The sequence below is a fragment of the Flavobacterium sp. KS-LB2 genome (assembly GCF_036895565.1).
GTDB lineage: Bacteria > Bacteroidota > Bacteroidia > Flavobacteriales > Flavobacteriaceae > Flavobacterium.
In genome coordinates this window covers 403,700-461,370 of sequence record NZ_CP145904.1, presented here as the reverse complement: position 1 = coordinate 461,370, position 57,671 = coordinate 403,700, and the positions used below count along the sequence as shown (strand labels likewise).

The window sequence follows — 57,671 nt, the reverse complement described above, 5'->3', positions numbered from 1 at the left end:
TGAACAAATTTTTCTATTTATTTTTATGCTTTTTCCCAGTGATGGCAACACATGCTCAGATACATGAAGTTGGTGTATTTATTGGTGGGAGCAACTATATAGGAGATGTTGGTCCTACTACTTATGTTTCGCCAAACGAGCCAGCTATTGGATTGCTGTATAAGTGGAACAAAAGCGCCAGACATGCGTATCGATTTTCTTATACACAATCAAAAATTGTTTCAAATGATTTAGATTCAAAAGAAGCTGGTAGAAACCAAAGAGGCTATCGTTTTGAAAACGGTATAAAAGAAGTATCTTTAGGTCTTGAATTCAACTTTTTTGATTTTAATCTTCATGAAGCTAGTACTAAAATCACTCCGTATGTACATTCTGGTATAAGTTATTTTAGACATGACGAATTATATGTATTGGATGGAGAAACTAGAAAAGATAAAAACACAGGTTCCTTTGCAATACCAATGACAATTGGAGTAAAATCAAACATTAGCCCTACTATAATATTGGCAGCAGAAGTGGGCGCAAGATATACTTTAACGGATAACATAGACGGGAGTAATCCAAAAAATAAAAATTTGGAATCGCTCCGATTTGGAAATATAAATAATAATGATTGGTATGTTTTTTCGGGAGTTACATTAACTTATACCTTTGGAAACAAACCCTGTTATTGTGTAGAATAAAAAAATGAATTTACTAGAAACTATCAACAAGAATAACTTGCCAAAACATCTAGCCATCATCATGGATGGTAATGGTCGTTGGGCAAAACAGCAAGGCCTTTTAAGAGCTTTAGGCCATGAAAGCGGAACAAAATCAGTTAAAGTAATAATCGAAGCCAGTGCAAAACTCGGTATTGAATTCCTTACTTTATATGCTTTTTCTACTGAAAACTGGAACAGACCAAAACTAGAAGTTGAAACTTTAATGAAAGTGCTTATCAACTCCTTGAAAAAAGAACTTGTAACACTCCAAAAAAACAACATCAAACTGAATGCTATCGGTAATTTAGAAAAATTACCAAAGTCAGCACAAAGAGAACTGCTTGATGTTATTGATAAAACAAAGGACAATACTCAAATGACTCTAACCTTGGCGTTAAGCTACGGATCAAGAGAAGAACTTGTCAATGCAGTAAGAAATATATGTAGTAAAGTTAAAAATAATATAATTTCAATAGACACTATTGACGATTCCATTATTAATGAGCATCTTTACACGCAAAATTTACCAGACGTAGATTTATTAATACGAACAAGCGGAGAACATAGGATAAGTAACTTTTTGTTGTGGCAGATTGCCTATTCAGAATTATATTTTACTGACATATTGTGGCCAGACTTTAAAGAAGAAGATTTATATGAGGCTATCATTAGTTATCAAAAAAGAGAACGTAGATTTGGAAAAACAAGTGAACAAATTAAATAATTTTTTAGTGTTACATAAAAACATAAAAATAGTCCTTACCGTATTAATTTTTGGAAGTTTTACTCAAATTAAAGCTCAAGAGAGAGTTCCTTTTGATCAAGGAAAAAAATACATCCTAGCCGATGTAGCTGTTGTTGGAGACATCAGTTTCAACTCACAAACCGTAGTTACTTTCTCAGGTTTACAAAAAGGACAAGAAATAACCGTTCCTGGTGAAGAAATAAGTGCTGCTATCAAAAAACTTGGTAAACTAGGACTCTTTGATGAAATTTCATTTTATATAAATAAAGTGCAAAATGATAGTATTTATCTTGATTTGAATATTGTAGAGTTACCAAAATTGAATCAAGTAAAATTTGTAGGTGTTAAGAAGACAAAAACTGAAGCTTTAATAAAAGACAATAGTTTAAACAAAGGCAAAGTAGTTAATGAAAACTTAATTACTACTACAAGAAATTACATCGAAAACAAATATAAAAAAGACGGTTTTTACAACACCAAAGTAAACATAAACACTGTTAAGGATACATCAACAGTGAATTCAGTGAATATGCTTGTCAGTATTGACAAAGGTGAAAAGGTGAAAATTCAAAAAATTGATTTTGTAGGAAACACGAAAATATCGGACAAAGCTTTGCGAAAAGCAATGAAAGATACCAAACAAAAGAATCCTATCAGAATTCTAAAAGCCTCAAAATTTATAAAAGACAAGTATAAAACCGATTTAGAAAAAGTAATTTCATCTTATAAAGAGAAAGGATATAGAGATGCTAGAATACTTTCGGATTCCGTTACTTTTGACAAAGAAAAAAATGCTTTATCCATAAAAATTAATGTAGAAGAAGGAAACAAGTATTACTTTGGAAACATTAAATTTTTAGGAAATACTGTATATACTGACCAAGGGTTAAGTAGAGTATTAGGGATAAAAAAAGGAGAGACCTACAATGGTGTCCTATTGCAAAAAAGAATTGCTGACGCCTCAAAACCTGATGGAGAAGACATTGATAATTTATATAAAAACAATGGTTATTTATTCTCTAATGTAAATGCTGTAGAAGTAAAAACAGCAAATGACACTATTGATTTTGAAATTAGAATCACTGAAGGTCCTATTGCGTATTTTAACAAAATTACAGTTGTAGGTAATGACAAAACCAATGACCGTGTAATTTATCGTGAATTAAGAACAAAACCTGGAGAAAAATACAGTAAAGAAGAGTTGGTAAGAACCATTCGCGAAATAGGGCAACTAGGATTTTTTGATCCTGAAGCGATTGATCCAAAGTTCAAGAATGTAGATTCAGGAGCTGGAACCGTTGATATTGAATACAATCTTGTAGAAAAAGGTTCTAGTCAAATAGAACTTCAAGGAGGTTATGGTGGCGGTGGATTCATTGGTACTCTTGGACTATCTTTCAACAACTTTTCTGCACGAAATATGTTCAACAAAGATGCTTACAAACCATTACCAATGGGAGATGGCCAAAAAGTATCGTTACGTTTACAAGCTAGTACCTTCTTTCAAACTTATAGTGTTTCATTTTCGGAACCTTGGTTTGGTGGAAAAAAACCGGTACAATTTAGCAGTTCAATATCATACAGTAAACAATTTTTGAATAATTTTGTTACACAAAGAGCTGATAAAACCAAAAGTTTTAATATCCTGACACTTTCTGTTGGATTAGCAAAAAGATTAACCGTTCCAGATGATTTCTTTGTATTGTCACAATCGTTAAGTTACCAACATTATGATTTAAATAACTACAATACTGGTCTATTTACTTTTGGAGATGGAACGTCTAGAAACTTTGCTTACACGGTAGGATTAACTAGAAGTAATAAAGGTGTCAATCCAATCTTCCCAATGTACGGATCAGAGTTTAGTATTTCAGCTAAATTAACACCTCCATATTCGTTACTAAATGGAGTTAATTATGCAACATTAGGAGATCAAGAAGAATATAAATTAAAAAACACAGTTGACAGACAAAATGTACCTGATGCAAACGGCAATATCGTTCAAATAGGTGATTATATTGACGCTAATGGCAACAAAGTAAATGACTTTAGTTTAGCAGCAGCAGACGTCAGCAAAGTAGATCAAGAGCGTTTTAAATTATTGGAATATTATAAAATAAAGTTTAAAGCAGACTGGTATACAAAAATTTATGGTAAATTAGTACTAAGAACGTTAACTGAGTTTGGTTTCCTTGGGGCATACAATCAAGACCGAGGCGTAGTTCCATTTGAACGTTTCTATCTTGGTGGTGATGGATTAGCTAATTTTTCTATGGATGGTAGAGAAACCATTCAATTAAGAGGATACCCTAACAACTCGTTAACTCCGGTAAATGAGGTAGGAGATCAAATTGGAGCAACAGTGTTCAATAAATTCTCCATGGAATTGCGTTATCCAATAACGTTAAAATCATCGGCATCAATTTATGCATTGGCTTTTATGGAAGCAGGATCATCGTTTAAGGATTTTAAAAGCTATAATCCTTTTGCACTAAATCGTTCTGCTGGAATTGGATTACGTGTATTTATGCCTGCATTTGGTTTATTAGGAATTGATTTTGGTCATGGTTTTGACAACTTGCCAGGACAAGCAAAAGCTAATGGATGGGAAACCCATTTTATCATTGGACAACAATTCTAAAAAAAATTGATTTTAAATTTTCTAATACAGTACCGTTATGAGAAAACAATTTTTATATCTATTTTTAGCGTTAGTCCTTGTACAAACAATTGACGCGCAAACCAGAGGAACAAAGCTTGGATTCATTGATATGGAATACATTTTGCAAAATGTCCCTGATTACACTGAAGCAAAAGCTCAATTAGAACAAAAGGCTGAAAAATGGAAACTAGAGATTGACACTAAGAAAATTGAAATCAATAAATTAAAGGAAGCCTTAAAAGCAGAAAGAGCTTTATTGACAAAAGAGCTAATTGACGAAAGAGAAACAGAAATTAATTTTCTTGAAACTGAAAATCTGGACTATCAACAAAAAAGATTTGGTGCCAACGGAGATTTGATGATACAAAAATCGATTTTAGTAAAACCAATACAAGATCAAGTATTTACTGCAGTTCAAGATATTGCAGAAAAATTAAAATATGATTTTATCTTTGACAAAACTTCTGACTTGACCATGTTATTTGCGGCAAAAAGATTTGATATAAGTGATCAAATTTTACGCACACTGAACAGGACCGAAAAAAGAGAACAGTTGACTAAAAAACAACAAAAAGAAGCAGAGGATCGGGAGACTAAAGAAGATGCATTGGATGAAAATCCAGAGTTAGCAGAGAGACAAAAACTCTTAGATGATAAAAAGGCAACAAGAGATAAAATCCTTGAAGATAGAAAATTGCTTCAGGAGCAAAAGAAAAAGGAGTTTGATGATAAAAGGAAACAAGTTATAGCCGACAGAGAAGCTAAAAAAAATGGCACGGTTTCTGCAAATGTTAAAAAAGATGGGACGGATACAGCAGCAAGCAATGATCCCGCTAAAGAGATTGCTAAACTAGCCGTTGAAGATGCCAAACAAAAACAAGCTGATGCAAGAGCTAAAACCTTAGAAGATCGCAAGAAAGTTTTAGAGGATCGCAAGAAAGCATTAGACGAGAAAAGAAAAAAAATACTAGAAGAAAGAGAAGCTATTAGAAAAGCTAAAGAAGAAAAATTAAAAGAAAATACAAACAAAAATTAATTATTAAATATTTTAAAAACGATGAAACAAATTAAAACTCTATTTATTGCTGCAATTTTTATTTTAGGAGCAAACCAAACCATTAATGCACAAGCAAAAACTGCTCATGTTGATGTAAGTGAGATTATGACAAAAATGCCAGCAATGTTAGATGCTCAAAAACAATTGGATAAATTGAGTACTACGTATGATGCTGACTATAAAAAAATGGTTGAAGAATACCAAGGAAAATTAAAAAAATACGAAGCTGAAGCTGCTACAGTTACTGAAGCCGTAAATGGTGAGCGTTCAAAAGAAGTTCAAGACATGCAAAAAAGAATTGTTGACTTTAGAGACAATGCTCAAAAAGAATTACAACAAAAAGAATCTGATATCGTAAAACCATTAATGGAAAAAGTAAGAGCTTCTATTCAAAAAGTAGGTAAAGCTAAAGGATTCCAATATGTTCTTGATGGTTCTAGCCTTTTACTTGCTGATGGTCCAAACTTGACTATGGATGTAAAAAAAGATTTAGGTTTCTAAAAAAAATAAACAATCGCAAAAACTGCTCATCCTTATCTTAGGCTTGAGCAGTTTTTTGTTTAAAATAAACTGTAGGAAATTCAAATTCCAGCATGTAACTTTGTTTTTATGAACAGCAATAATCAACCTATAGGAATTTTTGACTCAGGCATTGGCGGAACTTCCATTTGGAAAGCAATCCATCAATTGCTACCCAATGAGAAAACCATATATCTGGCAGATAGTAAAAATGCCCCTTATGGTCAAAAATCAAAAAAGGAGATTGTTGCATTGAGCATGAAAAATACTGATTTTCTTCTTGAAATGAATTGTAAATTAATTGTAGTAGCATGCAATACAGCAACCACCAATGCAATTCAAGAATTAAGAGCAAAATATGACATTCCGTTTATAGGTATTGAACCTGCTATTAAACCTGCTGCTACACATTCTAAAACACAAACAATAGGAATCCTGGCGACACAAGGCACATTAAACAGTGAACTTTTCAACAAGACTACAGAAAAGTACCAGGACACCAAAATAATTGAGCAAGTAGGTCACGGATTAGTCCAACTGATTGAAAACGGCGACATCAATTCCCCAGAAATGACGAAACTCCTTCACTCCTACCTGACTCCAATGATTGAAGCCAATATTGACTATTTAGTACTAGGTTGCAGTCATTATCCCTATTTGATTCCTCAAATAAAAAAAATTCTTCCAGAACACATTCAAATTATAGATTCTGGTGAAGCTGTTGCGAAACAAACACAAAATATATTACGAGACAAAGTAGGTTTTTCATCGGAAGAAAAAAGCAAACCTGTTTTTTACACGAATACAAACCCCAAAGTTTTGACTGAAATTTTAGAAAATAAATATATCGTTAAAGAAATAGAATTTTAAAAAAACTAATCTTCCTCTTTAAACCAACTCAAATACATCACATAATTATTCGAAATGCGTTCTATTTCACCCGCAAAATCAGATTGATCAATATCTTTCACTTTTTTAGCAGGAACTCCCGCCCAGATTGTACCAGATGCTACAACTGTATTTTGCGTAATGACAGCACCGGCAGCCACAATAGAATTGCTTTCGATAACACAATTATCCATTACAATTGCCCCCATTCCTATTAATACATTATCATGTACGACACAACCATGAACAATAGCGTTATGTCCAATAGAAACATTATTACCTATAATTGTTGGGTGCTTTTTATACGTACAATGAATTATTGCCCCATCTTGTATGTTGACTTTATTACCAATTGTAATAAAATTTACATCACCTCGGATTACGGCGTTAAACCAAACGCTACAATTTTCTCCAAAAGAAACATCGCCTACAATAGTTGCATTTTCAGCTACATAACAATCCTCAGGAATTGAAGGGGACTTACCATTAACAGATTTAATTAGCATGGAAAAAGAATAAAAAATTAATTAATTGCGGGGCAGTTGCAATCGTATTTTACAGGTTTACAAAACAAATCGATACCTAAAGTAATTTGGTGATAGCCACCATTATCAAATTTTACAGCTCCTGATAACTGAGAATACGTATAGGCAAACATAAATTTATCAAAGTTAAAGCCTACTATCGGAGTTATGTATTGCAGTTTTTGTTTAGAAACAGAATTTCCATCCAGGTACTCTGCACCATCAAAACTTCTTCTATAAGATAATCCACCCCAAAGCTTTCCAAAATCTAACGTCTTGTAGGCTTTTAGATTAATATCAATAGATTTTTCTTTGGTCTGATCCACCATTTGAAATAAAATAGAAGGCTCCCATAATATTTTGTCTCTGTCTCCAAAGATATAACCGGCACTCAATAAATATTTCCTTAAATTATCACTTTCATATTCGGTGTAAATATCTCGTCTAGTCTCTATGGCATTTTTTACTGTAGCATGAGCATAAAAATCCAAGAAGTTATAGGATGCTCCGATATCAACATTAAAATAAGAATCTTTCTGGACTACTGTCCCATCAATAATTGGATCAAAATCACCAGACTGCAGGAATTCTGTTTCGTCTAATTGGCTTTGAATTAATCCAGCGCTGATTCCAAAAGACAATTGATTTAAATCAATTTCATTTCTTGAAAACATTAAATGATAAGCATAACTAAATTTGACTCCTTTTTGGGAATGATATCCGTTTTTATCATTAAAAAGGATGATTCCTGCACCTGCTTTTTCCCCTACTCTTCCATTAAAACTTAATGTTTGAAGCTCTGGAGCATCCTCTTGATCAAACCATTGTTTGCGACCTGTCAATCTAATTTTGGCACAATTTGATGCACCTGCCATTGAAGGATGAATTAAGTAATAATTATCAGAAAGATAATCAGAGTAAACAGGGATTCCTTCCTGCGAAAAGGAATAAAAGGATATAAAAAAAAGAGCAGATAAAAATTTAATTTTATTATACATTTAATTACTTTTTAATAAGAATGAATAATTCTAAATCAATAAAAGTTATAGGGAAACAAGGCAAAAGCTTATTTAAAAATTAAACTAAAGTTAATTTATTCATTAAAAACTCAAATATAGTTATTCGTAGAAAATAACTTTAGTAAATTTGTAAAAATTTAAAAGTCATGAACAAAGTTAGCATAAAAGAAACACAAAACCCAACTATATTAAAGTTTGAATTTCAAGATTTTATAACCCAAAATGAAAGTTTTGAATTCAAAAACATTGACGAGGCCAAAACGTCTCCACTAGCGCAACAATTATTTTACCTTCCATTTGTAAAAACAATCTATATCTCTGGAAATTTTATTGCAATCGAAAAATATAGTATTGTTGAATGGGACGATGTCAAAGATGCCGTAGCAGAACAAATGGAAACATTTGTAAATAATGGCGGAACAATCATCACTATTGATGAAAATAAAACTAAAAAACAGCCTGTTACCGTTTATGGAGAAACCACTCCAAATCCAGCTGCATTGAAATTTGTAGTGAGTAAAATGTTGACTAAAAATGCTATCGAATTCAAAAACATTGATCAAACAGGTGCATCACCATTAGCAAAAGAACTTTTCAAGTTTCCTTATGTGAAAGAAATTTTCATTGATGAAAACTACATCTCGGTAACTAAATATGAAATAAATGAATGGCAAGAAATAACATTAGAATTAAGAAGTTTCATCAAGCAATATATTGAGAATGGCGGAACAGTTCTAGATGAAAATTTCATTCAGGCAGTTACAGCAGAAGAAGATACCAAAGCAAAAGAGTTTGATAATCTGGATGTGACTTCACAACAAATCATCAACATCTTAGAGGAATATGTAAAACCTGCAGTACAAGCTGACGGTGGAAATATTGCATTTGATTCCTATAACGAAACTGACAAGACCGTAAAAGTAATCCTTCAAGGAGCATGTAGCGGTTGCCCATCATCGACTTTCACTTTAAAAAGCGGTATCGAAAACATGTTAAAAAGCATGCTGAATGACGAAGGGATTAAAGTGGAAGCCGTAAACGCATAATTAAATATAATTAACTGATTATCTTTTATTTACAAAAAAAATAATGACTGTTTTAAATTGAAATTTTAAATAAAATAGGTATATTTAATCTTTAATTTAACAACTAGAAATTATGTCAGTATTAAAAGTAATTGAAGTGCTTTCCAGTTCAGATATAAGTTGGGAAGATGCCACTCGAAAAGGAGTAGCAAAGGCAGCTAAAACCATAAATCACATACGCTCTGTATATGTCAAAGACCACAGTGCAGCTGTAAGTGGAGGTGAAGTCACAGAATACAGAGTAAACCTAAAATTAACTTTCGAACTCGAATAGATTAATTTGACCCATTAATTTAAGCGTTTCTATTGAAACGCTTTTTTTATTTTAGAACTAAAACTTTTTGTAACAAGACGTTCTGGCATTAGTGATCAATGTATTCCCAAAGGATGATTTTGAACAGAACCAAAAACCTCCAGTATTACTTTTATCTTGATGCTTCAAAAATAAGAAAACAATCTTTTATGTTTATCAAAACTAGAAGCACTTGATACTAAATGCTGATTTTCAGTAAATTATTAATCATTTAATAAAGCAATCCAAGAAAAAATTGTTTAATATTGTAAGACTAATCAAATAAAAATACCATGGGACTATCTTCATTTTTTAAAAATTTATTTGGCTCAGCCAAAGAAACTGCCAGCGAATTAGCTGACAAAGCTGAAACTACTTTTGAACACGCAAAAGAGAATGCTGCTCCTTATCTTGAAAAAGCAGAAACATTTGCAGAAAAAACATTTGAAAAAGCAAAAGAAACCGCTACTCCTTATCTTGAAAAAGCAGAAACTTTTGTAGAAGAAACATTTGAAAAAGTAAAAGAAACTGCAGCTCCAATTATAGATAAAGTAGAAGATTTTGCTGGTCATACAAAAGAAACTGTTATAGAACATTCTGAGAAAGCAGTAGAATCCGTAAAAGAAAAAACTGCCGAAGCCACAGAAAAAGTGGAAGAAATAGCAAATGAAACTAAAACAATAGCTACTGATGCTGTTGAAACTGTTTCTGAAAAAACAAGTGAATTAGCAAATGACGGTGATGCAGACACCATTGAAAAAGCTAAAGAAACTATAAATAAAATAGAAGAAGACGCAGATTAATTTATAAAAAAATAATTTATTTGTATTTTTGTACTTCAAACTTAACCTTCTCTTTTGGGAAGGTTTTTTATTACATAAAAACAATGAATTTAAATCCAAATCAGTTAACAGATTATGCCAATACATTTATAACGGTATTGATTGATTATTCACCAAAATTTATTTCTGCCTTTCTCATTTTATTTGTTGGCCTTTACACCATTCGGCTTATCAATAGATTCATCCGGAAATTAATGATAAAAAGAGATTTAGACCCTACTTTGACAAAGTTTCTTGCTGATATTTTACTTTGGGTTTTGAGAGTACTCTTATTTGTTACTTTCATTTCAAAACTAGGAATAGAAACGTCATCTTTTGTGGCCATTTTGGGTGCGATGGGACTTGCAGTGGGGTTATCCCTTCAAGGTTCCTTATCAAATTTCGCAGGCGGTATGTTGATTATCCTCTTCAAGCCATTTAAAGTAAATGACACTATTGAAGCGCAAGGAGTAATAGGCACTGTTAGCGAAATACAAATATTTGTAACGAAGTTAATCACATCTAATAATCAAACTATTTTTGTGCCTAATGGCGCCTTATCAAATGGAAACATTATCAATTATTCGTTGCAAAAAATCAGAAGGGCTGATTTGACCATCGCTATATCCTATGATACAGATATTAAAAAAGTAAAGGAACTAATTACTGCAATTCTAAAAAACAATCCAAAAGTACTTCAAACTCCTGCTGCCGAAGTTTCTGTAAAAAACTTAACCGATAGCGCTATACAATTAGCAGTTAGACCATGGGCAACAAATGAAGATTTCTGGGGTGTTTATGCTGATACACTGCAGAGCTGCAAAGAAGCATTTGACAGCGCTGGAATTGTAGTCCAGCCTTATGTAAGAGAAGCAGTCAAAGAAAATTCTTAATTTAAAATAGCACCTTATTTCTTTGAAGTTGTAATCATAAAGTCTTTCAAATAATACGGTTCAAAATAAGCGACATCTACGGTGTCGTTTATTTTGAATTTTTCAAAACTTATCGCACTCATTTCTTTGGCAGAAGGGTATACAATTTCATCCAGGAATATATAATTTTCTTTATTCAAAACCGACTTGCATTTTTCGGAACAATCGCCAATAAAATAAAGTGTTCCCTCTAAATCCTCAAATGAATTTTCTGTTATTATTTCGGCTAGAACTGCTCTTTTCCGTTCGTAATTTGGCGCAAAAATAGCACTATACACTTCCATTCTTCGCGCATCAATCATGGGAATAATTAACCCATCTGAAAGGACAACTTGTGATGCCAAAGCTTGCAAAGTATCTACTGCTATTAATGGAACATCCAGTGCATAACACAAGCCTTTGGCAGCAGAAACACCTATTCGCAACCCGGTATAAGAACCTGGACCTTGACTCACCGCAATAGCAGATAAATCATTCCATTTTATTCCCGCTTCCTTTATAATTTCTTCTATAAAAACATGAAGTCGTTCTGCATGAGAATATCCTTCTTCTGCAATTTCTTTACAACAAATTGTTTTCCCTTCTTTTGCAAGAGCAATAGAACAGTTCTTGGTTGCAGTTTCTATGTTTAGTATATAGCTCAATTTTCAGGTTTTATTTTAAATTAAAAATCACAACCACAAAATTATATTTTATGATTGTGATTTCAAAACTGTTAGTACAGACAATTACTTTTTATTCTCTCCTTTTTTGTCTTTATCAGTAATTAAAGATACTTTATCACCAGAATTCAAGTCCTTCGAAACAGTACTGTAAGGACCAGCTATAACAACATCTCCTTTTTTAAGACCCGTTAAAACCTCTATATTTGTATCGTCTTGAATTCCAGTTTTGATAATTCTAATTTTAGCTTTATCTCCCACTTTCACAAATACGCATTCAAATTTCTTGTCACTTTTAGGCGCAGCTCCTTTTTGATCTTCATTAAGATCTTCTACTTTAATTTCTTTGACACTTGCCGTATCTGATTTGACAACAACAGAACTAATTGGCACTGATAACACATTTGTTTTTGTTTCTGTAATGATATCTACTGTTGCAGTCATTCCAGGTCTAAAAGGAGAATAAGTATCTGGTTTTCCTTCTAATAAATCTTGATACGATTCTTTAAGAATTCTCACTTTAACTTTAAAATTAGTTACCTGATCTGCTGTCAAGGCAGAACTAGCGGAGTTAGAAATGCTAGTTACTATTCCTTTAAATTGTTTTTTAAGATAAGCATCAACTTCAACATTAGCATCGTCACCTACTTTTATTTTCACAATATCATTTTCATTGACATCAACTTCAACCTCCATATTATTCAAGTTAGCCACTCTCAAAATTTCCGTACCAGTCATTTGTTGCGTTCCTAAAACACGTTCTCCTAGCTCTACGTTCAACATTGAAATTGTTCCATCTGCAGGTGCATAAATTGTAGTACGACCCAGATTGTCTTTGGCCTCATTTACAGTTGCCGATGCACTTTGAACATTAAAATAAGCGGTTTGCTTAGCTGCCTTTGCAACTTCATACGAAGCAATCGCTTTATCCCAATCTGACTTTGAAATAATTCCTTTTTCGAATAATGTTTTATTTCGGTCATAATTTGACTTAGATTCTTTGAATGAAGCATCTGCTTGACTCAAATTCGCTTTAGTACCTGATAAATTTGAAACAGAACGGTTGTAACCTGATGTATATAAATCCGGATTTATTTTAACCAATAAATCTCCTTTTTTTACTACTTGACCTTCTTTTACATTTAATGAAATAATCTCTCCTGATACCTCAGATGATATTTTAACTTCAATTTCTGGTTGAATTTTTCCGGTGGCCGATACTGTTTCAACAATGGTTACTGGATTAACTTGAGCAATCTCAACTTCAGTTCCCTTGTCCTTGTTCCCGATAACTCCAGATTTAGAAAGTGCTATTAACGCAACAATAAGTACTATTGCTCCACCTACTAGGATATAAATTGTTTTTTTTGACATAATAAATTAGTTTTTGATAAGTGGAATTCCAAAATAGAATTCTAGTATTTTAATTTTAAATATATAATCGTATTTTGTTCTAAGAACATCTGATTGTGCATTAGTTAATAAGGTTTGCGATTGATTAAAATCAAAAGAATTCATCAAACCTACAGTATACTTTTCTTTGGCATAGTCATACGCTCCTTGACGAGATTCAAGGGCTATAACCGAAGATTCATAAGCATTGAGTGCGCCTTTTGCATCTGCAAACGCTGTAAAAACATTTCTTTGTAAATCTAAATCTTGTTGTTCTACTGCAATTTTTGATCGTTCCAAACTTACTTTTGAACGCTCTACATTATTTCTAGCAGAAAATCCATTGAATACAGGAACTGATAGTTGAGCACCAAAGGACTGTCCTTTATTATCACTAAACTGATTAAAAAATGGCGCTGGACTTTTTGTACCTATCAAATTACCCATGCTATCAAATGCAGGAACATCTGCATAAGAAACACGACTGTTAAAACTATAAAATCCTTGTAAAGTAGGTTGAAAAGCTCCTTTGGCGATTTCCAAATTTTTCTGTGAAATTTCTAAATTGGTTCGTGCAATTTTCAATTCTGTTCTACCTTCTTTTGCTTTGTCATAAATAACTGAAGGTGATTGCGCCATAATATTATTCTCATCCTTAATATCAGTGTCATCTACAACATCAAAGTCTTCAAAATCTTTTAATTGTAGTAACTGAGCTAAGCTTAATTTTGAAATTAACAATGCATTTTCGGCAGTTATCACATTTTGATTGTTTGATGCCACAGTCGCTTTTATGTCTAATAAATCTCCACGCGGAATAGATCCCGCTTTCACTAATTCTTCAGAGCGCGCATATTGCTTTTCATTAATTCCCAATTGTTCTCTCTGTACTTTTAAATTCTCTTTATTAAAAAGCACTTGCAAAAAAGCATTTGCAACATTCAAGGCTACATCTTCCTGCATCTTTAATAATTGGTATTTAGCCGCAACAATTGAAAGATTCGCTTTACGCAAATTGTTTTGGTTTTGTAAACCTTTGTAAATATCCACTCCCACATTTGCTCCAGCAGAAGTAAATTGAGTAGTTTGATTACGCAAAAGCCCTGTTGTAATATCCTGATTCAAACCTATATTCCAAGAATGACTGGCGCTTGCGTTCAATGACGGTAGGAAATTACCAATCGCTCCTTTTTTATCAATGGCCGCGGTTTTTGTATCTAACTCGGATTGTTTGATGGAGATGTTATTTTGTATGGCGTACTTCACACATTCTTCTAAGGTCCATTTTTTAGATTGCGCTTGAATTGTAACGCCCCAAATTAGGATACTAATTAAACTAAGAAAACTTCTTTTTTTCATATATTTTTGAATAAAAGCGCAGTATAGCTGCAAAACAAATTTAACTTTTTCTTATAAAAATCTATGAAATAAAATTAAAATATTTAATTCACAAATCAGTTATAAAACAATTAGACATTAGTAATCAGCATTTGTTACAAAAATTCATAAAAAAAGAATTGTTTTACTAATTTTACCTCACCAAACTAAAATAAAAATGCATAAATATTCCCCAGCTTTACTTATACTTCTACTTACAGCCTTGATTACAAGTTGTTCTACAACAGATAAAATAGCCACTTTAAAACCCGAACCAGATGACGCTACCCCATTGGTTTATGAAAACACACCTTCCTTTATTAATCTACCAATTAGTGTAAAACTAAAAGATATTGAAAACCAAACAAACACACTCCTAAATGGACTCATTTACGAAGACAGTAACATTGAAGATGATGATATAGAAATGAAAATTTGGAAACTAGCTCCTATCACAATCAAAAATGATCACGGAGCGAATGGCCAAAAAATCATAACAGTCTTGCCTTTGAAAGCTGTTGTGAAATACCGAATTGGGACAAAGAAAATGGGCATCGAATTGTACAACACCAAAGAATTTAATCTTGACGGCATAGTAACTTTACTAAGTGATGTAGGCTTAACCAATTGGAAAATGAACACCAAAACGGAATTAAAATCATTGGACTGGAATGAAAGTCCTACGATGACTGTTTTTGGCAAAAACTTACCTGTTACTTATCTTATCAATCCGGGAATAAAACTTTTCAAGTCTACAATAGAAAAGAAAATTGATGATGCCATTGCAAAATCAATGGATTTCAAACCGAATGTTTTGTCTGCTTTAGAGAAAATCTGTGCGCCTTTTCAAATGAGTGATGCTTACGAAAGTTGGCTCCGAATTGTTCCTATCGAAATTTATTCAACTAATGCTAAACTGAAAAACGACACTTTTGTTCTAGATATGGGGATGAAATGTACAATGGAGACATTAATAGGAAAGCAACCCGAATCTAAATTTAATGCCAGTAAAATTATTTTAAAACCTGTATCTAAAATACCTGACGAAATAACCGCAAACATTGTTGCTATTTCTACTTATCAGGAAGCTTCAAAACTCATGACTAAGAATTTCACTGGACAAGAGTTTGGCTCTGGTTCTAAGAAAATAAAAGTTCAAAACGTAGCTATTTGGCACAAAAACGGAAAAATGATTATCGCTTTAGATGTTTTAGGTTCGGTAAACGGAACCATCTATTTAGCTGGTTACCCTCAGTATAATGACAAAACCAAAGAAGTATTTTTTGATCAATTGGATTATGCCTTAGACACAAAAAATAAATTAATGCGCACCGCAAATTGGCTAGCACAAGGATTAATTTTAAGAAAAATAGAACAAAGTTGTCGCTACTCTATCAAACCAAATCTTGAAGAAGGTCAAAAAAGCATGATGGCTTATTTAAAAAATTATTCCCCAATGCCAGGTGTTTTCGTAAATGGAAAAATGGAAGCTATTCAATTTCAAAAAATCCAATTGACAAATCAAGCAATCATAGCCTTTATAAAAGTAAAAGGAACTGTAAACGTGTCCGTTGATGGATTGAAATAAATTTATTTTTGTAAAAAAATTAACTTGATTTTTTCTTTTTCATTCTATAAATTGCATACCCAATTCCTGCAACAAGTAGATAGGGAATAATCATTAAATAAACGATTCCGTCATTTACCGCAGCCGCTTGTGTTGAATTTTCATTGCTCGTTAAAGCAGCACGACACATTGCACATTGTGCATTAATAGATAGCGGAAAAAGATTAAAAACAAGTATTAGCAATAAAGAAAAAAGATATCCTTTCCTATTGCTTTTTAGTTCTCCAGCAGCTTTAACCACTTTAAATTCGTTTCTTAAATTATTAGTAAACATAATACGGGGAAATCATTAGATAAACAATTACTCCTGTTACTGCCACATACAACCAGATTGGAAAAGTTATTTTGGAGATTTTTTTATGCTTGTCAAAATTTTGTGCCAAAGCTCTAACATAGGTTATTAAAACCATAGGAATGATGACAATTGATAAAATAATATGAGTAATTAAAATTACTAAATAAAAAACCCTTAAGGATCCTACGCTCAACTTTTCGGCATCCTCTAAAATAAGATTATGATTTGAATCCCCAAAAACAGCAGAAACTGAAGTCATATGATAGGCTACATACATCACTAAAAAAGCAACTGACAAAGCAATCGCCGAGGTCATCAACAACTCATGAAGTTTCCTTTTTCCGTTTTTAATAGCCACTACGGCTGCAATCAAAATAACAGCTGTGAGTCCATTGGTAGTCGCATAGATTGGCGGTAAAAAGGAAAGTGGGGCTACATTATATCCAAAATCTTTTAGTTTAACTCCAAACAGTATGGCAACCACAACGGGTATTAAAATTGAAACTGCTATAATGAACTTACTGAATCTCTGCTCTAACGAATTATTTTCCATTCTTATTCTTCTAATAAAATATTAATATCTTGTTGAATGTTTCGCACTCCCTTTTTATCCAAACCATCATAATATAAAATTGGATTTCCAAAATCATCATTTCTACAACGGATATTCCCGTTTTTATCAATCAATGCAAACAATCCTGAATGCTCGAAACCACCGGCAACTTTTTTATTTTCACCTGCATAAAGATTAAAACCTTTATTGGCTAAATTAAAAATATAGGCTTTGTCCCCCGTTAAAAAATTCCAATTTGAAGATTTTACTCCTAAAAGGCTAGCGTGTTCTTTCAAAACTTTCGCAGTATCGTGTTCTGGGTCAATAGTGATGGAGACTATCCCGAAATTAGGATTTCCAAAAAAATTCTTTTCTAAAACCAACATACTTTCATTCATTTTGGGACAAATGGTAGGACAGGTAGAAAAGAAAAACTCTAAAACATAAACTTTACCTTTGTATGTTTCATCAGTAATTTTTTTATTGTCTTGATTAACTAATTCGAATTTAGGTGCAGGACCTATTTTAATCAATTGTCCTTCTTTTGCAACAGCCTGATTAACGCTATCAAGTCGATCTCCTTGAATGACTTTATCATTTTTAATTCTTTCTACTATTTTTGGAATAGCGTATATCCCAAAAATCAAAATGACAAATGAGATTCCTATATATGATTTATTCTTGAACATAAGATATTAAATTTTTCTAGTTGCATTATTGTTCTTTTTAAGGGCTGCACGATATTCATAAAGTATTACTTTAAAATCATCTAACATTTCATTACTCAATTCCGCTGGGTGAAATGTACTATAACCCTCTTTAGCATCTTTCACAAGTTTTCGACCACGAAGATTTCGTTTTTTATCAATGATGTAAACTTTTGGTGTACCAGAATTCTCATCTAATTTTTCCACCAATTTTAATTGATTATAATACACATTAATCTCTTCCGTTGATGCAAACACAAAGCGCCATTGAGCCACATCAGTAAAAGCACCTAAAGCATCAAGCACTTTTTTGGCATCATTTTCAGTCCCTTTTGGACAAATCATCACAAACTGAACATCTTTGAACTCATGGTACCTTTGATAAATCTTTTGATTTAAGTTAAAAAGATTCCCTCTATTTTTTAAAAGCTCAGTACCCATAAAACCAAGAATCGTTACTTTACCATTCAAACTAACTTTTTGACCATCTAAAGATTGCCAATTTCCTAAATCAGCAGTATTTGGAGTTATTGTTGGTAGTTTAGTAAAACCGTTTACACCTGAAGCAAAGAAAAGATATGCAACAATAGGTAAAATAAAAAGAACGAAAAGGACACTATTTTTTTTCATTGTAATGATACTTATTAAAGTACAAAAATAAAAAAAGGTACGCAATGCGTACCCTCTTTTTGAATTAATATCTTGTTAAAAATTCCATTTTATAGTAGAATTTTTAAAAACCTCATAAATATAATCCCCTTCTGTCAAAAGAATGAAGAGTAAATATAATATCAGAAAGATTACTGGAAAAACAACTGCACTTCTTAAAGAACTTTTTTCACCTTCCATGTGCATAAATGCATATACAATATAATAGGCTTTAAAAATAGTAAGAGCATAGAATATCCAATTAAGTAAGTTCATACTTAAAAAATCATTCATAAAAAGAAAATCCGGTTTTAATATACCCAAATAAACTTCTACTACTGTAACGGCAGATAATATTCCGAAAACTTTCCAGATTCTACCTATGTTTGATACGTGTTCGTGTGACATGATAATTACTTTTGAAAATTAAACTAGATAGAAAACTGTAAATACAAATACCCATACTAAATCGACAAAGTGCCAATAAAGCCCAACTTTTTCTACCATTTCATAACTTTTTCTTTTCTCGTAGGTACCTAATAGCACATTAAAGAATATAATAATATTGATAATTACTCCAGAAAAAACGTGAAATCCGTGAAATCCTGTAATAAAGAAAAAGAAATCAGCAAATAATTTACTTCCGTATTCGTTTCTTGTAAGGTTTGCACCTTCCACTACGTAATGTGCTTGACTCAATCTCAACTCAGACTCTTCTCTAGAAAGAATTGTTTTTGTTTTCTCTTTGGTAATAACCTCAGTTCTAATTAAAAGTTCAGGATGTGCTTTGAAACCCGCTTGAACTTCGGCAACTGAATAAGAAGGTAAGCTAGGCTCATCCATGAACCATTTTGCTTTACTTCTTGTCAATTGTTCTCTTTCTTCAGGTAAAGTAGCAGCAAATTCAGCTAAAGCAACTCGTTTTCCGTCTTTATCCACAAACTGAAGTAAACTTCCTCCTTTTGTTTCAATAGCTCCGTATTCCCCTTTGATGAAGTTTTTCCATTCCCATGCTTGAGATCCTACGAAAATCAAACCACCGATAATGGTTAAGAACATGTAAAGAACTACTTTGTTCTTTTTCATTTGATGACCTGCATCAACAGCCAAAACCATTGTTACAGATGAAAAAATCAAAATAAAAGTCATTAATGCCACATAGTACATCGGAGCAGATACGCCGTGCATAAATGGGAAGTGAGTAAACACTTCATCAGCCAATGGCCAAGTTTCAATAAATTTAAATCGAGAAAAACCATACGCGGCTAGAAATCCAGAGAACGTTAAAGCATCTGATACGATAAAGAACCACATCATCAATTTGCCATAACTTGCTCCCATTGGCTCATTGCCGCCTCCCCAAGTTTTTTCTTCACTATTTGCAGTAGTAACTGTCGCTTCCATAAAAGTTATTCGTTAAAAAGTTCCCAAATTTACGTTTTTTTCTTATTTAAAGAAATATAAAAACAAAAACAAATAAACCCACAATAAGTCAAGAAAGTGCCAGTACATTGCACCTAGTTCAATTCCAAGGGTTTGAGATGAATTGTATTTTTGTTTAAAATGATTATAAATTATAATTAGAAGTGAAATCACGCCACCAGCAAGGTGAATCAAGTGCACAACCGTAACAACGTATAAAAAAGTAGTGGTTATTGAGCTTCCACTTCCAGTGAAATAATACCCATTATCCACTATTTGTCCAAATCCTACGAACTGTAAAATTACAAACAATATTCCTAGAACTAATGTTGTCAAAAGAAAAATTGTCGTTTTACTTTGATCGTCTTTCTTAATTGCTTTTTTAGCCAAATGGAAAGCAACACTACAACCTATAATTGCAGCAGTGCTATAATAAAATGCTATTGGCAATTGAAAATCCTTCAACCAGTCTGCTCTAGATTTACTCACTACAAAAGCACTGGTAAGACCAGCAAACATCATCGTCATACTTACCATTGCAAACAATAAAATCAACTTGTATGATCTGTCTGTTCTGGATTTTTTCTCCTCTGTTGTCATTATCATCTCCATAACTATCTTAAAAATTTATCAAATATATAAACCAATTGTAATAATGTAATATAAGAAACGCTAACTAGCATTAAAGTTCTGGCCGCTTTTGCAGTTCTTAATTTATACAATCGAACAGCATAAAAAAGCATCCATAATCCCAGTAAAAATACAACAATAGCAGCGATTGGAGTCATGAATAAACGCCCAGTATATCCCAAAACTGGCAAAAGTGATGCTAAAATCAACCAAACCGTATATAGAATAATCTGCAATGCAGTTCCTTTGTCTTTTTTACCTGTAGGCAACATAAAAAAACCAGCTTTCTCATAATCTTCATACAAAAACCATCCAATAGCCCAAAAATGTGGGAATTGCCAAAAAAACTGAATTAAAAACAAGGTCCCAGCTTCTATTCCAAATTCTCCCGTAGCTGCAACCCAACCCAACATGAAAGGAATTGCTCCTGGAAAAGCTCCGACAAAAACAGACAATGAAGTCATCGTTTTCAAAGGAGTATAAACGCTTGTATATAAAAATATTGAAATGGCGCCAAACATAGCGGTTTTTGGGTTGATGGTATAAAGCAACGCTATTCCAACAATTGTTAAAAAACTCGCAATAATCAAAGCGATAGGTTGAGACATCCTGCCTGCTGGAACGGGACGATTTTTCGTTCTATCCATTAAAGCATCCAAATCTTTTTCAATAACCTGGTTAAATGCATTTGATGCACCTACCATACAATAGCCCCCAACTGCTAACTTCAATAAAATCATCCAGTCTAACGAATGCAAATCATAAATCCCAAGCATGAATCCTGCAATAGACGAAAACACCACACTGATCGCTAAACGCGCTTTAGTGATCTCTCGGAAATCAATATAAATGGATTTTAGTGAAAATGTATTTTGTGTTGCGTTCAATACTTAGAGTTTGTTTGTTTCTAAAAACTTTTGCAAAAGTAGTGCATCAAAAGGGATTTGACAAAAAACAATTCACAAAAGATTAATAATCAAAATACCAATTAAAAATATCAGCTCTCAAACCTAAAGTAAACCAATTAGTACTTTCAGTAAAAGTTGTTACAGTATTTTTTGCAGGATCAAAACTTCTATAAATATAACTTCCAAAAAGCTTCAGGTTCGTAGCGGGATTCACCAAATAACCTCCTTGAAAATCAGCAATAAAAACAGCCGTTTTATTCCCTTGACCTACCTTTACATCACTATCAAAAGCCCTATTTTCGTCGTAATCTTTATAGATATTTCCTCCATAGTTAAAACCGTCTTCGGCCGTATCAAAATCTAACCCTCGAGTACCCACAGTAACTTTTGCATCAGCAAAAAGTCTTCCTTTATGATAACGAGCAATCGCAATAAATTCCTTGAAATTTCCTCCCCATTGATGCCCTATACTCTGATTGTTATGCGCATAATTCGTGATTGGCATACTATGAGAATATACATACGGACGCACATGATTGTACTCTAATTGCAATAGTAAATTATCTACTTTGAAGGCATTATAATATTTAACACCTAATTGATAACCATACTTATTTTTCCAACTATTATTTCTTTCTTTTATGTCACCAAGAGAAAACTCATCCAAAATAAACTGCCCATAAAAATTAATTTGGTTACTCCATTTATACTTAAAAGTCAATCCTAAAAAGGCATTCCCACTTCGAGCAGAAGATGCAAATTCAACCGAACGATAAAATATTATTGGATTTACAAAATTCACATCAAATCCCCTATCATTTGAATTAGTCCAAATCACCGATTCGAAGAAACCAAGATTTAATTTATTCGAAACATTCCAACTCAAATAATGATTTGCCATAAATTTTGTGGCGTACGTTCTTTCTAATGTCACCTCAGGACGAACGTCCTTAAGCCACATGTAGGTATTTGTATATTTAATTTTCCAAAAATTAGTATTCAATTTAAAATAAGGATACGGACTAGCACCATCGCTTTCTAACAAAGAACGGTATCCATCTCCAATAAAATTTCTGCCGTAACCCAATTGCAAATCATAAAATTTACTAGGTGTAAAAGTCAAATTGGCTTCCGCCAAAGGAAAATCATATGCATCCGTTTTAAAATCTTTTGCAATTCCTATCCCTGGAATAATAGCAGGATTTCCTCCCGCAGGCTTAATAGATTCTGCATAACGATTGAAGTAATCTGCAAAACGTCCTTGGCTTTCAAAAACTGTGGTAGAAAAGTTAAGTTGCTTACCTAAACCTCCTCTAAAATTGATTCCGCGTGTATTTACATATGTATAAGAGGCCTCACTTTTTGAAGCTTTACCCACCTGTAAATCAAATATAGGATTTAATGTAAACCAATACCCTTCTCCCTGAATTTCAACTGTACTCTCATTCCATAATTTCCTTGCCCACCAACCTGAAACTTTCTTTTTTATCTTTTCATTTACTGCCTTCAGATCGTAATATTTTGAAACCTCAGCATACGTATATGGCTTTGAAGCAGTATGATTATTACTCCCCACTTGGTTTAAAGCGCCATCAAACTGTGCGTAATAACTATGTGAAAAAGGAACATTCAAATGACTTTCAAACTCCGGATTAGCAAACTTTTTATACACAATACTGTCCAATTCAGTAAGCTTCGGTTTATTATTTGAAACTATTTCGGCTTTCGCCAAAGCTTCTGCTTCGAGTTCCGCTCTACTTTTTAAAGGTATGGCAATAGTAATGGTAAACTTAGAATAGGTAGGTTTTCCATTATAGGTTGACGGTTCTATTTTTAGAAATGTACCGAAAACCCTTTTTGTCTCTTTAATCAAAGCCTCATCGATAGCGTCCACATAAATCACTTTAAAGTTACCATTACTATCTACTTCAAAAAGAACTTTTACATCCCCCTTAAAATTATTTTGCTTTAAATTATCCGGAACTTGAAAATTTTGAAAAACAAAATCCTGAACTTGATTGTAGAAACAATTCTCTAAGACTTTAGATTGCAAATTTACGCAATCAGGAAAAATAGGAAAACGCGTTGCCGAATTGCCCGTTTGCACCGAAGTAGTATTTGAATTTTGAGAATATGCAAAAAGGGAAAACGAAAGTAAAAATAAAGTCAGCAAACCCTTTTTCATGTTTATATTTTTAGTGAATTTAATATTCATTATGTGAATTTTGTCCGTTAGCAATACTTTTTGCGCCTGATGTACCTATTCTTTTCACTCCTAATCGAATCATCTCAACTGCTTCTTCATAAGTCCTTACACCTCCTGCTGCTTTCACCGGAAGGGGCGATGCATTTTCGAGCATCATCATTATAGAAGAAATAGTAGCTCCGTTTGGCAAATTATTTTCTGTTTTAAAAAAACCCGTAGACGACTTAACAAAAACCGAAGCAAAAAGCTCTTGCTTAAAATTAGAAACTATTACATTTTTTATCAAACTTGACAACTGAATAATCTCCTTATCACTTAGAGCCGCCACTTCGATAATCCACTTGACTACCTTGTTGTTCTCTAAACCTAATTGGGTACATTTCAAAATTTCTTCTTTTACCAAGGCTATTTCTCCTCTTTTAAAAGCTTCATAGTTGCATACAAAATCTAAATCATCAGCACCATCGTGTATTGCTTGATGAGCTTCATTAAGTTTATCTTCTACAGAAGATTTACCTTCCGGAAAATCAATTACAGTACCTATTAACACAATTGAATTCGATTCAACAATCATTTTTTTTGCCAAAGAAACCATATTAGGACGGACCATAATAAGCTTGAAATGCTGCTCTATTGCTTCTTGGACAAACCCTTTGACTACCAAAGTATTTTCTTGTTCACTGAGTCCCGCTTGTTCTGCCGTTTTTAAATAGGTAGAATCTAAATATTGCTTGATATTCATTGCTCTTTGATTTCTTAATTATAGCAGATAATGACACACAAAAATACATTTTATATAAACATAAGTTTACTATAAAATTTCACTATTTCATTTTTTTACGGTAGAAATGAAGTTTTTAACTGCTTTTAAAAAAAAAGCACCCAAGCCAAATGAATATTTATGCTTTTAAAGGCTATAAAACAAAAAAGTCTCACCAAAAGTGAGACTTTAATTATGTTAAATTTTATCTGATTTTTGTTTTTAAATCCAATAAAATAATTGTGACTACTCCTAAAACTGCACCAGAAAAATTTGCTAAAACATCAAATACATCTGCATGCCTGGTAGTGGTAAATAATTCTTGAGCTATTTCTATCCCTATTCCAAAAAAAACAGAAAACAAAAAAGAAATCATAATGGGTTTTAAACTGTTTACAGCATTTGTATTTTTTTGAAAAAACAAAAAACAAAGTACCGTTAAAACAAAATGAAAAAAGACATGCACTAATTTATCCAGATTTGAAACCTCTTCTAAGGGAACATTATTCAGTTGAACCAAACAAAAAAAAGCAATAACTCCAGCCCAAAATAAAGCCGTAAAAAAATAAATTTGTTTAGGCACCAATAAGTTCTTTGTATGAGTCACTAGATAATAAATCATCTACTTCTGCCATATTTGCAATTTTTATTTTAATCATCCATCCAGCTCCATAAGGATCTGAATTAACGCTTTCAGGAGAACTTTCAAGAGCATCATTGAATGCTATAATTTCACCTGTTAGTGGTAAGAACAAATCAGAAACAGTTTTCACCGCTTCTACTGTACCAAAAACGGCATCTTTTTCTAAAGTCTGATCTAAAGTTTCAACTTCAACATAAACGATATCTCCTAATTCTTTTTGTGCAAAATCAGTGATTCCTACAGTTGCAGTATCGCCATCAATACTAACCCATTCGTGATCTTTAGTGTACTTTAAATTTACTGGTATGTTCATATTAATTGTAATTGATAATTATTTATTGATAATTTAAATTTTATGCCACAAATGTAATAATCTTCTATTCAAAATTGTTGCCTTTTAGAAAAATTAATTCCCAAAATTATAACGAAGTGTGATTCCAGAGCGAACATTTGTCAATGGAAAAGAAGTAGAAATTACAGCTTTCGAAAAAGAGTGATCATAATAGAAAATAGCCGTTAGATTCTTACTAAATGCATAATCTGCTTTGATAGTCAAAGACCATATATTTTGTCCACCCGCTAATTGATTGTTGTCGTAATCTAAATATCTAACAATCGTCTGATTGTTTCTATAGGTTACATCCGCTTTCAAATTGATATCACTTTTTATTATCCCTGTTGGATTATCAGCCAATCTAGAAGAGAAAATTACATCTTTAAAACGATACCCCAATCCTACAACATATTCAATCCCTTTCACTTCTGTCAATAAATTATTATCAAAACTCATTGATAGCGCTCTGTCTTTTTTGATTTCAGCTAGGACTTTTAATGAACTTTTCAATTCAAAATCCATTCGTAGCAAAGGATTAAACTGTTCTACCAAGTTAATATTTGACATTATGGTTCTATTAAAAAAATTACCACTAGCGTCTACTCCACTTGGATCTTTGTCGTATTCAAAATTTGATCTAAACGCATTTATAGTATAGGAAGCCCTGTAATTATGTTGCAAAGAGAAACGTTTGAAATTCTTTTTAAAAAGTCCATAACGCATCAAACCGTTATATTTAATGGACCAGTTTGGGATTGGGAAACTTCTAAAAATTCCAAGAGAAACATCTGAAGCATTCCCACCGGAGTATGCTGCTAAAAACGCAGGTAATAATACGGCTTGATTGTTTTTTCCAAACCCTATTGGAAATCCATCAGGATCTAAATTAACTGGATTATTAATATCAATTCCTCTTTGCGTAGCCAATCGATTCGCAACCGTAAGTCGGTTCGTTCTAAAATCATCAAATGCAACCGATGAATTTTCATCACTAGCCAAAAACGAAGTTCTTATTAACACCGTAGAAATTGAAAAAATACCAGTATCATAAGGCGATCTTGGATTATAAACACCGTCAATTATATCATACTGTTCTGAAGAGTTTTCAGAGTAAGCACGGTCTAATGTCAAGTCAATTTTCAAATCTGGTAACAAATCTACATTTGCTGTAGCTTTGAATAATTTATTGGTTACTTGAGAAAAATTTTGATTAAAATCAGGATAGTTTGTTAACCAACCATTTTTGGCTGCTTCATATCGCACATCGGCTTGACTTCCAAAAATAAATCCTAACGATGGTCTTGACGATCCAAGAAATCCTACACTAGGTGTATAACCTGGTAAAACTGTCCCACTGTTATAGGTGTAATTCATTTGAATGTTTTTAATACTGGTCAAAACACCTATAAAACCATCTACAAATTCATTGTTTTTTTGTACTTGATTCGGATTTGTATTTACTATTTTTTCGCCAGGTTTCGGGGCAGTTGTTTTAGGCTTTGGGACTGCTTTATTTGCGTTTTTTGTCAGTCCTAAATATTTATACAACATGTCCATATTTAACGTTGCATTCAAATTATTAGAGCTTGCATTTTGAACAGTGTTCCCTAAATTATAACTGTTTCCTTCAATTTCTATTTGAGATAATGCGTTAGAAGTACGTTGCCAGCTATAATCGCCAGTATATGAATAATTAGCTTTGACAAAGCTAAATAATGGGATTTTATTGATTGGAATTTCATAATTCACAACCAACTGCTGCATGTGTTGATTTGGATCTCCCATATCCCAATAACTATCCCAAATAGTAAACGTTTCAATAGGTTCATTATCTTCGTTCAAATAATTTTTCACAATATTACTCGAAGATGCCGTGTAGTTTAATTTCAAAGATTTTGTCAAATTAAAATTAAATCCATATTGGTAATTGAATGCAAAATTTCTTCGATACAAAGGGTCTAATCCAATTCCTTCTACATCTACTTGTCTAAATTGCTGACGGTTGTACTGCCTGATAATATTGGTATTAAACGAGACATTAGAAGGTAAATAATTAAAATTGAAATCGCTTAAAAGCTTCCAATAATTACTCTTTTTCATGAATTTTGTTTTCTTGAAAGGCTCTACTGATTTTGGTTTAAAAGTATAAGCATAATCCACAGATGTATTTACCTGCTGATCTACGTAATCTTCAATTTCAAAATCATGTCTTTCAACTTCATTAAAAGACTGTGAAAAAGTAAAATTCTCCGGATCGTAAACATGTTGTTTTTGCTCTGGACTTCTATCTTTTCTAACCCCAATAAAGTTGATACTTTTACGTTTTGTATAATCAATGGCTCTTTTTTCGATGTTATCTTTTTCGTTTTGATCAGCCGTATTATTAAGTAATTGTTTTAGTTTGATGTCTTGATTAAAAGGATCGTATTCCGGAGTTATAGTCTCTTCACCAATAGCATAATTGAAGGGCAGATTAATTTGCCATTTTGGAGGCAATAATTTACCCAGATTTACATTGGTCACAATATTATATTGTTGTGTATCCTCACGATTTCTTTCGTTTGGACCTTGTTCTAAAGTTCCAAAACCAATAGTGCTCTTTTTACCTGAAGCTGAAACTGTAGCAAAATCAGCTAAATTAGTATCTACATTCAATACAGCGGCCATTCCGCCTTGATTATCCATATCCGCTAAGCGAAGTTCATTAAACCAAACTTCCCCTTTGATATCATTTCGGGATTCATTGTTTTTTAAACCCACCATCAGCGTACGAACTAATCCAAAATTAGGATTCCCTTTTATACCCAATCGCAATTTATCGCTTCCATCACCATCAGAGTTTGCAGGGTCGTTATCTGGATAATAAATCCCATCTAATGGTAATGTACTTGGATTAATACTCATAGCGAGAATCTTCAATTTTGTCAATAAAGCCAATGACAAATCAATCTCATTTTCCTCGGGCCAAACTTCCTCAGCGCTCAAAGGAGAACAATCAGAATTTGAAGCAGAAGAAGGACTTGTTACTTTTAAAGGAATTTCAATTTGATAGAAATTTTGGGTAAAATCATTCCCAAAACGGATAAATCCAACCATTTGATTGTCTTGAAGCACTACTTCATTTGGTAATGATTCTGCGTGCAAAAACATTTTCAGTTTTTTGAATTGACGCATATCAATACTTACGTTTTTAAAAACTGCTCTTGAATCTTCTGGTTCTAATCCACCACCGGATACTCGCAATGCTAACGATTGCTCATTTTGATTGATAACCGTATTATTATTGTATAACTGCTCTCGTTGTACACCTGGAGGAACAATATAATTTATTGGACATCTCTCATTATTTTCCTGAACATTGACCGCCAAAACATCTAGGTTGGTATCATCATCAGCAATATTAGTATCGTTAAAATCAAGCGTGTTTGTATATCGTCTCCATTCTCCCCTTACTAAATCCAGTGCCCCAAAACGAACCGTTACTTGTTCACTAAACCCAGTCATAAACATTCTCATAAAACGTATAGATCTAAAATCAGAAATATTTCCTATCGTATTTTCAGGTTGAGAAACCGGTATTTTAAACTGCAGCCATCTCGCTTCTGTAGTAGAGCCATCCGGCAAAGTCACTTGGGTATTTCTTATATCAGTAATATAATTCTGTCCAACATTCATGTTGGGTTGAACATCAATACTATATTCGTAATAAGCATTAATTGTGTTCATGGTATTATCTCTGTTGATATCCTCAACATCAGGAGCAGTTGTAGATCCTCTATTGGGATCAGTAATATCAACTGCCGAGTTTCCATCAGTACCATTATACATTTTATAGCGGTCCAAAATCCCTCCAGAAGCATTCAAATAAAAGGTATAATCATCTGCCGCTGGATCTAACTCTGAGGCAAAATTAGTATACACCGCGCCTTCATTGGCATTAGCCAAACCATCCAAACCAATATCTTGATTCGTTCTATTTGCTACATTAGTGTCAAAAGCATAAATTAGAGATTGAGAGGCCGGAACATCTCCCCATAACGGTTGCGGGTTTACCAAAATCTGGTCTGGTCCAAGTCCATTCTCATATTGCTTTCTTCCATCTTTCAAAACATCCTCAGATATCTCCCCTAAATTGAAGTAAATTTTACCTGTATTTGATTGCGGTGCTTGACCATTTCCTACATACGGATCTAATACCCAAAACTGAATGTATTCAACATTTCCCTGTTCGAAATTTGTAGAATTTAAAGAACGCATAATACCTCCAAAATTATCTCTTGGATTCGCTGCCGAATTCAAACTGTTATTATAAGGACCTCTATCAGAAGGATAATAACTCAAATCTAATGTATTAATCACTTGAGATTGCCCTTGCGCAATATCCGTCAAAGGATACAATTCCTCACTAAATATTCTTCTAGTATTATTGAATGATAAATCTTGATTTGAAATTCCTGCTGGCTTTTGAGTATAAAAAACGGGATCAATCGTGTACCAAGCTAACTTAGCTCTTTTAAACCCATAGCTTAAATCATTCGCACTCGCATTAAAATCATAGGTGCTTGTTGCGTTTCTTTCCGGCGTTGATGCCAAACTCCATGCATACGGAGAACGCATATCAATAGTGGATTGAGACCCTTCAAAATCATCTACATAAATGGTAGATTCGCCTTGAAATTGATCTGCTTTTGGAGTATCTGGTTTCAAAAAAGCAATTTCACCTCTCACAGAAAGATTAGAGGGAACATCTGTATCTACGTTTGGTAATTTATTCACTAATCGAGTCAAGAAAGGAACCTCGGTTGAAAAATTTGTATTGAATCCAAAAATAGTATTGTTAACTGATTCTTGACCAAAGCTAGATTTTTGAGTAAATGGTCGCTCCGTCATTTTAAGGAAAGTTGCCCCAATCAAGAAATTATCGGAAATTTTATGTTCCACATTTACACCCATAAACCTTCTGGTTTGCAAACCAAAAACCGAATTATTTTCCAGTGCAACTTCAATAGGCGTATTCGAAGCCTGAAGCGACGGATCTAAAATTTGAACTCTTCCCAATTGATAGTTCACACTATAATCAATTCCTTCTACTAAGACTCTACCTGCAGCGGTAACCACAACAGAACCTTGTGGCACGTTTAATGCATTAAGAGGAATTCCTTCCCCACCTGATGATTTATATTTTCCTCTTAATAAAAATTTATTTTTATCGCTGTCTTGTAAAGCTCCAGATTGTGTGTTTCGGTACATACTGCGAAACACATATTTTTTCTGGTTTTCATTATACGAGCTCGTATTGTTGTAATTTTCTCCTCCAGTTGACAATTTAGAGAACAACAGTTCACCAAATGGTTCTTTGGTAGTAAAAATAATTCTTCCGTATTGCGCGTCCATGGTTAAACCTGGCATAAAATCAAAAAAACCATCCCCTCCAGCCTGAGGATCATTATTGTAATTTAATTTATCCAAGTTAAATACTTTTAATAAAGGCGTTTCGGCAACTTCATTTTGAGGTAATGGATTTGATGGAAAAGGACTTCCAGCAACTTCTGTAATATAATTTAAAGGAGATGGATCTGTATAAAGAATATTGAATCTAAAATCCTCTTGTTTTACCTGATAAGCACCAGGAATCTGATAGATGTTTTTCATCATCAAGTTCCATACTGGATTTTTAACATTAGTTAAATTGCTTTTCAGCATTTTCAAAATCAAACTTTGAGAAATAATAGCTTGATTGGAAGGATTGTTTCCCGTAACAACTGTTGCATCAACGCCATCGTTACCAAACTCACCCACTTGATACACTTGATCTCCAATTGTGTATTGATAAGCAACCGCCAAAACCTCATCATTAGCTAATCTTTGTTGCAATGAAATATATCCTAATTGAGGACTGTAAGTATATTCATTTGGATTCAGTTTTCTAGCATTCTCTAATTTAGAATAATCTTGTCCTTCGCTTACTGTAACATTAAAACCGGAGTTTGATGTTACAATTTCACGAATATTAGGGTTCAACAAACCACCACCCGCTTGTATTAATTCCGGATTATAGGCATTATTTTTATTATCTGTTGGAGTATCAGGTCCTGCTGTAAAAAATGGAGGACTTGCAGGAATAGGATCCAAGACAACTACTTCATTATCTGCCAAACCATTTAATTGCCCTTCCCCTAAATCCTGAAGCGCAATAATATTTCGAAGATTGTTATTTGTAGCTACAACCCTATTTTGTTTGTTAGTTACCCAAATTTCTAGTCGGGTAATTTGAACTCTACTGTCAATAAAAGGATAATTTATTAATGATTTATCATATCTATTTCTAAAATATTGGGACAAGAAAAAGTGTCTATCATTATCATAATCCAGTGCAAACATGTCAAAGTCTTGAATTGTTCCACCGCCTTGCGCTATTAAACTTTTGGTTTGTGATTTTTGTTCCGAAAAAACTCCAGTAATAGTTGTTTTTCCAAATTGCAATTGTGTTTTTACACCAAATAAACTTTGTGCGCCACGTATCAAAGAACTATTTAGAGGCATACTTACATTTCCTACTTCAATTTTTTGAATAATATCATCTTCTGAAGGCGCATATTCCAACTTCATTAGGTTTTGAAAAGCAAATGTTGATTGAGTATCGTAATTAGCGTTTACACTAAGTCGGGTTCCTACTTTACCCATCAAACTCATACTTATTCTTTGATCAAAATCAAAAGAAAGATTAGATCTGTTTCTAGGTGAAAAAGAGGGATTATCTTGTTTTGTATACCGCATTCCTAAATCCATTTCTATAGATCCCGTTGGTTTTACATCAATGGTATTGCTTCCAAAAATAGATTCAAAAAGGCCTGATTTCACATAATATCGTGGTAATAAATCTTTTTTAGCATCTTCACTACCTTCTTTTTTACCTTCAATAGCATCCACCTTTTTTTTGAAATAATCGCGCATTGATTCTTTCAAAACCAATTTTTCATATTCTTTTGGCGTCAATATAATAGGATAATTAATGGAGAACCCATCAACAGAATTTGTGTAAATATACCTATCTGTTACTGGGTCATAGGTATAGGCAGAGAGAATACTCTTTGGATTTTTCAACTGAACCTTTCCAATAGAAAATCCAGTTTTAACGGTATCCTGAGCTGCTTGATTTACTTGGGCTTGCGATGCAAAACCACAGAATAATACAAGCAAAAAAAGGTAAATTTTATGCATACAACTCGTGTTACTTGAATACCTCTATAGGTTTTTTAAAGCTTTCTTGATGATTGATTCCACAGAAGCCTCTGGGTCTTCTTTTACAATCTTTTCTACCACTCTTTCTGAAGATTTTCGTAAAAACCCCAGAACTTCCAAAGCTGATAACGCCTCATCTCGATTTGTATTGCTTTGCGACATAGAAACTTCATCTAAATCATACAATTTTAATACTTTATCTTTCAAATCTAGTATTACTCTTTGTGCCGTCTTACTCCCTATTCCTTTTATAGATTGAATAGTTTGCACATCACCAGATGCAATTGCATTCGTAATTTGTTTTGGATCTAATGAAGAAAGCATTGTTCTAGCTATACTTGCTCCTATTCCAGAAACTGATAATAACATTTTGAAAATCTCTCTTTCTGACTTTTCTACAAAGCCAAAAAGAGTATGCGCATCCTCTTTAATTTGAAGATGCGTATATACTTTTATAAAATCCGTATTTGGGAGCAAAGAATAAGTATGTAAAGAAATATTTACATGATAACCAACTCCTCCACAATCAATAATTATTTGCGTGGGTGATTTCTCTACTAATTTTCCTTGTAAATGTGCTATCATTAATTCTTATATATAGCACCAAATATAATAAAATTAGCACATAATTTTATCATATTCATCAATTTAACTTCGCTTATAATTTATTGATTATTAAACTAAATTAAGTTTGCTTTTTTCTTTCCTTTCTCTTGAGCATCAATCACTGCAATTGCCGCCATGTTAACCATTTCCTCTACACTTGCCCCTAATTGAAATATGTGAACTGGTTTCCTCATTCCTAACATAATAGGACCTATTGAGTCTACCTTATTCAATTCTTTTAATAATTTATAGGTAATATTTGCCGATTCCAGATTAGGAAAAACCAAGGTATTTACTTTCTTTCCTGCTAATTTAGAGAAAGGAAATTTTTCTTTTAACAATTCCGGATTCAATGCAAAATCAGCTTGAAGTTCACCATCAATAATCATATCCGGATGATTTTTATGCAAATAAGCTACTGCCTCTCTAACCTTAGCAGCACTTTCATTGGTGGATGATCCAAAATTAGAAAACGATATCATTGCAATTACTGGCTCAACACCAAACATTCTCGCTGTTTTTGCAGTCATAATAGCAATTTTAGCTAAATCATCTGCAGATGGATTAATGTTTATTGCGGTATCCGATAAAAACATTGGCCCACGAGCCGTCATCATCATATTTGTGGTAGCAACAATTGAAGCTCCATTTGCTTTTTCAATAAGCTGCAACATCGGTTTCACAACAGATGGATAACTTCTTGAATGCCCTGTTACTAATGCATCAGCTTCACCTTCATTAACCATCATTGCTGCAAAATAGTTTCTTTCGCGCATTAATTTTTGTGCGTCCAAAAAGGAAATACCTCTTCTTTGTCTAGAAGACCAATACGTGTTAGCAAATTTATTTCTTCGCTCTTCCTCTTCTTTAATTTTAGGATCTATAATTTGAACATCGGCATCAAAACCTATTTCTTCTTTCAACTCTAAAATAATTTCTTTATTTCCTAATAATATTGGAAAACCGATACCTTCTTCCCATACAATTTGAGCAGCTTTAAGCACATCTAAATGATCTGCTTCAGCAAAAACAATTCGTTTAGGGTCCATCTTGGCTCTGTTTGTAATCAACCGAACCATTTTATTATCGTTCCCTAAACGATCCATTAATTCTTCTTCGTATTTTTTCCAATCTGTAATAGGATTCAATGCTACTCCAGAATCCATAGCTGCTTTTGCAACAGCAGGTGCAACTATTGTTATCAATCTTGGATCAAATGGTTTTGGAATAATATACTCTCTTCCAAAATTTAATTTTGTAGCTCCGTAGGCAATATTTACTTGTTCAGGTACTGATTCTTTAGTCAATAGAGCAAGTGCTTTTACAGCTGCCATTTTCATGGCTTCGTTAATTTTGGTAGCACGAACATCTAATGCCCCTCTAAAAATATATGGAAATCCAAGCACGTTGTTTACCTGATTAGGAAAATCAGAACGCCCTGTAGCCATAATAACATCTTTACGGGTAGCAATCGCTAGGTTATAATCTATTTCTGGGTCTGGATTTGCCATCGCAAAAACTATAGGATTATCCGCCATCCCTAGTAACATTTGTGGAGACATAATTCCTCCTGTAGAAAGACCCAAAAAGATATCGGCACCAACTAATGCTTCTTCAAGACTCATAGGCTTACTATTTGTGGCATATTTTTGTTGTAAAGGAGACAAAGAAGGATTGTCTTTTGTCAAAACTCCTTTGCTGTTAAACATTAAAATATTCTCCACTTTCACACCTAATAAAACATACAAATCAGCGCAAGCCAAAGCAGCAGAACCTGCTCCTGAAACGACCATTTTCACATCTTCTGCATTTTTATTTGCTAATTCTAAAGCATTCAACAATGCTGCAGAGGAGATAATGGCTGTTCCATGCTGATCATCGTGCATTACTGGAATATTCAACTCTTCAACTAATCTTCTTTCAATTTCAAAAGATTCCGGAGCTTTAATATCCTCCAAGTTTATTCCACCAAAAGTTGGTGCTATATTTTTAACCGTCTGGATGAATTCTTCAATATCTTTAGTTCCAATTTCGATGTCAAATACATCAATATCAGCAAAAATTTTAAACAACAATCCTTTCCCTTCCATCACTGGTTTTGATGCTTCAGGACCAATATCACCCAATCCTAAAACTGCAGTTCCATTAGTGATTACTGCAACTAAATTTCCTTTTGCGGTATATTTATAAACGTTGTTTACATCTTTTGCAATTTCTAAACACGGCTCAGCTACACCAGGAGAATACGCCAAAGACAAATCTCTTTGTGTTGCATATTTCTTAGTGGGAACTACTTGAATTTTACCAGGAGTTGGCTTTGCGTGATATAATAATGCTTCTCTTCTTTTGCTATTCTTTTCCATTGATTTTAGATTTTATTCTAGCTTACAAAGATAGGGGTCTAGATTTAAAAAAAGAGGACTTTTCCCCCATTCTTTTGTATAAAAACAAGCGTATTTTGATTCGAAAAAAAAAGCTGCATAAAATAGCAGCTTCGTATTATTATACCTTTATATACTCTTTTTATTGTGTAATATAAGAGTTCAAATGTTGAATCGTATCTTTTTGTATCTCGATAATGGCTTTTACAACATCACTTATTGAGATGATTCCAATTACAATTTCATTCTCTAAAACAGGCAAATGGCGGACTCTTTTGGTACTCATTAATTCCATGCAGTACTCTAAATTATCCGATGGGCTTACCGTAACCACATCCGTCTCCATAATTTCATGAACAAAAGCTTTCTTTGAGGATTTTGCTTTCAAAACAATTTTTCGAGCATAATCTCTCTCGGATAAAACTCCTTTCAGAACGGTATCTTCAATGATAAGAATTGCTCCGATGTTTTTTTCGCTCATCACTGTCAATGCTTCATATACAGTGTTAGTAGAAAGTATCGAATAAACTTCCTTTCCTTTAGTGCTTAAAATTTGATTAACTGTCATAATTGATTCATTTAGTGAATTATAAAGTTAAAAAAAATATGCATTCAAACAACAAAAAATATTTATTTAACCTCTAAAATATAGCATCGGGAGAAACTAACATTCCTAATTTCTCTTTCAATTCGTCGTTCAAAATTTGTAATCCATACTGATAGGAAGCATTCACCCAACCAAAACCTTCCTTTGCGATGTAATCAAATTCAGTTCCCACATTTCCATATTCTGCAAAAACTTTATGGGAACTGATTTCCAAATCAAATTTTTCCGGAATCGTACCATTATAATCCACCGCATTTCTGGTAATTAACCACAACCATCGGTACACCATTTCTTGTGCTTTATCTAAATAATTGTACTTAATCAATCCTTCCCACAGTAACATTTGGTGTGGCGCCCAGCCAAATGGATAATCCCATTGTCGCTGTGGTACCTCTTTTGTAACAGTTGCAATACTCGCCTTGGTACTTCCTGTAATACCTCCCGTTTTTACAAATTGCGGCAAGGCTACTTCTACTAACTTTTTAGCTTGATTTTCATCACACAATCCAGCCCACAAAGGAAAAAATGTTGTTGCAGCTTCAAACGGAAACTGCTTATGGTTCACAAAATCATAATCAAAATACATGCTTGCATCCTCGTTCCAGCACAATTCATTCATTTTATTTTTACGCGAAAGCACTTTTTGCTCCCATTCCTCGGAAGTATAAACGATATCGCCAATTTGAAAAGCATCATTGAAATATTCCTTTATCAAATAAGCGATGTCTTTTTCATATTTATAAAGGAAACTGTTAACATCTACTGAATTGAGATTGGCACAGGTATTAATCAATCGATTTGTAGTATCATGTCCACTTTCTCTCATACTTCTGTCGTGAACAAAATACACATCCAGTTCATCATCGACTAGAGTTCTTTCTAAATATTGTTTTTCGAATTCTCGAATGGGTAAATTATATTTTTTAGCATAGGGCTCTAAAACATCATCAAAATGTCCGGGTTCGACTTCAAACGGCATTCCAACTCCATCTGCCTTATATCGATTTAAACCCGAAGGCGTCAATCGATTTCCTTGCACCATCCAAACCGTGTTGTATTCTAAAATAACCGTTTCTAAATGAGTTCGTAACCACTCTAAATTAGGCGTTTTCTTTTTTGCAATTTCAATCAGTAAAGAAGAATATAATGGCGGTTGCGTTCTTGTTAAATAGTAACTTCTATTTGCATTTAAAATTTTTCCGTAATGAATGATTTGATATTTAAAATTTTCAGCAATTGCAATCGCTTTGTCTAATTGATTGTCTATTAACAATCCTACACCAATAAAATAACTGTCCCAACCATACATTTCGTTGAATCTTCCACCTGGGACCACAAAAGGAACGCCTTGCAAACTGTATATTTTTTGTTCCAAAGCCAAAGCAAGAATACCTGGTTTTTCATTTAAAGTTTCTACATATTCCATCGAATAATTTTCTGGCAATATTTCAACTTTAAAATTAGGCAATTCTTTTTGCAATTCTTCAAAATAAGCCACTCCTTGTTGGTCTGTCGCAGCGACATAAAGCGTCGCCAAATCACTCGAGGTTTTTTCGTCTTCTAAAATATGTGTTAAACCTTTTTTATCAATTGTTCTTGTCAATTCTTTCCAATAATCATCCCGAATTTTTCTTGAAATTCGCTGCACTGGATTTTCTTGAATGCGACTCAAATCGACTTCCCCAAATACTGAGTTACTATCCTTAAGTTGTGCCAATTCTTGCAATAAATTTGACAAATGATACGTCCCGACAATAGCCTCTTCTCGTTTTGTAGTTTCATCAATCAAAATAAATTTCTTAGGACCAGTATCGTCTTTAGTGATTTTTTTATCTTGATCCGTATCCTCTTGAATCAATAATTCTTGGAATACTTTATCTATGTTAAGTACGAATTTCATTGTTTAGCAGTAAGTTTTTTTAGAATAAAGAAAGAAACAAGCAATAACGACATTGGAATTAAAGTATAATAAAAAGCATTCTCCGGCCCTTCATTTTTAAACAAATAGCCAATAACTCTAGAACCCAAAGTGCCGCCAAGCGCAGAGAAAACAACAATTAAACCCGTCATAGAACTATGCATTTTTTTAGGCAAAGCACTTAAAACGACCGAATTTAAAAGCGGATAAATAGGCGCAATAAAAAGTCCTACTAATGGAAATGCAAATCCTATTAATGGTATATCTCCAAGGGAATTGATTTCCTTTACCTGTAAACCAACCGTTTTTGGAAGCACAAAAATTACAATCAGCATAGCTGCGGTGATACAAAAACTAAGTACCCAAATCCAATTGACTTTTTTTGTGATTACTCCCGCTAAAAGTCGTCCTGCAGCTAATGAAATAGCCAAAATACTTGCCATCATGATACTGATATTCTCAGGGAGATGGAGAACTTTACTATTAAAAGTAGGCAACCAAGACATGATTCCCTGCTCAATCATTACAAATAAGAACGCGCTGATTACAAAAACAATCGTCAATAATTTTGCAAATAATTTGAACATTTGCTTAAAATCATCTGCTAAATTAACACCCGGAATTTCGGTTTGATTTTCGAATTTAGCGAAAAATAAAAAACCAAATGACAGTAATGAAATTCCAGCCAATAACCAGTAGACATTCAACCAAGCATCCGGATTAGCATCAGAATTAAATGCGGGAAACAGGAAATAAGCTAGTGCAATTCCAATCATAAATACACCTTCAATGCTACTCATCAAACTATTGTGTTCTTGTTGATTCTCTGTGATTGTACCAATAAGCGAATAAACGGACACTTTTATCAAGGCAAATGAAACGCCTACAGTGGCAAAAAGTACCTTAGCCATATCAAATGAATTTCCAAAATACATACTAATACAAGCTATAGAAACCAAAGCCAGACCAATAAGCATGGCTTTTTTATACCCAATCCTTGGCAAAAAGGAAGCAATTAAAAAAGACACTATTGCGATAGGTAAATCCTTGAAAGCTTCTAGAACACTTGCTTGCAATTCATCAACACCATAATTTTTTTGAGCCTTTAATATCACAATTCCTACGCTGTTCAGTAGAATTGCAAATACAAAGTAATTGAGATACATGGCAATTTTAACCGTACTTTTTTTCATCCTTTACCTATTGTTTTTAGTTGAATTAATTATTTAATATGAATTGTAAATCGATATTTAAATATTCTTAAACATCATCTATTTTCTGCAATCTGGTTTCATTTTGATATTTTAACATGTCTATTTTTTTAGATTCCGATAGGAGATTAAAAACTCATATTATTTGCGATTCCCCCTTCTGTATGGTGAATCGTAAAACCATTCGTTAAAAGGCTCGCTTTCAAATGGGCAATGGCATCACCATTTACCCATTTTATATCTACAACAGTAGCATCAGCATCATTAATTTCTACGTGACCTGAAAAAGCAGCAGATGTATTACGTAAACGAATAATATCTAATTGTTTCTGAACAACATTAGCTCTCAAACCTTGCTCAATATCCAGCATTGATAAAGTAGTACGATTAATCTCTTTATGACCTGCACTACCGCCATTATCTGCCGCTACATAATTGTTTTTTCCTGCAAAAATATCCAAGTACCAAACTTGTGGTATTCCTGGCACAAACATTTGGATGGCTCTTGCTAAAAGTAACTTTTGTTCGTCCTCTCCTAAAGCACTAAAAAAAGTAGCATTGATTTGATAGTAAGAAATTTTCTTTCCTGAAGGATCATATAAGTTTTTTACACGTCCACCACGCTCCATTATTGTAGTCATTATACCTTCAATCTCGACATCCTCCAACAATCCTTTGTTATAAATACCATTTACCTCTTTGCCTTTCAAGTCTAAAACAGGAATTCCATCATGGCAACCTAACATGTTTACTGTTTTGTAGCCTTTATCAATAATTTCTTTGGCCCAGCTTAACAAGGCATTACTTGTTTTGTTTTCGATAGTATGTATCGTTAAACCCGGCAAGAAAAAGTCGTAAATATAGTATCCTTCATTAGCAACCTCATCGTGTAAATGCAAACCATACTCTGCATGAATTTCTGGTAGAAGCATCAAATTATTTTTTTGTGCTATTTGATTAATACGTTCTAGATATTCCCAAGTTCCCGGTTTGTTAAAAAAATTGGACTCCCCAACTTGTTTATGCAAATAGGCGAAAGCATCTAAACGGAGAATAGTACATCCGTAGCCCTTGACCTTTTTTAAGGTTTCCTCATAGAAATCCCAAACCAAAGGTGATTCCCCATTAACATCCATTTGTCCTAAATAGGAACGCTTTTGCTCTACAATTTGTAAAATATCTGTTTTTAATGGCGTACAATCTTTAAAATCAATCGTTGCAAAATCTTGATTATTTGTTATAGCCTGATTAATGACCGGAACAATATATAAACATTGAGCTTCAGTTAAACCTTTTATGTTTCGCAACTCATCAATAGTGATTGAATTGTAGGTGATTTGTTGATAAAAAGTATTCCAATAGGGTTGTTCTGAACCATCTGGAAAACGCACTTTTAGTATTGGCAACCCCGACTTTCTCATGAATAACTTATTGAGAAACTCTGGTTTTGGAATGATAATTCCATCTTCATTTTCAACACCGTTTCCCTCCCAGAATTCATTCCAATTGATGAAAAAATCTTTATACTTAGATTTATTCCCATACTGCAATAGGTCTTTGAACTGAGGAGAAGCAACAGAAAGATGGTTTAAAACAATATCAAATTTCAATTTAATTTGAAGTTCTTCTAAATCTCTTAAATCCTTAGTATCTACTAAATCTTTATTAATATCATAATCAATAATAGAAAAACCTCTATCTAAGTCGCTATTAAAAAAGGTAGGCAAGACATATAACAAAGAAAAAACATCTTTGAATTCGGTCATTTTGAGCATATCAATCGTATCACTGAATTTTTCACCAATACTATCTGGATACACATTAAGCATTACACCGTTGCTGATTTTTGTACTATTTTGCTGCATGATATTTTATAAAAGTTTTGAAAGGATATTTATATTATCCGGTAATCGACCCACATTTTGCAATTTTAAAGCGGCTAATTTTAAAGCAATATCTAAACATTCTTGGATTGACTTTTCCTTGATATAAGCAAATAAAAATCCTGACCAAAAAGCATCTCCAGCTCCTGTCGTATCCATAACCTTATCAATCTTTATAGCTGGCATTTGAATTACTCCCTTTCCTTTTTGAGATAATTTAACCCCTTTGCTCCCTAAAGTCAAACAAACAGTATCTACACCTTGCTCGTGAAAAAATTGAAAAATTTCATCATGGGGTAGCTCCTTCTCAAAAAGACGTAGCATATCGTCCTCACTAATTTTTATCAATGGGTTGAATTGGCAATAGGTTTTGATTACTTTAAAAGCTTTCTTTTGACTTTTCCATAGTTTTCTTGCGTAATTCACATCAATACTCAACTTACACCCTAGATCAAATGCTTCTTGCGCCTTTTTCAAAATCGTTTTCTGAGCTGGATTTTTGCTTAAGGCAAAACAGGTAGTGTGAAAAATAGTAGTATTAGCTAATATTTCAGTAGAAATTTGTTCTTCATAGATACAACAATCTGCTGAACGATATGGTATAAAATCTGGAGTACCCTCAGACCTTGAAACAAAAATCACACTTGTAGATTTATCCTCTAAAATGTTTAAATGTTTTGTATTCACTCCAACATCTGTGAGTCGTTCCGCAATATAAGACCCAAAACCATCGTTGCCTACCGTTGCAACCATAATTGTATTCAAACCTAATCGGGTTGAATTCATAGCAACGTTAGTGGGAGAACCTCCTAGATATCTATGGTAATCTCTAGTTTGATTGATAAGAACCCCTTCTTGATGTCCGATAAAATCTACTAATACTTCCCCCACACAAAGAATGTCTATTTTATCCATTTTTTTATTTATTGAATTATTCACTTACTTTTATCTTTTTTATTTTTATCAGCAATGTACAGATAGCAGCAATCATTAATAATACACCCGCAAAACTGATTGCTTGACGTGGATCGTTATCCAAGAAATTCTTTAGTATATAACCAAATGATAGGTTTTGAATAATCATTGGAATTACAATCATCATATTAATAATACCCATATACACTCCATATCTTTCTTTTGAAATAACTGCTACAACCATTAAATAAGGAATTCCCATCATACTGGCCCAAGCAATTCCATAGCCAATAACTACAGCAAAAAACACGTACTGATTTTGTACTAATGGAAAGCATAAAAGCGAAACTGCTCCAAGTAGCAAGCATACAAAATGAATCATTTTAGCACCATAATTTTTGGCTAATTTGGCCAAATAAAAAGCTATTGAAAAAGTAACTATAAATCCAAATGCACCAATCAATCCATTCCATTCCACCGCTTTTTCATAACCTACAGGATTATTTGGGGTAACATCCCAAACGGACAATGCAATACTTTTTGAATTATTCTGCCAATAACACATCATGGCATACCACTGAAATAAGTAGACCAAAAACAATTGCCACATTACTTTTGGCATTTCTAAAACCGCTTTGTAGATATCAATAAAAGGTGAAAAAACATTTAACGGCTCCGCTTTCAAAATAGCTAATTCCTCCTCGGTAGGTGGAATTTCCTTGGTTTTACTCATACTCCACCAAATAGAAGTAACAGAAAGCACAGCGCCTAGAAAAAAAGAAGCATAAATCCAAGTAGGCAAGGAACCCGTATAACCAACAAAAACAATTGGAAATAGAAACAAAGAAATGTAAGCCAAGAACTGCCCGAAACCAGTAAAGAAACTTTGCGCTTGAAACCCCATGGGTTGCTGATCTTCATTAAGAGTATCAGCAATAAAAGCACGATATGGTTCCATAGCAGTGTTGTTACCAACATCTAGAATCCAAAGTAAACCAGCTGCCATCCAAAGTGAACTGCTGAATGGAAATAAAAACAAAGCAATACTACAAACTATTGCCCCTATAAAAAAGTAGGGCTTACGCCTTCCCCATCTTGGATGCCACGTTTTATCACTCATCGCTCCAATTATTGGTTGAATTAATAATCCGGTCAAAGGACCCGCAAGATTTAGTATTGGAATTTGATCTGGACTTGCGTGTAAAAAATCATAAATAGGATTTACTGCACTTTGTTGTAAGCCAAAGCTATACTGTATGCCAAAAAAACCAACATTCATATTGATTATCTGCCAAAAACTTAATTTCACTTTTAAATTCATTCTGGTTGGTTAATTTGTTAATTTTTTCTAAAATTAATTTTAATATTGCCAATTAAATACATTATAAAAACAAAAACGTTTTCGGAAGACCCGAAAACGTTTTCGATAATTTTAAATTATTGATAAAAAATTATACTCTAATTTGAAGTAAAAGGAATAATTATTTTAGTTTCCCATTCTAATTCATTCCCTCCATTAAAAGGATTGGCAAGAAAATGTTCTAAAACTCTATTTTCCAATTTAAGATTGTGCTTTGTCGCATAATCCATTAAGGTAAACCAAGCTCTATCTGAAGTTCTAAAATTCCCATAATAGGTAGCTTTCAACCCTTTGATAACGGGCAAAGTTTTAAATTTCACAACTTTATCAGCTATAACTTTAGTGTTTTTATCAATAGGAAAGCAATAATTAAATTCTATCGTTTCTTTATCTAGATTCCAATTTGTAATTTCTACATATGGTCGTCCTATTATTTTTATTTTATTTTCGAATAAAAAACCAGTGATACTTGCGTCATTGCTAATCATAGTTTGCCCTTTTTCTTGTAAAACACTTTTTAAATTAACATAAGCTACAAATGTTTCTTCCGAAGAACCCTCTCCTTCAATTTTTACGTTAAAGGCCTTTAAATGATCTTGTAACCCTTTCTTAAAATCAGCTATTTTTCTAACTTGTTCTTGTTTAAATTTAGTGTTAAAAAATGGCGCCGTTAGTTTATTGTATAAGCTATGATTAAAATCTTTTATCCCAACATTGACTTTTGTCACCGAATCATTTATATATACAATGTCCCATGAATATTCCATCTGTACTGCACCTTTTTTCATTGTTTGTCTGATAAAATCAAAATTTCTCTTTTCTAAGGTGGTATAATTTTCTTTATCTCTTAACAATTGAATCGAAGACCATTCTTGAATTCCCTGAAAAACAGTCCCCGTAGCTGCTTTTACTTTAAACGAAATACAATAATCTGTTTCTTTTATAAACAAATACCAAACTAAAAACAAACAGAATAAGGCACTAAATCCTATTATAATTTTTTTTCTAACAGCCATTATTTTTTAATCATCTTTAATTTATTATTAATATACCCCCCTATATTATTGCCTTGTGTAATACCATTTTCAATAGCAGCTCTATAATGAATACCTCCGTAAAGCCTACTAATTGAAGCCTCTGCCGCCGCTTGCTTAAATGATTTGAAAGATCTTTTTGGCAGCCCAAAAGGGACTTCTGAATCATCTATATAGCTAAAATTATCTCCAAAAATAGATGTTAGAATAACTGCTGAACATGAGGAAACCACTGAATGTCCGCTTACATATTCCGGAAAAGGAGGTGTTTGTAATTGTGGTCTCCAGTTTTCGTCTATATTTTGATTAATATACGTTTCAGGTCTCACCACATTACTTCTATACTTTTCGTCCCAACAACTGATGAAACTTTCAAAAATCCCAATTGAGGTTAACGTATAAGCAAACACGGTAGTATCAAAATCTGCTTTTGATTTTTTTAACGCTATTTTAGTAATGTTAATCCAATGAGCATCCGGTGTATTTTTCTTCTTTGCAAACATCATATGTCCCTGAACAACTGTCGCATACGGATTACAATCCCAAAACGAGGCAATTGCTGATTCTTCAGGAATTGGTTTACTTTGATTTTTCTCAACTTCAATCAATTTTTTAGATATCATATTCCCAACATCATACGTTTCTTTTGCTTCTTTGTAAAAAAGCGAATTTTTGTCCGTGGAAAACGGATAAGCTGGAATGGGCTTAAATTGAGATGCCGAATCCATAACTAAAGTCCTAATTTCACCCCAATGTGGCTCAACACCATCCATGTAAGATGGAGGAGTTGGTTGCCATCTTCCAGCTTGTTCTGCATCAACTGAAAATTTAGAATAGGTTCGAGTTTCTTTATAATTATCTTTCCCCATCCACATTTTGATTCTGTTCACTACTTTTAATGCGTATTCCTTAGACACATCAAATTCTTTTTGGTTTTCAGAACCCCATTTATCATATAAACTGTCTCTATATTTCTCTAACGCTTCCTCTGAAAAAATCAATTGCTTACTTACTTCAATATGCGCAATAAGCGCCGCTAAATTTTTGTTTACACCGCTTTTCGGATCTAGTTTAGGAATAGAATCTAATCCTTTTAGCTGACCTTGTAAACTTTCATATTTGGTGCTATTTTGAGCCATAATCTCATAAGCAGCAACGTTAGGATACACATAAATTCTACTGGCAACTGGCGGAGAAAATATGTCATGAACCATAATCCCAGTCACTGTATCAACTGCAGCGCAGAAGTCATCTGTTGTGACTTTAATTGGGGTCTCTTTTTTACAAGATGTAAAAAAAAGTAGTATTAGACCTAAAAGATACATTTTAGAGTTCATATTTTTGAGTTTAATTATTTTGTGTGTCATTATATTATTTTTTAGCAGAAGGCATTTCATACAATTCTACCTTTTTATTATTTATTGTAATCAACATATATTTCTTTCCATTGAAATTAACAATATCCAAGTGCCTAACTGCCTTTTGAGTCAAATCAATTCCTATTTGATTACCTAAAAATATGGTTCTATCGTTTTTGATTAAAGCACCTGAAAAACCATCAAATCTACTGTGATAAGGTGAAACTCCAAAGTAGTTTCCTGCTGCAAAAACTTCCTCTTTCGCGTCTGAATCAAAATTAGACTTCAAAAAACTGGTAATCGGAGCCACTTGCATTTTATTCGAAAAAGGCACAAAAGTAAATTTCCCTTTATCATTTCTCAAATAACCTGATTTCAAATTGTGAACTTCAAACAAGGTTCCTTTTTCGAGCATTTTTGGATCAAAAATCTCAACCAATGTTTTACCCGCAAAAGATTTATAACTATTGAATTTCTTTTTTAACATTCCGCTGAATTGTTCCGCAAGTTCATCAAGACCTAATGTAGTGTAATATTGTCCTTTCTTTTCTATTGCCACAATCGTTTCAAAAGATCCGTTAGAATCAAAATCATCATAATACATTTTCATCGGAAAATCTTGTGAGGCTTTAAATTTAGAATTCATTCCCCAATTTCCTACCAAATAATCCTCATCACCATCCTGATCGATATCAAAAGAGAGCACTGATTGCCACAACCCATTACTTTTCTCTGGAAAAACACTTGCTGTTACATCTGTGAATTTTCCGTTTTTATTAGCAAAAAAAGTAGGTTTCATCCATTCACCAACAACAATTAAATCTATTTTACCATCTTTATTAAAATCACTAAAAATAGCATCCGTGACCATTCCTATTTTGTCAAACGTTTTATTCTCAACAATAGTAAACGCACCTTTATTATTGTTCAACAAATAGCAATTCGGCATGCTTCCAAATCTATTATTGATTGAATTATTTCCAACAAAAATATCTAAATCACCATCTTTATCATAATCAAAAGCCTTAACAACCGATGCATTTTGAACCAACTTAGGCAATGCTTTACTTAGAAATTGATTGTTGCTATTGAAATACAAACGATCTTGTAAATTAGATGCATTTTCACCACCACCGGACGCCACATATAAATCATTGATTTTATCATTGTTGAAATCACCTATAACAGCTGAAGCATCTTCAAAAATAGAATCCTGTTCAATTGTTGTATCTTGTTTTTTAGAAAATCCGCTAGCATTTTGAAAATAAATTGCTGCTTTTTTACCTTTAGAACTACCAAAGAAAATATCCTCTTTTCCATCGCCATTCAAATCTCCAACTGCAGTTGCTAGACCGCGATCAGAACGTTGGTATGGGATTAATTTTTGGCTTAAAATATCAATAAAATCGTTTTCTTGGTGCACAAAGTCAATCCCTAAACCAGTTTCCAGCTTTTTGAAAATTGGTAAAATACTCGGATGCAATTTTTTATAATCAAAGCTTTTTCTATTAGGATTCGCTTTTACGGTAAGCGTTTGACCTGTTTTAACATTCTTTATTGTTTGATACGTTTTATCTGGCCAAATCACCACTACCGAATCAATTTTAGTTGTTTTTCCATAACCAAAATGAATTATCGGTTCTGATGAAGATTGAAATCCTCGGGTAGTCTGCAATTCCTTAAATTGTTTTTTCCCTTTAGAATAGGAAATTACTTTGGCTCCAATTCCAAAAGTATTTTTTCCTACAAACCGAAGTTTCAATTTTAAATAGTTTGATTTTGCATCTGTTTTATTAATATACAGAGATGCAATCGCATTAGTATTATTAGTAATTACATCTAGATCACCATCATTATCAAGATCTGCATACCCACTACCATTTGAAATTATAGAATCATTTTCTATCCAATCACTCGAGCGGTTTTTATATTGTAAATCAGCTGCACCTTGAAAAACATAGTTGGTCACATTTCCCTTTGGCATTCTCTTCAATGCTTCTTTATCTAATAATTTTGTTGTAGTGATTTTACTTTTTATTTGATCATTTGAATAGTATTTCACATAATCCAAATCGTTAGGTCGCTTTGGTATTCCGTTACTTATAAAAATATCTTGTTCTCCATCTTGATCATAATCCCCAAACAACGTACTCCAACTCCAATCGCTTGCAGCAATACCACTCAACAAAGCCGTTTCTGTGAAATGATTTCCAGCTTGATTTAGCTGCATGGTATTTCTAGAGTATTGAAAATGATAGCCTAATTTTTCGGTTCTCATTTTTATCATCTGAGTATTGTCATCACCCAATGCTGATTTCAAAACTTTTTCGTCTTCTGGAAGCATGTCCAAACTCAGAATGTCTGGAAAACCATCATGATTCACATCCGCCACATCAACTCCCATAGAGAATCGGCTTGTATGACCAAAATACTGTTTCAGACTTTCGGTAAAAGTCCCATCTCCATTATTTATATAGTAGTAATCATCTTCGTGGAAATCATTCCCTACATAAATATCCGGAAAACCATCTAAGTTAAAATCAGAAACTGCCAATCCTAAACCATAGCCATTAGCACCACCAAAAATTCCTGCCTGCTCACTTACATCAATAAATTTTCCGTTATCATTACGAAATAACTTATCCCCACACTCATAACTCCTTTTATTCCTGCTATCTGCTTTTCCAAAAGACAATTCAGAATGAACAGCATGATTTAATAAATACATATCTAAATCTCCATCTAAATCGTAATCAAAAAAAGCTGCAGAAGAACTATAATTGTCTAAATCCAATCCGTATTCTGCTGCACTTTCGGTAAATGTGTTGTCCTTATTATTGATAAATAACTCATTTTGACCCTCAAAACCATTAATTCCAACAACTGCACAAACATAAATATCAAGATACCCATCACCATTCACATCGGCCATAACCGTACCAGCGTTCCAGTCACTTTGACTTTCTACACCTGCTTTTACCGAAATATCTTCAAATTTATTATTGCCTTTATTCAGGTACAATTTATTTTTTCCTTGATTGGAAGTAAAATATATATCTACCAAACCATCATTATTGATATCACCAAGTGCGACACCACCTCCATTGTAATAATAGAGGTAATCTAAAATGGAAATGTTTTTGGATTCTAACAATTGGTTATTGAATGTAATATTGCTTTCCTCTGAAGGCAATTTCTCAAACAATTGCCCTTCTTTTTTGGAACAACCAATAAACAGCAATGATGCCAATCCTATTCTAAAAAAATTATTCATGGCGTAAAAATATTTTAGGAGTATTATCATTTACAACAGCTATAATTGAAACCGTTTTATTTTTATCTTTTATTATTCTAACCTGTTTCACTTCTCCTTTAATGAAGAAACCTGATTTATTATAAGGCATCCATGAAAAAGTTCCGTTTTTATTTCCTAAAAGTACGCTACCATAATTAGCATCTAAACTGGAGAATTGTGGTTTGAATTCATATTGATTACCACCTAAGATTAAATCCAAAATCCCATCATTATTCACATCTAAAGTGCTTATGGTATTTACAGAAGAAAACTGAACTTCTTTTGGCAGTGCTTTTACCTCAAACTTACCATTTCCTTTGTTGATTGCAATTACACTTTCTTGAATATTCACCGTTTTTTGAATCGAATTATCGACTACTTCTTTGGCGAATAATTCTTGGAATGTTTTTTTAGAATAATCCACATAACTCAAATTTTTCTTCTTAATGGAAGGAATTTGTTTCGCTAATTCTTGTTTTAAATTTATTGGTAAATCTTTACCAGCAATTGACCTAGTAGCTATTTGTTCAATAGTTCCATTATTATCAAAATCGTTGGTAAATAATTTGATCGGATTAGCATTGGTCGCTTTGTAATTTGTATTCGTTCCTTTATTACCAAGAATCAAATCTTTTTTACCGTCATTATTCAAGTCAACACAACTAACTGCATTCCAAAAACCAAGATATCCCGTAAGGTTGGATTTATACTCAACCAATCTACGTCCATTATTCTTAAAAATTATTGGAGCTGTCCAATCTCCTACAATTATTAAATCTTTTTTAGAATCGTTATCAATGTCTTCCCAAATGGCATCAGTAATCATTCCAACCGTATTAATTTTGAAAGCTTTTTTGTCAATCACATTTGTGAAATTTCCTTTTCCATCATTTTCTAATAACAAATGCTTGGGATCAATTCCATAAACACCAGGAACGCTTCGGCTTCCTATAAATACATCAATATCTCCATCGTTATCAAAATCATTTGATACAATTACAGAAACATTATTGTTTGTTGTAGGAATATTGGTTTTACTTTTCACAAAAACTCCTTTCCCATTATTCAAATACAGTCGGTTTTTATAGTTAGCCTGATCTACTTTTTCATTTCCACCAGAACCAACCAATAAATCAATGTCTCCATCATTATCCGCATCAAAAAAGCTAGCTGCCGTATCTTCAAAAGTAGCATCTAGGTCTAAGTCTTTTTGAACTGTAACTAAATAATTACCATTCCCTTTATTTAAATATATTTTACCAGATTGCCCTTTGGCTCCACCAATAAACACATCCTCATTACCATCATCATTTAAATCCGCAATTGCAAGTGAAGGTCCTTCTTGAGAAAGCATTTTGGAGATTAAACCTTCATGATCAAAATCAATGTAATTATTTTCTTTGTGTGCTGAAAAAGTTGTTTTCTTTTCAGTAAACAATGGTTTTAGTTTGGCATTTTTGGCAACATAATCTTCTTTTGCATTTGTAATATCCAGATTTAAGGTGCTATTATTGGCAATTTTTTTAATTGTTTGAGACTTCCCATTTGGCCAAATTACTTGCAAGGAATCAACTTTTTTGGTGCCAATTCCAAAAGTCATTACATAATCTATAGACGATTGAAAACCTCTAGAAGGAATTAACTCTTGTCTAAGAATTTCATCACCTGAGAAAAGCTCAACCACACTTCCTACAGCAAATTTATTTTGATTATCGCCTTTTAATTTTACTTTAACGTAGTGGTTCTTTTTATTTTTCTCTGAGTTATTTCGATATACAAAAGATTCCATATTTACATTATTGACAACCAAATCTAAATCCCCATCATTATCTAAATCAGCATAAGCAGCACCATTAGAAAAACTTGGTGTGTCTAACCCCCAGTTTACAGCTTCATTGGTAAAAGTCAAATTTTTATTATTTCTAAAAGCGTAATTGGGTATCGGCGTACTCGGCATTTTACTGATAATAGTTTGTATTTCTTCTTTTTTACCAGTCACTACCATTTTTTGCATAAACTCATTGGCAAAAAAGTCAACAAAATCTTGGTTCGTTAAATCGTTATAAATTCCATTGCAAACGTAGATATCTTTATAACCATCATTGTCCATATCAAATAACAAAGCGCCCCAACTCCAGTCCGTTTTGGAAACTCCGGCATGATTTGCTATTTCAAGGAATTGATTGTCTCCATTGTTAATTTGCAACGTGTTTTGCATGTATTGATAGTAGAAATCCAGATTTACTTTTCTAATAAATAAATCATAGTTTTCAAAACTCGTAGTCGTTTTAAGACGTTCGTCCGGTTCTGGTAACATATCAGTCACAAAAATATCGGCTTTCCCATCATTGTTGACATCGGCCATGTCAGCTCCCATAGAAGATTGACTAATGTGTGATGTCCATCCCTGTATTTGTTCAGTAAAGGTTCCGTTTTTATTATTAATGTATAAATAATCTCTTTCATAAAAATCATTCGAAATATAAATATCTGGATACAAATCACCGTTTACATCTCCTACTGTTACTCCAAGACCAAAACCAATTAGACTACCATAGATTCCTGATTTCTCACTTACATCAACAAACTTACCGTTATCATTGCGCAATAGTCTATCTCCTCCACCTTTTAAAATATCAGCAACCTCCCAGTCTTTATCTCTTAAGTCTCTTTTATTGGAATAATTAAGACTACTTACAGGTATAAAACTGTTATTCAGAATATACACATCTAAATCCCCATCTTTATCATAGTCAAAAAAAGCTGCATGGGTAGTAATTCCTGTATCAGCTAGATTGTAATCCGCTGCTTTTTCAGTAAAAGTACCATTGCCATTATTAATAAAAAGTTCGTTTTTTTGTTGATCGCCCGAACTATTTCCTGCATTACATACATAAATATCGAGTAGACCATCCGCATTTAAATCGACCATAACTACACCTGTAGACCAAGTTTTAGTTCCTTCTACACCAGCTTTTTTAGAAATATCCTCAAATTTAAAATTTCCTTTATTTAAGTAGAGTTTATTTGTCCCAAGATTAGAGGTAAAATACACATCGGAAAGACCATCATTATTAATGTCTCCAATAGCGACACCACCACCATTATAAAAATTCCTGTATTTGAAGATGTTCATATCGGCTCCATTCTTAACTTCATTCAGGAAATTAATTCCAGTTTGTGAAGCATCCAATTTAGAGAATAAAGCATTTTTATTTTCTGAATTTTCTTTGGAACAGTTGGTAAAAAAGAGGATAATAAGTGGTAATAAGACAAAACGATTTGACATATTATATTGTAGAATTTAGTTAGGTAATTGCAGCTGATTATAATTGCCTAATGTATATAATATTGGGAATAAAAAGAAAAAAATTGATATAAAATAAAGAGGGTAATAAATACCCTCTTTAGAACTAACTCAAAAAATAATTAATTATAAACATTTCTTAGTAACCAGGATTTTGTTGCAAATTAGCATTAAACAATGCATCTGCAGGAATAGGGAACAAAATATATCTTTTATCAGACACATAAGGCTTTAGTTCTCTAGCTTCTAAGAATTTTCCAAAACGAATCATATCGTTTCTTCTCCATCCTTCATACCATAATTCTTTTCCTCTTTCAGTGTAAATAGCATCTAAAGTTGTTGGAACAGTTCCAGCTACATTAGTTCTAGATACCAATTGAGCGAATTGCGCTGCATTATTAACTCCAGTACCACCTCTAAGGATTGCTTCAGCTTTCATCAATAAAGCATCTGAATAACGCATTAATGCGTAATCATTTTCAGGAGTACCTAAGTTAGCTTCATCTGGAATATATTTTTGACTTCTAATACCTGCAGTTTCAAGTGTATTTCCTCCAGTAATTAAAGTCAAGGCTGCAGTAAACACTAATGGATTACCTTTTCTATCTTTTAGATTAACCGTTCCTGCTGGAATGTTTGTATAAGCAACTTGGTTTGCATCCTTGTCTCTACCAAATTCATCACGGTTTCTTCCATTTTTCATTTGACCTACTTGGAAACCAACATTATTACCAAAAGCATCAATAATGTATTGATCTGCATTTTTGATACGTCTGTCATTCGGATTAAACTTATTGTAGTATTCTGCTACAGTAGCAAAACCATTCCATCCATCTGGAGTTTGTTGGTAATGCATACCCATTCTCCATCTTGACTGAATACCTCCACCTTGACCACCTCTAATATTTTTAGAAGAGAAAAGAATTTCAGGAGATGTGTTATTTGTAGGTTTAAAATTATCCCAATAATCCGTTGCCAAAGAGCTATTAATTGCATCTACATGAGTTACAACTTTAGTCATATCAGCAGGGTCAAAAGTATAAGGCCCTGCAGGATCAGCAGCATTAAAAACTGCTTTGTTCAAGTACAATTTTGCCAACAAAAAGTGTGCTGCATCCACATTAACAATACTAGCATCATTAGCCACACGAGCTGGTAAGCTTCCAATAATTGCTTCAAGTTCACTAATAACAAATGAAGTAGCTTCCTGTCTTGTCCAAACTTTTGGATCGTCCTCAAGAGAACTACCTGCTTCTCTATATGGAGCTTGACCATACAAGTCAATTACATTGTAATAGTAAAATGCTCTCAAGAAACGAGCTTGAGATATCTCTGCAGCAGTACCATTTTCAATAACTAGGTTACAGTTATACACTTGTGACAATAATGAATTCCAAGCATTTCTGATTTCGATATTATCTGGTGCCCAAGTGTGCGTATGCAATTGTCTCCATTTAGCATTATCATCCCAGTCACCACCTCTTGTAGGTCCAACAAGTGCATCTGTAGACATTTCATCTAAAGCAAACATTTTATCTTGATCTTGGAAACCTCTTAATCCTTCATAAGCACTTGTCAGTAATGAAGCAGAATTAACTGTTGATCCTCCAGTATTATCAAGAACTACACCATCTAATACTTCCTCATCTAGATTAGTACAACTTACTCCTAGAATAATAGTACTAGTAAACAAGATGCTTTTTATAATATTTATTCTTTTCATTGTTTTTTTAATTAAAATGTTACGTTAAGTCCAAGTGATACACTTTTATCTCTAGGGTAAGATAAATACTCCATCCCTGCAGAAGGCACACCGTTTAATGATTTATCAGTATCAACCTCTGGGTCAGATCCTGAATAACTTGTAATAATAAATAAATTAGAAGCATTTACAAAGAAACGAGCAGATTTAATTCTAAATCTTTCTAAAGAATTTACAGTGTAACCAAACGTTAAATTACCCATTCTTAAGAAATCTCCTTTTTCTAAATACTTAGTAGACGGAGAGTTAGGGTCTCCTTGAGCTTGTGGAGAAGTTGCAGCTTCTAAAGTCGTATTTCTACCTCCAAGGAAAGCTCCTTTAAAGAAATAAGCATTCGTTGTGTTATTATAAATGTAGTGACCAAAAGCACCATAGAAAGAAGCACTTGCATCAAAACCTTTATAAGCTAAATTAGTAGTAAAACCAACATTGATTTTAGGTAAAGGTTGTTTGTCTAATAATTTTTTAGCCGCAGTACCAAGACCTGTATCATTTCCTGCTGCATCAGCATAAATTGAATTCCCAGTAGAATCATATCCTCTCCACTCATACAAGAAATAGGTATATGCAGGTTGATTGTTTGTGATTACCTGAGCATAAGCATCTGTTAACCCTTGACCATTCAATCCACCGGTAGCAATAAAACCAGCAAAGTTTTTAACTTTATTACTTAAAAATGAAGCATTTCCTGAAATATCCCAAGTTAAATCCTCAGTATCGATTACTTTATAGTTTAAAGAAACTTCCACACCTTTATTGATTAAATTCCCTGGTAAGTTTTTGAAACGTGGAGATGGAGGACCTGGCTGAGTTGCTGCTGCCGGTACAGGGAAAATTAAATCCTTAGTATCTCTCTGGAAATAATCTAATGAACCAGATAATTTATTATTGATTAATTCAAAATCCGCTCCTACTCCATAAGAAGTTGTAGTCTCCCATTTCAAATCAGCATTAGAGTTTGTATCAACATTTAAATTACCATTATTACCATAAGAAGCTCTAGCAATTGCAGAGTTTGGTGCAAATTCTTGGTTTCCTGTAATACCATAGTTACCTCTAATCTTGAAGCTGTTCAATAAACCTTCTTTATCTTCTACAACTTTGTAAGCCGCACCTACAGATGGAAAATAATCATATTTGTTATTTACTCCTAATTTTGTAGATCCATCAGATCTTAATGTAGCAGTAAGAATTAATTTCTTATATAAAGTAGCGTTTACTCTACCAAAATAAGATTGTAACTCCACTCTATTTCTATAAGAAGAAACTCTATACTCATTCTGAAGTCCACCTTCAATATTGTCAATCAAGTTTACTTGATTCACATCATACCCTTTACCACTTGCAGAATTCCCATCAGCTGTGTAATCATAATAAGAGTACCCTACTAATGCATCTAAGTTGAAGTTATCACCAAAATCATTATTGTAGTTTAAAGTATGTTCAAACGTTTTATTAAATTTATTTTGGTTGTTTATGTTAGCTGTACCAAACTTAACTAAATCTGAACCAGGGACTGTTGCTTGAAATGCAGCTCCAGAAATCTCCATAGTTGGCAACAACTGGCTTTTTCTACTAGATGTAGAACCTTCAACACCAAACAAGAATTGGTATTTTAACTTGCTGTTGATTTTCCAAGTAGTATTGATACTTCCTAATAATTTATTAGTATTTGTATAATCTGTATACGAATCTAATAATTGTACTGGATTTAAATAATCATCACCCACTACGTTATAAGACCCATTTGTATTTCTAATTGGTAATGTTGGGTTCCAATACAAAGCTGTACCAATTACGTTACCAATAAACCCTGCATTATTAGACAAAAGAGTCGCTTGATCTTTTAAAGAAGAATAAATAATTCTAGATTCTACTTTTACAGCTCCACCGAAAAAATCATTTGAATTATAAAATGAAGCAGTATATCTATCTAAACCTGTGTTTTTAACAATTCCATCTGTATTGGATGCTCCAAAAGATATTCTTGTATTTGAATTTTCTGTTGACTTAGTAAAAGATAAATCATGGTTCATTGCGAATCCACTTCTTAAAACAGCATCTTTCCAATTGTAAGATCTTGAACCTTGATCATCACCACCTGCTGCTGCAAATTGATCGCCATTCATTACATCTAATTTACCAGATAATTTACTAAATTGGAATGATGTACTATAAGTTAACTGTGGCACATTAGATTTTCCTTTTTTAGTAGTAATCACGATAACTCCATTTGCTCCACGCGAACCATAAATAGCTGTTGAAGAAGCATCTTTCAAAACTGACATGCTCTCGATATCATTTTGATTGATAAAGTTCAATGGATTTCTAGAAGAAGAAGTACCCAATAAATCTGCACCTCCTGCTGATACATTCCCACCATCTAATGGCACTCCGTCAACAACAATAAGAGGACCGTTTCCTGAACGAATAGACGAATTACCACGAACTCTAATAGCAACACCAGCACCTGGCTCACCACTAGACTGTGTAACTTGAACACCTGCAACTTTACCTCTCAATAATTGAGCTGGCGAAGGGGATGCTACATTGTCAAAATCTTTTGCTCCGATTTGATCAACTGCACCTGTTGCATCCTTTTTTCTAACCGAACCGTAGCCTATAACTACAACTTCTTTTAATTCAGCTGAGTCTTCTTTTAAAACTACATTAACTGTACTTTTTCCTGCTACATTTAATTCTTGAGTTTTAAGACCAATGTAACTAAAAACTAAAACTGCGTTTGAGCCAACATTCTTGATAGTAAATTTTCCATCGAAATCAGTTTGTGCTCCATTTGTTGTTCCTTTCACTAAGATAGAAGCCCCTGGAAGCGGACCGCTAGCATCAGATACAGTTCCGGACACATCTTGCGAATATGTCAAACTTGTACATAGCATCGTTAGAAACACCATCAAGCCTTTAATTAGACTATTTTTCATACGTAATAAATAAGTTGGTTAATAATTTGTTTTGAATGGTTTGTTTTAAATATTAAGTTCAAACATAATTATAATTTTATGATAATATTAAGGTTTTGCTAAACTATAACGTTTTCGTTGTGCCGAAAACGTTTTCGATTTTAAAATTAATACTTTAAAAAATTAATACTAAAATTATAATAAATACAAAAAAAAGGTGTTAAAAAAACCATTCTTGTATTATTTTCACTTTTATATCTAAAAATCGTTGCGTTTTAATCAAAAAAAATGCTTATTAAGAAAGAACATTGCGAATTATTTAATACTATATCATTTTTAACTACAAATTAACAATCTGGATTTAACTAAATAAATATACCTCAAAAAATTTAGCTAAAAAAAATCAAATCTGCTTATTTTTCTATTTCATAGCTCTACATAAATAGTAATGTCATAAAA

At 33.0% G+C, this 57,671-nt stretch carries 43 protein-coding genes and 1 pseudogene (1 of these 44 cut by a window edge); 12 read left to right on the top strand and 32 right to left on the bottom strand.

The window, feature by feature from the left end; genetic code table 11:
- The 6 genes from porG to murI form a co-directional block, all read left to right on the top strand.
- A protein-coding gene (porG, locus tag V5J73_RS02025; RefSeq protein ID WP_338647258.1) for a type IX secretion system protein PorG crosses the window boundary here: on the top strand, window positions 1–683 show its 3' portion. Its footprint begins 1 nt before the window's first position; only the last 683 of its 684 coding nucleotides appear in the window; only part of the start codon is in view: it crosses the left edge, with 2 bases visible at window positions 1–2; it ends in the stop codon at window positions 681–683.
- A 4-nt stretch (window positions 684–687) separates the two neighbouring features.
- Window positions 688–1,428: an isoprenyl transferase gene (locus V5J73_RS02020; protein ID WP_338647257.1), complete on the top strand. Its 741-nt coding sequence runs from the start codon at window positions 688–690 to the stop codon at window positions 1,426–1,428.
- A complete protein-coding gene (bamA, locus tag V5J73_RS02015; protein WP_338647256.1) occupies window positions 1,361–4,090 on the top strand; it encodes an outer membrane protein assembly factor BamA in 2,730 nt (909 codons plus the stop codon). Before V5J73_RS02020 ends, bamA begins: the two co-directional genes overlap by 68 nt.
- 37 nt (window positions 4,091–4,127) lie before the next feature.
- On the top strand, window positions 4,128–5,147 hold the full coding sequence (locus V5J73_RS02010; RefSeq protein WP_338647255.1) for an OmpH family outer membrane protein: 1,020 nt from the start codon (window positions 4,128–4,130) through the stop codon (window positions 5,145–5,147).
- Between the two features lie 21 nt (window positions 5,148–5,168).
- Window positions 5,169–5,669: an OmpH family outer membrane protein gene (locus V5J73_RS02005; protein WP_282714453.1), complete on the top strand. Its 501-nt coding sequence runs from the start codon at window positions 5,169–5,171 to the stop codon at window positions 5,667–5,669.
- A 108-nt stretch (window positions 5,670–5,777) separates the two neighbouring features.
- Complete coding sequence (murI, locus tag V5J73_RS02000; protein ID WP_338647254.1) at window positions 5,778–6,557, top strand: glutamate racemase; 780 nt, start codon at window positions 5,778–5,780, stop codon at window positions 6,555–6,557.
- A 5-nt stretch (window positions 6,558–6,562) separates the two neighbouring features.
- On the opposite strand, the gene V5J73_RS01995 is transcribed toward murI, so the two are convergent.
- Window positions 6,563–7,081, bottom strand: coding sequence for a gamma carbonic anhydrase family protein (locus V5J73_RS01995; RefSeq protein ID WP_338647253.1), 519 nt, complete (start codon window positions 7,079–7,081; stop codon window positions 6,563–6,565).
- Window positions 7,082–7,098: 17 nt separating this feature from the next.
- The gene (locus V5J73_RS01990) at window positions 7,099–8,097 is read right to left on the bottom strand and encodes a PorP/SprF family type IX secretion system membrane protein (protein ID WP_338647252.1); all 999 of its coding nucleotides are present in this window, start codon (window positions 8,095–8,097) and stop codon (window positions 7,099–7,101) included.
- 167 nt (window positions 8,098–8,264) lie between these two features.
- Between V5J73_RS01990 and V5J73_RS01985 the strand changes: the two genes are divergently transcribed.
- The 4 genes from V5J73_RS01985 (at window position 8,265) to V5J73_RS01970 (ending at window position 11,209) form a co-directional block, all read left to right on the top strand.
- Entirely contained in the window at window positions 8,265–9,164 is a 900-nt protein-coding gene (locus V5J73_RS01985; protein ID WP_099714336.1) for a NifU family protein, read from the top strand.
- 112 nt (window positions 9,165–9,276) lie between these two features.
- Complete coding sequence (locus tag V5J73_RS01980; protein ID WP_131915003.1) at window positions 9,277–9,477, top strand: dodecin family protein; 201 nt, start codon at window positions 9,277–9,279, stop codon at window positions 9,475–9,477.
- Window positions 9,478–9,788: 311 nt separating this feature from the next.
- Entirely contained in the window at window positions 9,789–10,298 is a 510-nt protein-coding gene (locus V5J73_RS01975) for a YtxH domain-containing protein (protein WP_338647251.1), read from the top strand.
- An 83-nt stretch (window positions 10,299–10,381) separates the two neighbouring features.
- The gene (locus V5J73_RS01970; protein ID WP_338647249.1) at window positions 10,382–11,209 is read left to right on the top strand and encodes a mechanosensitive ion channel family protein; all 828 of its coding nucleotides are present in this window, start codon (window positions 10,382–10,384) and stop codon (window positions 11,207–11,209) included.
- 14 nt (window positions 11,210–11,223) lie between these two features.
- On the opposite strand, the gene tsaB is transcribed toward V5J73_RS01970, so the two are convergent.
- The 3 genes from tsaB to V5J73_RS01955 all read right to left on the bottom strand — a co-directional run bounded on the left by tsaB (window position 11,224) and on the right by V5J73_RS01955 (window position 14,661).
- Entirely contained in the window at window positions 11,224–11,892 is a 669-nt protein-coding gene (gene tsaB / locus V5J73_RS01965; RefSeq protein WP_338647246.1) for a tRNA (adenosine(37)-N6)-threonylcarbamoyltransferase complex dimerization subunit type 1 TsaB, read from the bottom strand.
- Between the two features lie 84 nt (window positions 11,893–11,976).
- Window positions 11,977–13,284, bottom strand: coding sequence for an efflux RND transporter periplasmic adaptor subunit (locus V5J73_RS01960; protein ID WP_338647245.1), 1,308 nt, complete (start codon window positions 13,282–13,284; stop codon window positions 11,977–11,979).
- A gap of 6 nt (window positions 13,285–13,290) precedes the next feature.
- Window positions 13,291–14,661, bottom strand: coding sequence for a TolC family protein (locus tag V5J73_RS01955; RefSeq protein WP_338647244.1), 1,371 nt, complete (start codon window positions 14,659–14,661; stop codon window positions 13,291–13,293).
- A 196-nt stretch (window positions 14,662–14,857) separates the two neighbouring features.
- Between V5J73_RS01955 and V5J73_RS01950 the strand changes: the two genes are divergently transcribed.
- Window positions 14,858–16,267 carry a DUF4403 family protein gene (locus V5J73_RS01950; protein ID WP_338647243.1) on the top strand — a complete coding sequence of 470 codons (1,410 nt, stop codon included), beginning with the start codon at window positions 14,858–14,860 and terminating at the stop codon, window positions 16,265–16,267.
- Between the two features lie 19 nt (window positions 16,268–16,286).
- On the opposite strand, the gene V5J73_RS01945 is transcribed toward V5J73_RS01950, so the two are convergent.
- The 20 genes from V5J73_RS01945 to V5J73_RS01850 all read right to left on the bottom strand — a co-directional run bounded on the left by V5J73_RS01945 (window position 16,287) and on the right by V5J73_RS01850 (window position 42,175).
- Window positions 16,287–16,580 carry a hypothetical protein gene (locus V5J73_RS01945; RefSeq protein WP_338647242.1) on the bottom strand — a complete coding sequence of 98 codons (294 nt, stop codon included), beginning with the start codon at window positions 16,578–16,580 and terminating at the stop codon, window positions 16,287–16,289.
- Window positions 16,570–17,154, bottom strand: a complete 585-nt coding sequence (locus V5J73_RS01940) for a DUF420 domain-containing protein (protein ID WP_338647241.1) — start codon at window positions 17,152–17,154, stop codon at window positions 16,570–16,572. The genes V5J73_RS01945 and V5J73_RS01940 overlap by 11 nt, the downstream gene beginning before the upstream one ends.
- 2 nt (window positions 17,155–17,156) lie before the next feature.
- Window positions 17,157–17,843: an SCO family protein gene (locus tag V5J73_RS01935; RefSeq protein ID WP_338647240.1), complete on the bottom strand. Its 687-nt coding sequence runs from the start codon at window positions 17,841–17,843 to the stop codon at window positions 17,157–17,159.
- A 6-nt stretch (window positions 17,844–17,849) separates the two neighbouring features.
- Window positions 17,850–18,491 (bottom strand): hypothetical protein, encoded by a 642-nt coding sequence (locus V5J73_RS01930; protein WP_338647239.1) that lies wholly within the window; start codon window positions 18,489–18,491, stop codon window positions 17,850–17,852.
- Window positions 18,492–18,566: 75 nt separating this feature from the next.
- A complete protein-coding gene (locus V5J73_RS01925; protein ID WP_131914990.1) occupies window positions 18,567–18,917 on the bottom strand; it encodes a cytochrome C oxidase subunit IV family protein in 351 nt (116 codons plus the stop codon).
- Between the two features lie 18 nt (window positions 18,918–18,935).
- Complete coding sequence (locus V5J73_RS01920; protein ID WP_338647237.1) at window positions 18,936–19,913, bottom strand: cytochrome c oxidase subunit 3; 978 nt, start codon at window positions 19,911–19,913, stop codon at window positions 18,936–18,938.
- A 42-nt stretch (window positions 19,914–19,955) separates the two neighbouring features.
- Window positions 19,956–20,543 (bottom strand): cytochrome c oxidase subunit 3, encoded by a 588-nt coding sequence (locus V5J73_RS01915; RefSeq protein ID WP_338647235.1) that lies wholly within the window; start codon window positions 20,541–20,543, stop codon window positions 19,956–19,958.
- 2 nt (window positions 20,544–20,545) lie between these two features.
- Window positions 20,546–21,448 (bottom strand): heme o synthase, encoded by a 903-nt coding sequence (gene cyoE / locus V5J73_RS01910; protein WP_338647233.1) that lies wholly within the window; start codon window positions 21,446–21,448, stop codon window positions 20,546–20,548.
- Between the two features lie 82 nt (window positions 21,449–21,530).
- Window positions 21,531–23,654, bottom strand: a complete 2,124-nt coding sequence (locus tag V5J73_RS01905; RefSeq protein WP_338647232.1) for a gliding motility protein RemB — start codon at window positions 23,652–23,654, stop codon at window positions 21,531–21,533.
- A gap of 19 nt (window positions 23,655–23,673) precedes the next feature.
- Window positions 23,674–24,417, bottom strand: coding sequence for a deoxyribose-phosphate aldolase (gene deoC, locus V5J73_RS01900; RefSeq protein ID WP_338647231.1), 744 nt, complete (start codon window positions 24,415–24,417; stop codon window positions 23,674–23,676).
- Window positions 24,418–24,640: 223 nt separating this feature from the next.
- The gene (locus tag V5J73_RS01895) at window positions 24,641–25,018 is read right to left on the bottom strand and encodes a VanZ family protein (RefSeq protein ID WP_338647229.1); all 378 of its coding nucleotides are present in this window, start codon (window positions 25,016–25,018) and stop codon (window positions 24,641–24,643) included.
- Complete coding sequence (gcvH, locus tag V5J73_RS01890; protein WP_338647227.1) at window positions 25,011–25,391, bottom strand: glycine cleavage system protein GcvH; 381 nt, start codon at window positions 25,389–25,391, stop codon at window positions 25,011–25,013. Before gcvH ends, V5J73_RS01895 begins: the two co-directional genes overlap by 8 nt.
- 93 nt (window positions 25,392–25,484) lie before the next feature.
- On the bottom strand, window positions 25,485–32,633 hold the full coding sequence (sov, locus tag V5J73_RS01885; RefSeq protein ID WP_338647225.1) for a T9SS outer membrane translocon Sov/SprA: 7,149 nt from the start codon (window positions 32,631–32,633) through the stop codon (window positions 25,485–25,487).
- 24 nt (window positions 32,634–32,657) lie between these two features.
- The gene (ruvA, locus tag V5J73_RS01880) at window positions 32,658–33,239 is read right to left on the bottom strand and encodes a Holliday junction branch migration protein RuvA (protein ID WP_338647224.1); all 582 of its coding nucleotides are present in this window, start codon (window positions 33,237–33,239) and stop codon (window positions 32,658–32,660) included.
- Between the two features lie 95 nt (window positions 33,240–33,334).
- Window positions 33,335–35,623, bottom strand: coding sequence for an NADP-dependent malic enzyme (locus V5J73_RS01875; protein ID WP_338647223.1), 2,289 nt, complete (start codon window positions 35,621–35,623; stop codon window positions 33,335–33,337).
- Window positions 35,624–35,783: 160 nt separating this feature from the next.
- Window positions 35,784–36,209, bottom strand: coding sequence for a CBS domain-containing protein (locus tag V5J73_RS01870; RefSeq protein ID WP_338647222.1), 426 nt, complete (start codon window positions 36,207–36,209; stop codon window positions 35,784–35,786).
- Between the two features lie 73 nt (window positions 36,210–36,282).
- Window positions 36,283–38,148, bottom strand: a complete 1,866-nt coding sequence (locus V5J73_RS01865) for a trehalase family glycosidase (RefSeq protein ID WP_338647221.1) — start codon at window positions 38,146–38,148, stop codon at window positions 36,283–36,285.
- Window positions 38,145–39,359, bottom strand: a complete 1,215-nt coding sequence (locus tag V5J73_RS01860; protein WP_338647220.1) for an MFS transporter — start codon at window positions 39,357–39,359, stop codon at window positions 38,145–38,147. Before V5J73_RS01860 ends, V5J73_RS01865 begins: the two co-directional genes overlap by 4 nt.
- 146 nt (window positions 39,360–39,505) lie before the next feature.
- Window positions 39,506–41,242 (bottom strand): alpha-amylase family glycosyl hydrolase, encoded by a 1,737-nt coding sequence (locus V5J73_RS01855; RefSeq protein WP_338647219.1) that lies wholly within the window; start codon window positions 41,240–41,242, stop codon window positions 39,506–39,508.
- Window positions 41,243–41,248: 6 nt separating this feature from the next.
- Window positions 41,249–42,175 carry a carbohydrate kinase family protein gene (locus V5J73_RS01850; RefSeq protein ID WP_338647218.1) on the bottom strand — a complete coding sequence of 309 codons (927 nt, stop codon included), beginning with the start codon at window positions 42,173–42,175 and terminating at the stop codon, window positions 41,249–41,251.
- A gap of 11 nt (window positions 42,176–42,186) precedes the next feature.
- On the opposite strand from V5J73_RS01850, the gene V5J73_RS14645 reads away from it, so the two are divergent.
- Window positions 42,187–42,282, top strand: coding sequence for a hypothetical protein (locus V5J73_RS14645; RefSeq protein ID WP_445236407.1), 96 nt, complete (start codon window positions 42,187–42,189; stop codon window positions 42,280–42,282).
- Window positions 42,283–42,290: 8 nt separating this feature from the next.
- Here V5J73_RS14645 and V5J73_RS01845 read toward each other — a convergent pair.
- The 7 genes and pseudogenes from V5J73_RS01845 to V5J73_RS01815 form a co-directional block, all read right to left on the bottom strand.
- Window positions 42,291–43,454: pseudogene (locus V5J73_RS01845) on the bottom strand (MFS transporter); the annotation flags it as partial.
- A 179-nt stretch (window positions 43,455–43,633) separates the two neighbouring features.
- Window positions 43,634–44,551: a hypothetical protein gene (locus V5J73_RS01840; RefSeq protein ID WP_338647215.1), complete on the bottom strand. Its 918-nt coding sequence runs from the start codon at window positions 44,549–44,551 to the stop codon at window positions 43,634–43,636.
- Window positions 44,551–45,936 carry a vanadium-dependent haloperoxidase gene (locus tag V5J73_RS01835; protein ID WP_445236406.1) on the bottom strand — a complete coding sequence of 462 codons (1,386 nt, stop codon included), beginning with the start codon at window positions 45,934–45,936 and terminating at the stop codon, window positions 44,551–44,553. The genes V5J73_RS01840 and V5J73_RS01835 overlap by 1 nt, the downstream gene beginning before the upstream one ends.
- Before the next feature lie 4 nt (window positions 45,937–45,940).
- Window positions 45,941–49,201, bottom strand: coding sequence for a VCBS repeat-containing protein (locus V5J73_RS01830; protein ID WP_338647214.1), 3,261 nt, complete (start codon window positions 49,199–49,201; stop codon window positions 45,941–45,943).
- Window positions 49,194–52,511 carry a VCBS repeat-containing protein gene (locus V5J73_RS01825; RefSeq protein WP_338647213.1) on the bottom strand — a complete coding sequence of 1,106 codons (3,318 nt, stop codon included), beginning with the start codon at window positions 52,509–52,511 and terminating at the stop codon, window positions 49,194–49,196. Before V5J73_RS01825 ends, V5J73_RS01830 begins: the two co-directional genes overlap by 8 nt.
- Window positions 52,512–52,668: 157 nt before the next feature.
- A complete protein-coding gene (locus V5J73_RS01820; protein WP_338647211.1) occupies window positions 52,669–54,252 on the bottom strand; it encodes a RagB/SusD family nutrient uptake outer membrane protein in 1,584 nt (527 codons plus the stop codon).
- A gap of 11 nt (window positions 54,253–54,263) precedes the next feature.
- Entirely contained in the window at window positions 54,264–57,233 is a 2,970-nt protein-coding gene (locus V5J73_RS01815; protein ID WP_338647209.1) for a SusC/RagA family TonB-linked outer membrane protein, read from the bottom strand.
- Window positions 57,234–57,671: the final 438 nt, after the last annotated feature.

Bases quoted from the DNA above. Each gene is read 5' to 3' on its own strand.
- V5J73_RS01975 (WP_338647251.1), top strand. From the start codon at position 9,789: ATGGGACTATCTTCATTTTTTAAAAATTTATTTGGCTCAGCCAAAGAA.
- V5J73_RS01930 (WP_338647239.1), bottom strand. From the start codon at position 18,491: ATGAAAAAAAATAGTGTCCTTTTCGTTCTTTTTATTTTACCTATTGTT.
- bamA (WP_338647256.1), top strand. From the start codon at position 1,361: ATGAGGCTATCATTAGTTATCAAAAAAGAGAACGTAGATTTGGAAAAA.
- V5J73_RS01870 (WP_338647222.1), bottom strand. From the start codon at position 36,209: ATGACAGTTAATCAAATTTTAAGCACTAAAGGAAAGGAAGTTTATTCG.
- V5J73_RS01830 (WP_338647214.1), bottom strand. From the start codon at position 49,201: ATGAATAATTTTTTTAGAATAGGATTGGCATCATTGCTGTTTATTGGT.
- V5J73_RS01825 (WP_338647213.1), bottom strand. From the start codon at position 52,511: ATGTCAAATCGTTTTGTCTTATTACCACTTATTATCCTCTTTTTTACC.
- V5J73_RS01850 (WP_338647218.1), bottom strand. From the start codon at position 42,175: ATGGATAAAATAGACATTCTTTGTGTGGGGGAAGTATTAGTAGATTTT.
- V5J73_RS01925 (WP_131914990.1), bottom strand. From the start codon at position 18,917: ATGTCACACGAACACGTATCAAACATAGGTAGAATCTGGAAAGTTTTC.
- V5J73_RS01940 (WP_338647241.1), bottom strand. From the start codon at position 17,154: ATGGAAAATAATTCGTTAGAGCAGAGATTCAGTAAGTTCATTATAGCA.
- V5J73_RS01915 (WP_338647235.1), bottom strand. From the start codon at position 20,543: ATGGAGATGATAATGACAACAGAGGAGAAAAAATCCAGAACAGACAGA.
- V5J73_RS01950 (WP_338647243.1), top strand. From the start codon at position 14,858: ATGCATAAATATTCCCCAGCTTTACTTATACTTCTACTTACAGCCTTG.
- V5J73_RS01995 (WP_338647253.1), bottom strand. From the start codon at position 7,081: ATGCTAATTAAATCTGTTAATGGTAAGTCCCCTTCAATTCCTGAGGAT.
- gcvH (WP_338647227.1), bottom strand. From the start codon at position 25,391: ATGAACATACCAGTAAATTTAAAGTACACTAAAGATCACGAATGGGTT.
- V5J73_RS01970 (WP_338647249.1), top strand. From the start codon at position 10,382: ATGAATTTAAATCCAAATCAGTTAACAGATTATGCCAATACATTTATA.
- V5J73_RS01990 (WP_338647252.1), bottom strand. From the start codon at position 8,097: ATGTATAATAAAATTAAATTTTTATCTGCTCTTTTTTTTATATCCTTT.
- V5J73_RS01875 (WP_338647223.1), bottom strand. From the start codon at position 35,623: ATGGAAAAGAATAGCAAAAGAAGAGAAGCATTATTATATCACGCAAAG.
- V5J73_RS01840 (WP_338647215.1), bottom strand. From the start codon at position 44,551: ATGGCTGTTAGAAAAAAAATTATAATAGGATTTAGTGCCTTATTCTGT.
- deoC (WP_338647231.1), bottom strand. From the start codon at position 24,417: ATGAATATCAAGCAATATTTAGATTCTACCTATTTAAAAACGGCAGAA.
- V5J73_RS02005 (WP_282714453.1), top strand. From the start codon at position 5,169: ATGAAACAAATTAAAACTCTATTTATTGCTGCAATTTTTATTTTAGGA.
- sov (WP_338647225.1), bottom strand. From the start codon at position 32,633: ATGCATAAAATTTACCTTTTTTTGCTTGTATTATTCTGTGGTTTTGCA.
- V5J73_RS01960 (WP_338647245.1), bottom strand. From the start codon at position 13,284: ATGTCAAAAAAAACAATTTATATCCTAGTAGGTGGAGCAATAGTACTT.
- V5J73_RS01820 (WP_338647211.1), bottom strand. From the start codon at position 54,252: ATGAAAAGAATAAATATTATAAAAAGCATCTTGTTTACTAGTACTATT.
- V5J73_RS01945 (WP_338647242.1), bottom strand. From the start codon at position 16,580: ATGTTTACTAATAATTTAAGAAACGAATTTAAAGTGGTTAAAGCTGCT.
- murI (WP_338647254.1), top strand. From the start codon at position 5,778: ATGAACAGCAATAATCAACCTATAGGAATTTTTGACTCAGGCATTGGC.
- V5J73_RS01920 (WP_338647237.1), bottom strand. From the start codon at position 19,913: ATGGAAGCGACAGTTACTACTGCAAATAGTGAAGAAAAAACTTGGGGA.
- V5J73_RS01815 (WP_338647209.1), bottom strand. From the start codon at position 57,233: ATGAAAAATAGTCTAATTAAAGGCTTGATGGTGTTTCTAACGATGCTA.
- ruvA (WP_338647224.1), bottom strand. From the start codon at position 33,239: ATGATAGCACATTTACAAGGAAAATTAGTAGAGAAATCACCCACGCAA.
- V5J73_RS01905 (WP_338647232.1), bottom strand. From the start codon at position 23,654: ATGAAAAAGGGTTTGCTGACTTTATTTTTACTTTCGTTTTCCCTTTTT.
- V5J73_RS01935 (WP_338647240.1), bottom strand. From the start codon at position 17,843: ATGTTCAAGAATAAATCATATATAGGAATCTCATTTGTCATTTTGATT.
- V5J73_RS01835 (WP_445236406.1), bottom strand. From the start codon at position 45,936: ATGACACACAAAATAATTAAACTCAAAAATATGAACTCTAAAATGTAT.
- V5J73_RS02020 (WP_338647257.1), top strand. From the start codon at position 688: ATGAATTTACTAGAAACTATCAACAAGAATAACTTGCCAAAACATCTA.
- V5J73_RS01980 (WP_131915003.1), top strand. From the start codon at position 9,277: ATGTCAGTATTAAAAGTAATTGAAGTGCTTTCCAGTTCAGATATAAGT.
- V5J73_RS02010 (WP_338647255.1), top strand. From the start codon at position 4,128: ATGAGAAAACAATTTTTATATCTATTTTTAGCGTTAGTCCTTGTACAA.
- V5J73_RS01860 (WP_338647220.1), bottom strand. From the start codon at position 39,359: ATGAAAAAAAGTACGGTTAAAATTGCCATGTATCTCAATTACTTTGTA.
- V5J73_RS01955 (WP_338647244.1), bottom strand. From the start codon at position 14,661: ATGAAAAAAAGAAGTTTTCTTAGTTTAATTAGTATCCTAATTTGGGGC.
- V5J73_RS01985 (WP_099714336.1), top strand. From the start codon at position 8,265: ATGAACAAAGTTAGCATAAAAGAAACACAAAACCCAACTATATTAAAG.
- V5J73_RS01855 (WP_338647219.1), bottom strand. From the start codon at position 41,242: ATGCAGCAAAATAGTACAAAAATCAGCAACGGTGTAATGCTTAATGTG.
- V5J73_RS01865 (WP_338647221.1), bottom strand. From the start codon at position 38,148: ATGAAATTCGTACTTAACATAGATAAAGTATTCCAAGAATTATTGATT.